The sequence below is a fragment of the Sphingomonas sp. Root241 genome (genome assembly GCF_001428865.1).
Lineage (GTDB): Bacteria > Pseudomonadota > Alphaproteobacteria > Sphingomonadales > Sphingomonadaceae > Sphingomonas.
Genome location: NZ_LMIV01000002.1, coordinates 56,285 through 110,375, shown reverse-complemented (window position 1 = coordinate 110,375; position 54,091 = coordinate 56,285). Strand labels below are relative to the sequence as shown.

General features: G+C 67.5%; 59 protein-coding genes (2 of these 59 cut by a window edge). 29 read left to right on the top strand and 30 right to left on the bottom strand.

The genetic code is table 11. The features are described 5' to 3' along the window. A protein-coding gene (locus tag ASE13_RS11075; RefSeq protein ID WP_056615433.1) for a TetR/AcrR family transcriptional regulator crosses the window boundary here: on the bottom strand, positions 1-435 show its 5' portion. The gene continues 204 nt to the left of window position 1, outside the view; only the first 435 of its 639 coding nucleotides appear in the window; it begins with the start codon at positions 433-435; its stop codon lies off the left edge, out of view. A gap of 82 nt (positions 436-517) precedes the next feature. Here ASE13_RS11075 and ASE13_RS11070 point away from each other — a divergent pair, with 82 nt between their 5' ends. Together ASE13_RS11070 and ASE13_RS11065 are read left to right on the top strand one after the other, a co-directional pair. Then, positions 518-1,042: a DinB family protein gene (locus ASE13_RS11070; protein ID WP_162254689.1), complete on the top strand. Its 525-nt coding sequence runs from the start codon at positions 518-520 to the stop codon at positions 1,040-1,042. Between the two features lie 79 nt (positions 1,043-1,121). Further along, positions 1,122-2,324, top strand: coding sequence for an MFS transporter (locus ASE13_RS11065; RefSeq protein WP_056617668.1), 1,203 nt, complete (start codon positions 1,122-1,124; stop codon positions 2,322-2,324). Here the strand turns inward: ASE13_RS11065 and nhaA are convergent. The 4 genes from nhaA to ASE13_RS19845 form a co-directional block, all read right to left on the bottom strand. Then, on the bottom strand, positions 2,293-3,507 hold the full coding sequence (nhaA, locus tag ASE13_RS11060) for a Na+/H+ antiporter NhaA (RefSeq protein WP_056615427.1): 1,215 nt from the start codon (positions 3,505-3,507) through the stop codon (positions 2,293-2,295). The genes ASE13_RS11065 and nhaA overlap by 32 nt on opposite strands. Then, the gene (locus tag ASE13_RS11055) at positions 3,504-5,084 is read right to left on the bottom strand and encodes a lysine--tRNA ligase (RefSeq protein WP_056615422.1); all 1,581 of its coding nucleotides are present in this window, start codon (positions 5,082-5,084) and stop codon (positions 3,504-3,506) included. Before ASE13_RS11055 ends, nhaA begins: the two co-directional genes overlap by 4 nt. Positions 5,085-5,143: 59 nt before the next feature. Then, complete coding sequence (locus tag ASE13_RS11050) at positions 5,144-6,760, bottom strand: serine hydrolase domain-containing protein (RefSeq protein ID WP_056615419.1); 1,617 nt, start codon at positions 6,758-6,760, stop codon at positions 5,144-5,146. A gap of 93 nt (positions 6,761-6,853) precedes the next feature. Then, positions 6,854-7,006, bottom strand: a complete 153-nt coding sequence (locus tag ASE13_RS19845; RefSeq protein WP_156404859.1) for a hypothetical protein — start codon at positions 7,004-7,006, stop codon at positions 6,854-6,856. Positions 7,007-7,225: 219 nt separating this feature from the next. Between ASE13_RS19845 and ASE13_RS11045 the strand changes: the two genes are divergently transcribed. From ASE13_RS11045 to ASE13_RS11035, 3 genes are all read left to right on the top strand, one after another. After that, a complete protein-coding gene (locus ASE13_RS11045; RefSeq protein ID WP_056615416.1) occupies positions 7,226-7,672 on the top strand; it encodes a hypothetical protein in 447 nt (148 codons plus the stop codon). Positions 7,673-7,756: 84 nt separating this feature from the next. Then, positions 7,757-10,462: an ATP-dependent DNA helicase gene (locus ASE13_RS11040; RefSeq protein WP_056615413.1), complete on the top strand. Its 2,706-nt coding sequence runs from the start codon at positions 7,757-7,759 to the stop codon at positions 10,460-10,462. 16 nt (positions 10,463-10,478) lie between these two features. After that, complete coding sequence (locus tag ASE13_RS11035) at positions 10,479-11,015, top strand: SixA phosphatase family protein (protein ID WP_056615410.1); 537 nt, start codon at positions 10,479-10,481, stop codon at positions 11,013-11,015. 131 nt (positions 11,016-11,146) lie between these two features. Here the strand turns inward: ASE13_RS11035 and ASE13_RS11030 are convergent, their stop codons facing one another. From ASE13_RS11030 to rpmF, 5 genes are all read right to left on the bottom strand, one after another. Then, positions 11,147-11,488, bottom strand: coding sequence for a MerR family transcriptional regulator (locus ASE13_RS11030; protein WP_056615407.1), 342 nt, complete (start codon positions 11,486-11,488; stop codon positions 11,147-11,149). 8 nt (positions 11,489-11,496) lie between these two features. After that, complete coding sequence (locus ASE13_RS11025) at positions 11,497-11,796, bottom strand: integration host factor subunit alpha (protein WP_029936899.1); 300 nt, start codon at positions 11,794-11,796, stop codon at positions 11,497-11,499. A gap of 115 nt (positions 11,797-11,911) precedes the next feature. Continuing rightward, positions 11,912-12,862: a beta-ketoacyl-ACP synthase III gene (locus ASE13_RS11020; protein WP_056617665.1), complete on the bottom strand. Its 951-nt coding sequence runs from the start codon at positions 12,860-12,862 to the stop codon at positions 11,912-11,914. A 17-nt stretch (positions 12,863-12,879) separates the two neighbouring features. Further along, positions 12,880-13,911, bottom strand: a complete 1,032-nt coding sequence (plsX, locus tag ASE13_RS11015) for a phosphate acyltransferase PlsX (protein WP_056615404.1) — start codon at positions 13,909-13,911, stop codon at positions 12,880-12,882. 29 nt (positions 13,912-13,940) lie between these two features. Beyond that, the gene (gene rpmF / locus ASE13_RS11010) at positions 13,941-14,120 is read right to left on the bottom strand and encodes a 50S ribosomal protein L32 (RefSeq protein ID WP_056615402.1); all 180 of its coding nucleotides are present in this window, start codon (positions 14,118-14,120) and stop codon (positions 13,941-13,943) included. 190 nt (positions 14,121-14,310) lie between these two features. Between rpmF and ASE13_RS11005 the strand changes: the two genes are divergently transcribed. Further along, positions 14,311-14,745 carry an MAPEG family protein gene (locus ASE13_RS11005; RefSeq protein ID WP_056615396.1) on the top strand — a complete coding sequence of 145 codons (435 nt, stop codon included), beginning with the start codon at positions 14,311-14,313 and terminating at the stop codon, positions 14,743-14,745. Here ASE13_RS11005 and ASE13_RS11000 read toward each other — a convergent pair. Continuing rightward, the gene (locus ASE13_RS11000; RefSeq protein ID WP_056615394.1) at positions 14,742-15,404 is read right to left on the bottom strand and encodes an MBL fold metallo-hydrolase; all 663 of its coding nucleotides are present in this window, start codon (positions 15,402-15,404) and stop codon (positions 14,742-14,744) included. The genes ASE13_RS11005 and ASE13_RS11000 overlap by 4 nt on opposite strands. Before the next feature lie 78 nt (positions 15,405-15,482). Here ASE13_RS11000 and pabB point away from each other — a divergent pair, with 78 nt between their 5' ends. The 3 genes from pabB to msrA are packed head-to-tail and all read left to right on the top strand — an operon-like array spanning position 15,483 to position 19,170. Further along, on the top strand, positions 15,483-17,252 hold the full coding sequence (gene pabB, locus ASE13_RS10995) for an aminodeoxychorismate synthase component I (protein ID WP_056617663.1): 1,770 nt from the start codon (positions 15,483-15,485) through the stop codon (positions 17,250-17,252). A gap of 35 nt (positions 17,253-17,287) precedes the next feature. After that, positions 17,288-18,487: a pyridoxal phosphate-dependent aminotransferase gene (locus ASE13_RS10990; RefSeq protein WP_056615391.1), complete on the top strand. Its 1,200-nt coding sequence runs from the start codon at positions 17,288-17,290 to the stop codon at positions 18,485-18,487. Positions 18,488-18,513: 26 nt separating this feature from the next. Next, a complete protein-coding gene (msrA, locus tag ASE13_RS10985; RefSeq protein WP_056615387.1) occupies positions 18,514-19,170 on the top strand; it encodes a peptide-methionine (S)-S-oxide reductase MsrA in 657 nt (218 codons plus the stop codon). Between the two features lie 119 nt (positions 19,171-19,289). Here msrA and ASE13_RS10980 read toward each other — a convergent pair whose 3' ends face one another. Continuing rightward, positions 19,290-19,691 carry a DUF1489 family protein gene (locus tag ASE13_RS10980; protein WP_056615384.1) on the bottom strand — a complete coding sequence of 134 codons (402 nt, stop codon included), beginning with the start codon at positions 19,689-19,691 and terminating at the stop codon, positions 19,290-19,292. A 31-nt stretch (positions 19,692-19,722) separates the two neighbouring features. After that, positions 19,723-21,126, bottom strand: coding sequence for a magnesium transporter (gene mgtE, locus ASE13_RS10975; protein ID WP_056615382.1), 1,404 nt, complete (start codon positions 21,124-21,126; stop codon positions 19,723-19,725). A gap of 132 nt (positions 21,127-21,258) precedes the next feature. Here mgtE and ASE13_RS10970 point away from each other — a divergent pair, with 132 nt between their 5' ends. Then, positions 21,259-21,711 carry a peptidylprolyl isomerase gene (locus tag ASE13_RS10970; protein WP_056615379.1) on the top strand — a complete coding sequence of 151 codons (453 nt, stop codon included), beginning with the start codon at positions 21,259-21,261 and terminating at the stop codon, positions 21,709-21,711. Positions 21,712-21,740: 29 nt separating this feature from the next. On the opposite strand, the gene ASE13_RS10965 is transcribed toward ASE13_RS10970, so the two are convergent. After that, positions 21,741-22,637, bottom strand: coding sequence for a LysR substrate-binding domain-containing protein (locus ASE13_RS10965; protein WP_056615378.1), 897 nt, complete (start codon positions 22,635-22,637; stop codon positions 21,741-21,743). A 298-nt stretch (positions 22,638-22,935) separates the two neighbouring features. On the opposite strand from ASE13_RS10965, the gene ASE13_RS10960 reads away from it, so the two are divergent. Further along, positions 22,936-25,224: a CDC48 family AAA ATPase gene (locus ASE13_RS10960; RefSeq protein ID WP_056615375.1), complete on the top strand. Its 2,289-nt coding sequence runs from the start codon at positions 22,936-22,938 to the stop codon at positions 25,222-25,224. On the opposite strand, the gene ASE13_RS10955 is transcribed toward ASE13_RS10960, so the two are convergent. Further along, positions 25,175-26,539: an MFS transporter gene (locus ASE13_RS10955; RefSeq protein WP_082596697.1), complete on the bottom strand. Its 1,365-nt coding sequence runs from the start codon at positions 26,537-26,539 to the stop codon at positions 25,175-25,177. The genes ASE13_RS10960 and ASE13_RS10955 overlap by 50 nt on opposite strands. Further along, the gene (locus ASE13_RS10950) at positions 26,482-26,802 is read right to left on the bottom strand and encodes an antibiotic biosynthesis monooxygenase family protein (protein WP_056615372.1); all 321 of its coding nucleotides are present in this window, start codon (positions 26,800-26,802) and stop codon (positions 26,482-26,484) included. Before ASE13_RS10950 ends, ASE13_RS10955 begins: the two co-directional genes overlap by 58 nt. Positions 26,803-26,872: 70 nt before the next feature. Here ASE13_RS10950 and ASE13_RS10945 point away from each other — a divergent pair, with 70 nt between their 5' ends. Continuing rightward, positions 26,873-27,622 carry a sulfite exporter TauE/SafE family protein gene (locus tag ASE13_RS10945; protein ID WP_056615369.1) on the top strand — a complete coding sequence of 250 codons (750 nt, stop codon included), beginning with the start codon at positions 26,873-26,875 and terminating at the stop codon, positions 27,620-27,622. Positions 27,623-27,766: 144 nt separating this feature from the next. Here ASE13_RS10945 and ASE13_RS10940 read toward each other — a convergent pair whose 3' ends face one another. Continuing rightward, positions 27,767-28,702 (bottom strand): ribose-phosphate pyrophosphokinase, encoded by a 936-nt coding sequence (locus ASE13_RS10940; protein WP_056615366.1) that lies wholly within the window; start codon positions 28,700-28,702, stop codon positions 27,767-27,769. A gap of 104 nt (positions 28,703-28,806) precedes the next feature. Here ASE13_RS10940 and gltX point away from each other — a divergent pair, with 104 nt between their 5' ends. From gltX to ASE13_RS10900, 8 genes are all read left to right on the top strand, one after another. Next, a complete protein-coding gene (gltX, locus tag ASE13_RS10935; RefSeq protein ID WP_056615362.1) occupies positions 28,807-30,141 on the top strand; it encodes a glutamate--tRNA ligase in 1,335 nt (444 codons plus the stop codon). 81 nt (positions 30,142-30,222) lie between these two features. After that, positions 30,223-30,885, top strand: coding sequence for an energy transducer TonB (locus tag ASE13_RS10930; protein WP_056617658.1), 663 nt, complete (start codon positions 30,223-30,225; stop codon positions 30,883-30,885). Between the two features lie 79 nt (positions 30,886-30,964). Further along, the gene (locus ASE13_RS10925) at positions 30,965-31,312 is read left to right on the top strand and encodes a hypothetical protein (protein ID WP_056617655.1); all 348 of its coding nucleotides are present in this window, start codon (positions 30,965-30,967) and stop codon (positions 31,310-31,312) included. Positions 31,313-31,326: 14 nt separating this feature from the next. Beyond that, positions 31,327-32,343 (top strand): bifunctional diaminohydroxyphosphoribosylaminopyrimidine deaminase/5-amino-6-(5-phosphoribosylamino)uracil reductase RibD, encoded by a 1,017-nt coding sequence (gene ribD / locus ASE13_RS10920; protein WP_056615359.1) that lies wholly within the window; start codon positions 31,327-31,329, stop codon positions 32,341-32,343. After that, positions 32,343-32,951 (top strand): riboflavin synthase, encoded by a 609-nt coding sequence (locus ASE13_RS10915; RefSeq protein ID WP_056615356.1) that lies wholly within the window; start codon positions 32,343-32,345, stop codon positions 32,949-32,951. The genes ribD and ASE13_RS10915 overlap by 1 nt, the downstream gene beginning before the upstream one ends. After that, complete coding sequence (ribB, locus tag ASE13_RS10910) at positions 32,938-34,074, top strand: 3,4-dihydroxy-2-butanone-4-phosphate synthase (RefSeq protein WP_056615353.1); 1,137 nt, start codon at positions 32,938-32,940, stop codon at positions 34,072-34,074. The genes ASE13_RS10915 and ribB overlap by 14 nt, the downstream gene beginning before the upstream one ends. Next, on the top strand, positions 34,074-34,493 hold the full coding sequence (ribH, locus tag ASE13_RS10905) for a 6,7-dimethyl-8-ribityllumazine synthase (protein WP_056615351.1): 420 nt from the start codon (positions 34,074-34,076) through the stop codon (positions 34,491-34,493). Before ribB ends, ribH begins: the two co-directional genes overlap by 1 nt. Positions 34,494-34,495: 2 nt before the next feature. Continuing rightward, a complete protein-coding gene (locus ASE13_RS10900; protein WP_056615347.1) occupies positions 34,496-34,963 on the top strand; it encodes a hypothetical protein in 468 nt (155 codons plus the stop codon). 186 nt (positions 34,964-35,149) lie between these two features. Here the strand turns inward: ASE13_RS10900 and ASE13_RS10895 are convergent, their stop codons facing one another. Beyond that, positions 35,150-36,259, bottom strand: a complete 1,110-nt coding sequence (locus ASE13_RS10895) for an alkene reductase (RefSeq protein ID WP_056615344.1) — start codon at positions 36,257-36,259, stop codon at positions 35,150-35,152. A gap of 54 nt (positions 36,260-36,313) precedes the next feature. Between ASE13_RS10895 and ASE13_RS10890 the strand changes: the two genes are divergently transcribed. From ASE13_RS10890 to feoB, 4 genes are all read left to right on the top strand, one after another. After that, positions 36,314-37,249, top strand: a complete 936-nt coding sequence (locus ASE13_RS10890) for a DMT family transporter (protein WP_056615342.1) — start codon at positions 36,314-36,316, stop codon at positions 37,247-37,249. After that, on the top strand, positions 37,249-37,905 hold the full coding sequence (locus ASE13_RS10885; RefSeq protein WP_056615339.1) for a COQ9 family protein: 657 nt from the start codon (positions 37,249-37,251) through the stop codon (positions 37,903-37,905). Before ASE13_RS10890 ends, ASE13_RS10885 begins: the two co-directional genes overlap by 1 nt. A 258-nt stretch (positions 37,906-38,163) precedes the next feature. Next, on the top strand, positions 38,164-38,451 hold the full coding sequence (locus ASE13_RS10880) for a FeoA family protein (RefSeq protein WP_235536946.1): 288 nt from the start codon (positions 38,164-38,166) through the stop codon (positions 38,449-38,451). After that, complete coding sequence (gene feoB / locus ASE13_RS10875; RefSeq protein ID WP_056615334.1) at positions 38,448-40,304, top strand: ferrous iron transporter B; 1,857 nt, start codon at positions 38,448-38,450, stop codon at positions 40,302-40,304. The genes ASE13_RS10880 and feoB overlap by 4 nt, the downstream gene beginning before the upstream one ends. A gap of 172 nt (positions 40,305-40,476) precedes the next feature. On the opposite strand, the gene ASE13_RS19465 is transcribed toward feoB, so the two are convergent. Next, on the bottom strand, positions 40,477-40,650 hold the full coding sequence (locus ASE13_RS19465; RefSeq protein WP_082596694.1) for a DUF4169 family protein: 174 nt from the start codon (positions 40,648-40,650) through the stop codon (positions 40,477-40,479). A gap of 41 nt (positions 40,651-40,691) precedes the next feature. Here ASE13_RS19465 and ssb point away from each other — a divergent pair, with 41 nt between their 5' ends. Together ssb and ASE13_RS10865 are read left to right on the top strand one after the other, a co-directional pair. Then, positions 40,692-41,243, top strand: coding sequence for a single-stranded DNA-binding protein (gene ssb / locus ASE13_RS10870; RefSeq protein WP_056615331.1), 552 nt, complete (start codon positions 40,692-40,694; stop codon positions 41,241-41,243). A 20-nt stretch (positions 41,244-41,263) separates the two neighbouring features. Beyond that, a complete protein-coding gene (locus tag ASE13_RS10865; RefSeq protein WP_056615328.1) occupies positions 41,264-41,710 on the top strand; it encodes a hypothetical protein in 447 nt (148 codons plus the stop codon). Here ASE13_RS10865 and ASE13_RS10860 read toward each other — a convergent pair. The 6 genes from ASE13_RS10860 to ASE13_RS10835 are packed head-to-tail and all read right to left on the bottom strand — an operon-like array spanning position 41,707 to position 47,053. Then, positions 41,707-42,567 carry a pirin family protein gene (locus ASE13_RS10860; RefSeq protein ID WP_056615325.1) on the bottom strand — a complete coding sequence of 287 codons (861 nt, stop codon included), beginning with the start codon at positions 42,565-42,567 and terminating at the stop codon, positions 41,707-41,709. The genes ASE13_RS10865 and ASE13_RS10860 overlap by 4 nt on opposite strands. Continuing rightward, positions 42,564-43,157, bottom strand: a complete 594-nt coding sequence (metW, locus tag ASE13_RS10855) for a methionine biosynthesis protein MetW (RefSeq protein ID WP_056615321.1) — start codon at positions 43,155-43,157, stop codon at positions 42,564-42,566. Before metW ends, ASE13_RS10860 begins: the two co-directional genes overlap by 4 nt. Next, positions 43,154-43,573 (bottom strand): GNAT family N-acetyltransferase, encoded by a 420-nt coding sequence (locus tag ASE13_RS10850; protein ID WP_056615318.1) that lies wholly within the window; start codon positions 43,571-43,573, stop codon positions 43,154-43,156. Before ASE13_RS10850 ends, metW begins: the two co-directional genes overlap by 4 nt. After that, the gene (gene metX, locus ASE13_RS10845) at positions 43,570-44,691 is read right to left on the bottom strand and encodes a homoserine O-acetyltransferase MetX (RefSeq protein ID WP_056615313.1); all 1,122 of its coding nucleotides are present in this window, start codon (positions 44,689-44,691) and stop codon (positions 43,570-43,572) included. Before metX ends, ASE13_RS10850 begins: the two co-directional genes overlap by 4 nt. A 42-nt stretch (positions 44,692-44,733) precedes the next feature. Beyond that, positions 44,734-45,498, bottom strand: coding sequence for a hypothetical protein (locus tag ASE13_RS10840; protein WP_156404858.1), 765 nt, complete (start codon positions 45,496-45,498; stop codon positions 44,734-44,736). After that, positions 45,488-47,053: a flavin monoamine oxidase family protein gene (locus ASE13_RS10835; protein ID WP_056615307.1), complete on the bottom strand. Its 1,566-nt coding sequence runs from the start codon at positions 47,051-47,053 to the stop codon at positions 45,488-45,490. The genes ASE13_RS10840 and ASE13_RS10835 overlap by 11 nt, the downstream gene beginning before the upstream one ends. 68 nt (positions 47,054-47,121) lie before the next feature. Here ASE13_RS10835 and hisC point away from each other — a divergent pair, with 68 nt between their 5' ends. Continuing rightward, positions 47,122-48,216 carry a histidinol-phosphate transaminase gene (hisC, locus tag ASE13_RS10830; RefSeq protein WP_056615304.1) on the top strand — a complete coding sequence of 365 codons (1,095 nt, stop codon included), beginning with the start codon at positions 47,122-47,124 and terminating at the stop codon, positions 48,214-48,216. After that, the gene (locus tag ASE13_RS10825; protein ID WP_056615302.1) at positions 48,216-49,124 is read left to right on the top strand and encodes a prephenate/arogenate dehydrogenase family protein; all 909 of its coding nucleotides are present in this window, start codon (positions 48,216-48,218) and stop codon (positions 49,122-49,124) included. The genes hisC and ASE13_RS10825 overlap by 1 nt, the downstream gene beginning before the upstream one ends. Here ASE13_RS10825 and ASE13_RS10820 read toward each other — a convergent pair. Genes ASE13_RS10820 through ftsE form a run of 4 tightly spaced genes read right to left on the bottom strand, consistent with a single transcriptional unit; the run spans position 49,121 to position 51,922 of the window. Then, positions 49,121-49,801 (bottom strand): lysophospholipid acyltransferase family protein, encoded by a 681-nt coding sequence (locus ASE13_RS10820; protein WP_056615299.1) that lies wholly within the window; start codon positions 49,799-49,801, stop codon positions 49,121-49,123. The genes ASE13_RS10825 and ASE13_RS10820 overlap by 4 nt on opposite strands. Next, positions 49,801-50,343, bottom strand: coding sequence for a YdcF family protein (locus tag ASE13_RS10815; protein ID WP_056615296.1), 543 nt, complete (start codon positions 50,341-50,343; stop codon positions 49,801-49,803). Before ASE13_RS10815 ends, ASE13_RS10820 begins: the two co-directional genes overlap by 1 nt. Continuing rightward, the gene (locus ASE13_RS10810) at positions 50,340-51,224 is read right to left on the bottom strand and encodes a cell division protein FtsX (RefSeq protein ID WP_056615292.1); all 885 of its coding nucleotides are present in this window, start codon (positions 51,222-51,224) and stop codon (positions 50,340-50,342) included. The genes ASE13_RS10815 and ASE13_RS10810 overlap by 4 nt, the downstream gene beginning before the upstream one ends. Beyond that, entirely contained in the window at positions 51,221-51,922 is a 702-nt protein-coding gene (gene ftsE, locus ASE13_RS10805) for a cell division ATP-binding protein FtsE (RefSeq protein WP_056615291.1), read from the bottom strand. Before ftsE ends, ASE13_RS10810 begins: the two co-directional genes overlap by 4 nt. A 174-nt stretch (positions 51,923-52,096) precedes the next feature. Between ftsE and ASE13_RS10800 the strand changes: the two genes are divergently transcribed. Continuing rightward, a complete protein-coding gene (locus ASE13_RS10800) occupies positions 52,097-52,930 on the top strand; it encodes a zinc-ribbon domain-containing protein (RefSeq protein WP_082596692.1) in 834 nt (277 codons plus the stop codon). Here the strand turns inward: ASE13_RS10800 and ASE13_RS10795 are convergent. Next, positions 52,902-54,091 carry the 3' portion of an MATE family efflux transporter gene (locus tag ASE13_RS10795; RefSeq protein ID WP_056615285.1) on the bottom strand. 169 nt of this gene lie beyond the right edge of the window, so the window shows 1,190 of its 1,359 coding nt (coding positions 170-1,359); its start codon lies beyond the right edge, outside the window; the stop codon is at positions 52,902-52,904. The two genes, ASE13_RS10800 and ASE13_RS10795, sit on opposite strands and share 29 nt — an antisense overlap.

Sequence of the window (54,091 nt, the reverse complement as noted above, 5' to 3'; positions counted from 1 at the left end):
GCGGACCAGCGCGAACGTCTCCTGCTCGATCGCCTCGATCCCGGCGAGCTGGCCCATCCGCGGCACCTGCTCGTCGAAGATCCGGTGCAGCTCGGGATCGACGCGATGCGCATCGATCATCGCCGCGACCAGCAGCCGCACCGCCTCGGCCACGCTCAGCGTCGCCACCGCTGCCATCGCGCCGCGCAGCAACGCGAGCATCTCGCGATTGTGCCGCGCCACCAGCGCTGTGACCAGCGCCTCCTTGCCGGGGAAATATTGGTAGAGCGAACCGATGCTGACCCCCGCCACCGCGGCGATGCGGTTGGTGCTGGCACGGTCATATCCCTCGCGCACCAGAACGCGAGCAGTCGCGTCGAGCAGCGTATCGACAGTCGCCTGCGAGCGCTTCTGCGACGCGGATTTCCGCGGGATCGTCGACACGGCGCGCGCCACGGCGGCATTCCCCCCAATGCGAGTAGACAATGTGAGCGATAGCTCGCAAATTCGCGGCCCGCAACCGCAAGCGAGGAATCCGATGTCGAATTGCCCCCATCGCGCCGCGATGCGCTACAAGCGCTGGGCGACCCATGGCCTGAACGACGTGATCGCCGAGAATCTCGGGCGGATCGTCGAGCCCGACCGCATCCTCGTGCTGCGGCTGCTCGATCACATCCATGTCGTCGACGAGATCTTCTGCCACAATCTCGAAGCCGGGTTTCACGGCCATCTGGCGCCGCGGTCGATCGAGCTGCCTTCGTTCGAAGCCATCGACCGCAAGGCGCGCGCCATCGCGGCATGGTATGTCGACTATGCCGAGGATCTGACCCCCGAACGGCGCGACGCGATCATCGAATTCGAATATTCAAACGGTGGGCCGGCGCGGATGACGCGCGGCGAGATGCTGATGCACGTCGCCATGCACGGCACCTATCATCGCGGCCAGATCGCTGCGTTGCTCCAGAAGAACTGGGTTGCGCCGAACCCCGACCGGATGACCGACTTCCTCGAATCGGAGCGGGGCATGCCGGGCCGGGCTGTATGTGCCGCAATCGCGCGCTGACCGCAGTTCTTGCGGCTGCATTCGTATGTGCGGCGCCGCCCGGTTGACGCTGCAGTGCAGCGTGACCACTTGGGGGCGGATGCACGCCCCCGCCGCCCGCACCACGCCCGTCGCGCTCGTCCATTTCGCGCTGGCGATGGGCGGGTTCGCGATCGGGACCACCGAATTCGCGACGATGAGCCTCGTGCCTTATTTCGCGCAAGGGTTGGGCATCGACGAGCCCACCGCGGGGCACGTGATCAGCGCCTATGCGCTCGGCGTGGTGGTGGGCGCGCCTTTGCTCGCGGTGCTGGGCGCGAAGATGGCGCGGCGGACGCTGCTGATCCTGCTGATGGCGAGCTTCGGCCTGTTCAACGCCCTGAGTGCGCTGGCGCCGACCTATGGCTGGATGCTGGTGTTCCGCTTCCTCAGCGGGCTGCCGCACGGCGCCTATTTCGGTATCGCCGCCCTGGTCGCCGCGTCGCTGGTGCCCGACAACCAGCGTTCGCAGGCGGTGGGGCGGGTGCTGCTCGGGCTGACGATCGCGACGGTGATCGGCGTGCCTTTGGCCAATTGGATGGGCCAGGCGATCGGCTGGCGCTGGGGTTTCGCCGTCGTGGCGGTGCTCGCATCGCTCACCATGGCTTTGGTCTGGTGGCTCGCCCCGCGGGACCGGCCGGCGCAGGACGCGAGCCCCTTGCGCGAACTCGGTGCGCTGGCGAACGGCCAGGTGTGGCTCACGCTCGGGATCAGCGCGATCGGCTTTGGCGGATTGTTCTGCGTCTATACCTATGTCGCCTCGACTTTGCTCGAAGTGACGCACGTCTCCGCGGCCATGATCCCGGTCGTGCTCGCGGTGTTCGGCGCCGGGATGACCATCGGCAACATCATCGTCCCCAAATTCGCCGATCGCGCGCTGATGCCCACCGCGGCGGTATTGCTGCTCGGCAGCGCCGCGGCGCTCGCACTCTATCCGGTTGCCGCCGCGCATCTCTGGTCGATCTGCCTCGCGGTCTTCGCGATCGGTTTCGCCGGGGCGCTCGGTGCGATCCTTCAGACGCGGCTGATGGACGTCGCCGGCAATGCCCAGATGCTCGCGGCGGCGCTCAACCATTCGGCATTCAACACCGCCAATGCGCTCGGGCCGTGGCTCGGCGGAATGGCGATCGCCGCGGGCTGGGGCTGGACTTCGACCGGCTATGTCGGCGCGGGGCTGGCGCTGGGCGGCTTCCTGGTCTGGTGCGTCGCGGTGCTGGCCGAACGCCGCGCGCTCAGGGGCCCCGCCGCCGTGCGATCAGCTTGATCGCCAGCGCGCGGCGTGGCGGTGCGAAGCGCAGGACGAGATAGCCCGCGACTGCCGACAGCACCGATCCCGCGAGCACCCCGATCTTGACCTCATCGGCGAGTGCTGCGTCGCCTGCGAAAGCCAGCCCGCCGATGAACAGGCTCATCGTGAAGCCGATTCCGGCGAGCAGCGACACGCCATAGATTTGCGGCCAGCTCGACCAGCCCGGCTTCGGTGCGAAACCGATGCGGTGCGCGGCGACGATCGCGCCGAAGATGCCGAGCTGCTTGCCGACGAATAGCCCCAGCGCGATGCCGAGCGGCAGCGGATCGAGCAGCACCGCCGGGGTCACGCCCGCGAGCGACACGCCAGCATTGGCGAAGCCGAACAAAGGCACCACGAGGAACGCCGACCACGGATGCAGCGCATGTTCGAGCCGGTGGAGCGGCGATTCGCCCGGATCGCGCGAAATCGGGATGGCCAGTGCCGCGAGCACGCCCGCGATCGTCGCATGCACTCCCGATCGGAACACGAACACCCAGAGCAAGGCCGCCAGCAGCAGATAGGGCGACAGCCGCCGCACACCGGCGCGGTTGAGCCCGAACATCACCAGCAGCACCCCCGCCGCCAATGCCAGCGACACCAGGTCGAGCTTGGCGGTGTAGAACAAGGCGATGATCACCACCGCGCCGAGGTCGTCGACGATCGCCACGGTGGTCAGGAACAGCTTGAGCGACGTCGGCGCGCGCTTGCCGAGGATTGCCAGGATCCCGATTGCGAAGGCGATGTCGGTCGCCGCAGGGATCGCCCAGCCGCGGACCAATGCGGGCTGATGCCCCGCCACCAGCAGATAGAGCAATGCCGGCACTGCCATCCCGGCCGCGGCGGCGAGCACGGGCAGTCGCCGCCGGTCCCAGCTCGCCAGCCGCCCGACGACGAACTCGCGCTTGATCTCCAGCCCGACGAGCAGGAAGAACAAGGCCATCGCCGCGTCGTTGATCCACAGATGCACGCTCATCGGCCCGTATTTCGGGCTGATCACCGGGCCGGTCTCGAGATGGAGCAGGTGGAAATAGTCCGCGGACAGCCCGGGCAGATTGGCGACGAGCATCGCGCACGCCGCCGCCGCCATCAGCACGATCCCGCCTGCCGCCTCGCTATGGAGGAAGTCGCGGGTAGCCGAGCGGACGCGTCGGATCATGCCCTGGCCAGTGCCTCTGCGATCAGTTTCCGGCTGTTCTCGATCCCGTAGAGCGCGATGAAGCTGCCCATGCGCGGTCCCTGCTCGGAGCCAAGCAGGGTCTCGTACAGCGCCTTGAACCAGTCGCGCAAATTCTCGAACCCGCCGGTCTTGCCGATCTCGTAGACTAGGTTCTGGATGTCCTCGGCCGATGCATCGGCCGGGAGCGCGGCCAGGTCGGTATCGAGCCGCCGGAGCGCCTCGACTTCCACGCCTTCGGGCGTGCGCTTCTTGAGCGTCGGCGTCACGAAATCGCGGGCATAAGCCAGCGCATAGCCGATCAGGCCATCGAGCGCCGGATAGCTCTCCGGCGTCGCATCGGGGACATAGTTTGCGAGATAGGCCCAGACCTGCTCCTTGCTCGCCTCGCCCATCACGCCGACAAGGTTGAGCAGCAATCCGAACGTCACCGGCAAGGTCTCCGCCGGCGGCGGGCCGTTATGGATATGGTGCACCGGATTGCCGAGCTTCTGCTCGATCGGCTGGGCGGCATAATTGCCGCGGAACTGCCAGTAATCGTCCACCGCGCGCGGGATCAGCCCGAGATGCAGCGCCTTGGCCTTTTTCGGCTCGCGATAGATGTAGAAGGCCAGGCTCTCGTCGGGCCCATAGGTCAGCCATTGCTCGAGGCTAAGCCCGTTGCCCTTCGACTTGGAGATCTTCTCGCCCTTCTCGTCGAGGAACATCTCGTAGTTGAAGCCCTCGGGCGGCCTGCCGCCCAGCACCCGCGTGATCTTCGACGACTGGATCACCGAATCGATCAAATCCTTGCCCGACATCTCGTAATCGACGCCGAGCGCCACCCAGCGCATCGCCCAGTCGACCTTCCACTGCAGCTTGGCCTGCCCGCCGAGGATCGACTGCTCGATCCGCTCGCCTTCATCCTCGAACGCGATCATCCCCGCGTCGGGATCGAGCACTTCGATCGGCACCTGCAGCACCACGCCCGATTTCGGGCTCACCGGCAGCACCGGCGAATAGGTCGCCTGGCGCTCCTTGCGCAGCGTCGGCAGCATCACGTCCATGATGCCCTGATAATGGCGCAGCACACCCTTCAGTGCCTCGTCGAACTTGCCGCCCTCGTAATGTTCGGTCGACGAGACGAACTCATAGTCGAAGCCGAAGCGATCGAGGAATTCGCGGAGCAGCGCGTTGTTGTGCGCGGCGAAGCTCTCATGCGTGCCGAACGGATCGGGGATCCGCGTCAGCGGCTTGCCGAGATGCTCGGCCAGCATCTCCTTGTTGGGCACGTTGTCCGGCACTTTCCGTAGCCCGTCCATATCGTCGCTGAATGCGATCAGGCGCGTCGGAATGTCCGACAAGGTCTCGAACGCGCGGCGCACCATCGTCGTGCGCAGCACTTCGTTGAACGTGCCGATATGCGGCAGCCCCGACGGGCCATAGCCGGTCTCGAACAGCACATGGCCCTTTGCCGGCGCGCCGTCCGGATAGCGCTTGAGCAGCTTGCGCGCCTCTTCATAGGGCCAGGCCTTGGAGGCGAGCGCTGCGGCGCGCAGTTCGGGTGCGATGTCGGTCATGATCGGGTGCGTCTAGCGAAGACCGGCGCAGGGAGCCAGCGTCGCGCGCCGCCGTCAGTTCAACGCTTCGGACCGGTTCCGGCGAGGAGTGCGAGCTTGCGGTCGAACTCGCCGCCGTCATTGGCGAGGCGCGAGATGCGCGCCGAATGCCACAAATGCCGCCGCCCGGCCTCGACCTGCCCCGCCGCCAGCTCCTGCGCGCCGAGCCGTTCGCACGCTTGCGCCTTCAGCGGCTCATCATCGAACCCCTCCCGATCGCACAGCAGCGCGTAGAGCTTCATTGCGCCTGCGGAATCGCCCAGCTTCTCCAGCACGTTGCCACTCCAGAACGGGATCACCGGGCGGCGATCGGCGTCGAGATCGAAGCGCGTGAGCAGCCGGCGCGCCGCCGGTTCCAGCCGAGGCGACGTGACGTCCGACAACAGGCGCAGCATATAGACATCGGGCTGTGCGAAGCGTTCGGGCGCCACCTGCAACAGCAACTCGCTCAGCGCGACCGCGCGATCGCCGCCTTGGCCGGTCATGCGTGCGCGGAATGCCTGGAGCAGTGCCTCGTCGAGCAATTGCTCCACTGCCATCGGCGCCGGCTTCGTGCCGATCGTGCGCGCGACATCGGCTGTCGGCCGGTCGAAATCGATCGCCTTGCCGCCTTTCACCCAGCTGTCGATGAATGCCAGGCCGAACGGCTGGCGCAGCACATCGGCATAATCGAGCTGCGCCAGCGCGGACGGCGTGTCCGCATTGGCGAGGAAGATGAAGGTCAGCTTGCTGTCCGGCACCCGCAGGAACAATGCGGATTCGGCCTGGCCATAGCCGAACACCCAATGCAGCCGCACTCCCGCGCTCCGTTGCGTGAACCAGCCATAGCCATAGGGATGTCCGTTCCGGGGCGCCGTCAGGCGGTCATAAGCGGCCTGTCCGATCAGTGCGTTGCGGTCGAGCGCCGCCGCATATTTGGCCAGATCGTCGATCGTCGAGATCAGGCCCGAGGCCGGATAGGCCGCATCCCAGTCATAAGGCCGCTCGACATAGTTCCAGCCGGTAGGAGAGATTTCGGCCTGGTAGCGCTTGACCGCGCGGATCGCGAGCGGGTTGTCCTTCTGATAGCCCGTCATGGTCTCGGCCATGCCGAGCGGAGTCAGGATTCGCTGGCGGTTCTGCGCCACATAGCTCTGTGGCGACGGCGAGGTGCTGATCTTGTCGAAAACGCCGGACAGGAGATTGAAGCGCGCGCCGTTGTAAACATAGGTCCGGCCCGGCCGGTCTCCCGCGCTCATGCTGAGCACGTCGCCGAGCGTGATGTTGGGATCGCCGATCCCTTCCGGCGGATGCCAGCCGGTGTTGAGCGGATAAGCGAGCAATGGATCGTCCAGCCGGATTTTCCCCTCCGCCTCGAGCTGGCTGAGGATGATCCCGGTCATCGACTTGGTGACCGATGCTATGCCGAACAGCGAGTCGGCGCCGATCGGCGCGCCCGAACTCCGGTCCGCCACGCCTTCCTGATGGCGATAGACGATCTTGCCGTCGCGCACGACGGCGGCGCTGAAGCCCGGCAGCCCGAGCTGAACTGCGATGCGATGCAGGCGCGCGCTGAACTCGGCATCACCGGGCTGCGCCTGAACGGGCAGTGTGAGGAAAGCAGTCCCGAGCGCCAGAATCCCGAGCAGCAAGCGCATGCAGGTCTCCCCCTTCGATTCGGAGCCGGAACATGCCGCACCATGAAACCGGTTACAATATGCCGTTCGGCGTCGCGCAGGCGGAAGCGGCGGCTAGGACCAGAGCGCCACGGCGATGATCAGCCCGATCAGCAGAAAGGGGGCAGCAAACGCCACCATACCACCGACCCAACCCCATTTGCGGTATGCAGCTTCTACAAGGCTTTCCCAGAAGCCCTGGATCAGAAATTCTGCCACCCATCCCATCGCCCGATGTTGTCCTTGTCGCCCGCCCTTCGCAAGCGACACGATGCTCCAAGAGTTCCATGGAGCGCAGACCCAGGATTGCGAACGGAGGGAAGTGGCGGTTAGCTGCCCCTCAGATCCTCCCCGGAACGGGGAGGATCTGAGGGGCAGCTATTGGGGCGTCAGCAGACCTCGCCCTCCCCCTTCCAATGTAGGATTTCGTCTGGGATAGACTCGTGGATGCACGAGTCGTCGCCTCCCGATCCGCCCGACATCGAGGACGAGCTCCCCGATTTCACCCCCGTCCCGCTCACCCGGCATCGCCACGACGGCTGGACGCCCGAGCGCCAGCGCGGGTTCATCGCCGCGCTTGCCAGAACCGGCGTGGTCGCGCAGGCGGCGCGCTCGGTCGGGATGAGCGGTGCCTCCGCCTATAGTCTGCGCCGCCGCCCGCATGCCGAGAGCTTCGCGCTGGCGTGGCACATCGTCGAAGACGAAGCACGCGAACGCGCGCTCGCTTTCATGATCGATCAGGTGCGGTATGGCTCGACCCGGCCGCGTTTCTATCGCGGCAGATATGTCGGGACGATCCACAGCTTCGAAAGCCGCATGGCGATGGCCGCGATACGTGCGGCGTTCTCGACGCCGCCGAGACGCGGCCTGCCAAGGGGCAAAGTTGACGAATGACATGCGAGTACCGCAACTTTGCCGCGCTTGACACGCGATTTCGGCTGGCGACGCGGAACGAAAAGCGTACAGATTGACACGCCGATGACGCCGCCTCTGCCCTATCCCGCGCTCCACGCCAGCCATGGCGGCATCTGGATCGCAACCGCGGAGGAAACGCGTGCCGTCAGCCGGGGCGAGGCGATCCGGATCGCCGCCGATACGCCTACGATCCTGCTCAACGCCCCACTGATCGGTCAAAGACTCGGCCATCCGGAAATCAACGGGCTCGATCTGCTCGAACTTTTCGCCTTCCTCCGCCCCGCACGGTTCATGGTGCCCACACCCAAGGGCCTCGCCCGCGCCGCCGGGATCGATGCGCCGGCGAGCGATACCGACGTCGCCGGTTTCCTGCGCGATGCCGCCGCGGCGTTGCTGGCGGTGCCCACCGGACAATGGCCCGAGCGCGAAGGGGCGTGGAATTCGCTCCAGTCGCTGTTCCGGCTGCGCTGGCCCTGGGCGCCGGCACTGAGTCCGGCAATCGCCAAGCCTGGCCAGGCCGAACGCTGGCTGTTCTCGAAACTTCCCGAATGGGAGGAGCGCCCGCCGCGCCCCGCGCCGCGCACCATCACGCTCGCCGATACGGATATCGCCGAACGGCTGGCGCGGCTCACCGGCAGCGGTGCCGAGCGGCGCCAGGGGCAGCGCGATTATGCCGCCGCCGCCGCCGGTGCCTTCGCCCCGCGCGAAATGCGCGATTCACCGAATCTCATCCTCGCCGAGGCGGGCACGGGGATCGGCAAGACGCTCGGCTATCTCGCCCCCGCTTCGCTCTGGGCCGAGCGCGCCGAAGGGCCGGTCTGGGTATCGACCTTCACCAAGGCGCTGCAGCGCCAGCTCGCGCAGGAAGGCGATCGGCTGTTCGCCGACCCGGAGACGCGCAAGCGCAAGATCGTCACGCGCAAGGGCCGCGAGAACTATCTCTGCCTGCTCAATCTCGAAGATGCGCTGCAGGGCGGGTTCGCCGGCCGCGCGGCTATCCTCGCGCAGTTGGTGGCGCGCTGGGCGGCGTACAGCGCCGATGGCGATATGATCGGCGGCGATTTGCCCGGCTGGCTGCCCACTCTGTTCCGCCGCAACGGCTCGACTGCGCTGACCGACCGGCGGGGCGAATGCATCTATGCCGGCTGCCCGCATTACCGGAAATGCTTCATCGAGCGCGCGGCGCGTGCCTCCGCCGAGGCCGACATCGTCATCGCTAACCACGCATTGGTGATGGTCAACGCGGCGCGGGGGCGGGAGTCGGCGACGCGGCCCACGCGCTATGTGTTCGACGAAGGGCATCATCTGTTCGACGCCGCCGACGCGATGTTCTCGGCGGCGCTCACCGGACAGGAAGCGATCGAGATCCGCCGCTGGATCACCGGCCCCGAATCGGGATCGCGCGGCCGCCGGCGCGGACTGGCTGCGCGGCTTTCCGATGTCGCCAGCTATGACGAGGAAGGCGGTCTCGCGATCGCCGAGGCAGTCGATGCCGCCCGCGCGCTGCCGAGCGACGGCTGGCTTCAGCGGCTGAACGAAGGCGAGCCGTTCGGGCCCGTGGAGGCGCTGCTCGCGGCAGTACGCGGGCTGGTCTATGCGCGTGACGTCAATGGTTCGGGCGATGCGGGCTATGGCCTCGAGACCGAGCTGGCCGAGCCCGACGGCGCATTGGTCGAGGCGGCGGGGCCCGCAGGGGCGGCGCTCGACGCGCTCGTCCGCCCCTTGGTCAAGCTCGGGCGCCGGCTCGAAGCCGTGCTCGCCGATGCGCCCGACTGGATGGACGGCCCGGCGCGCGCGCGAATCGAGGGCGCGATCGCCTCATTGGGCTGGCGCACCGAGACCGTCGGCGCATGGCTGGCGCTGATCGCCCGGATCGGCGGGCCTGCCGATCCCGAATATGTCGACTGGCTCGCGGTCGATCGAGTCGAGGGGCGCGAATATGATGTCGGGCTCCACCGCCACTGGCTCGATCCGTCCAAGCCTTTCGCGAAGACCGTGCTCGAGCCTGCGCACGGCGCAGTGATCACTTCGGCGACGCTCCGAGCAGGCGGCGACTGGGACGTTGCCGAGGCGCGTACCGGCGCGTCGCATCTGTTGCGCCCCGCCCAGCGATTCGAGGCGGTCAGCCCGTTCGATTATCCGGGCCAGGCCGAAGTGCTCATCGTCACCGACGTCAAGCGCGGCGACTTGCCCGCGCTCGCCAATGCCTATGCCCGGCTGGTCGTCGCGGCGGAGGGCGGCACGCTCGGGCTGTTCACCGCGATCCGCCGCCTCCGCGCGGTCCATGCCCGCATCGCCGATAGGCTGGCGCGCGAGGGCCTGCCATTGCTCGCCCAGCATGTCGATCCGATCGACACCGGCACCCTGGTCGACATCTTTCGCGACGATCCGCGGACATCGCTGCTCGGCACCGATGCGCTCAGGGACGGGGTCGACGTCCCCGGCCATTCGCTGCGGCTGGTGGTGATGGAAGGCGTACCCTGGCCCAAGCCGAGCGTGCTCCATGCGGCGCGGCGGCTTGCCGGCGGCGGCACCGCCTATGACGATCGCATCGTCCGCGCACGGCTGGCGCAGGCGTTCGGCCGGCTGATTCGCCGGGCCGACGATCGCGGCGCCTTCGTCTTGCTCTCCGCGGCGAGCCCGTCGCGGCTGCTCGACGCGTTTCCGCCGGGCACGCCGGTGGCGCGGGTGTCGCTCGACGAGGCCGTGGCGCGCGTTCGGCTTTCCCTCGAGAGCCGATTGCGGCATGAGGCGCCCGCGAACGCCTGACGAGCCTGGGGAAGTGATGAAGACGCTCACGCTGCTGCGCCACGCCAAGTCGGGTTGGGACGATCCGGTCGCGCGCGATTTCGATCGGCCGCTCAACCCCAAGGGCCAGCGCGCCGCCGCGATGGTCGGCCGCCACATGAAGTCGCTGGGCCTCGCCTTCGAGCGCGTCGTCGCCTCGCCCGCGGTGCGCGTGGTCGAGACGCTCGATCATGTCGGCCAGGGCTATGGCGGCGATCTCGCCCCCGCCTGGGACCAGCGCATCTACCTCGCCTCGACCGCGACTCTGCTCGACGTCGTCCACGGGCTGCCCGAAGGGGCCGATCACGTGCTCCTCGTCGGGCATAATCCGGGGCTCGAGGAACTGGTGCTGCTGCTGGTGCCCGACGGCGGCGCGCTGCGCGACGAAGTCGAGATCAAGTTTCCCACGGCGACCCTGGCCGAGATGACCTTCGACATTGCCGGCTGGGAAGAGGTGAAGGCCGGCAGTGCCACGCTGGTGCGCTTCGTGCGCCCGCGCGATCTCGATCCCAGCCTCGGGCCGGATACGCCCTGATCCAAACCGTCATCCCCGCGAAAGCGGGGACCCATCTCGTGCGTTAGCCAATCAGTCCAACAGCTGTTCCGCCGGAATGCGCGTGCCGGAGATGGGCCCCCGCTTTCGCGGGGGTGACGAACAATGATGTGCTAGCCGCCATCCTCTTCGAGCGCCTTGACCAGCGCGTCGCGGATCGCGGTGAAGGCCTGGGCGCTGCTCCGGGGCGCACCGCGACTAGCCGCCTTTTCGTCGGCCAGCAGCTTCTGCACGCCGCGGATCGTATAGCCTTGGTCGGCGAGGAGATGGTGGATGCGCCGCACCAGAGCGACATCGTCGGGCCGGTAATAGCGGCGGTTGCCCGCGCGGGTCAGCGGGCGGAGTTGGGGGAAGCGGGTCTCCCAATACCTTAATATATGTTGGGGTCGGCCGATTTCCTGCGCGAGTTCCCCTATGGTGCGGAGGGCGCCTGCCGCCTTCTCCGCGGGGGGCACGGCGCTTCTCAGTTGCCTGCCACGATGCGGTCGCGCATCATCTGGCTGGCTCTGAAAGTAAGCACCCTGCGGGGTGCGATCGGTACTTCGACACCGGTCTTGGGATTGCGGCCCACCCGTTCGCCCTTGTCGCGCAGGATGAAGCTGCCGAAACCGGAGATCTTGACGTTCTCGCCCTTCGAAAGGGCTTCGCACATATGGGCTAGAATCTGCTCGACGAGACGCGAGGCATCGGCGCGCGAGAGCCCGACTTCGCGATGCAGCGATTCGGCCAGATCTGCCCTTGTCAGCGTGCCCGCAGCCGGCATGTCGGCATGTCCCCCAAGTTAATCAGTGTACGTTCTTGACTCTATCAGATTGCGATCACGCCGCAAACCTCAACATTCCGCCTCGGTAACGACTCATCACCCAATCTGACACATATCAGAAACGTACGACCGCTGCACCCCAGGTAAAACCCCCACCCATGGCTTCGAGCACCAGGAGGTCGCCTCGCTTGATCCGCCCGTCGCGGACCGCGGTATCGAGCGCGAGCGGCACCGATGCCGCCGAGGTGTTGGCATGCTGGTCGACGGTGACGATCACTTTGCCCGGTGCAAGCCCGAGCTTGCGCGCAGTGGCATCGAGGATGCGGGCATTGGCCTGGTGCGGCACCACCCAGTCGACCTGGTCCGAGGACAGTCCGGCGGCGCCGAGCGTCTCCTCCATCACCGCGGCGAGATTGACCACGGCGTGGCGGAAGACCTCGCGCCCCTTCATCCGCAGCTTGCCGACGGTGCCCGTGGTCGAGGGGCCGCCGTCGACATAGAGCAGGTCGTTGTGGCGCCCATCGGCGTGCAGCCGGGTGGCGAGGATGCCGCGGCCGGTCGCCGCGTCGCTTTCCTGGCCCTCGAGCACGATCGCGCCGGCGCCGTCGCCGAACAATACGCAGGTCGCGCGGTCTTCCCAGTCGAGGATGCGGCTGAAGGTTTCCGCGCCGATCACCAGCGCGCGCCGGTGTGCGCCCGCGCGGATCATCGAATCGGCGACCTGCACTGCGTAGAGGAAGCCCGAGCATACCGCCGCGACGTCGAACGCGACGCAGTCGTTGATGCCGAGTGCAGTCTGGACACGGGTGGCGCTGGCCGGGAAGGTCTGGTCGGGGGTGGCGGTGGCCAGCACGATCAGGTCGATATCGGTCGCGGCGATCCCTGCCGATTCGAGCGCGGCGCGCGCCGCCGCGGTCGCCAGCGTGCTCGTGGTCTCATCATCCCCGGCGATATGGCGGAAGCGGATTCCGGTGCGCTCGACGATCCATTCGTCGGAAGTCTCGACGCGCTCCGCCAGCTCGGCATTGGAAACGCGTCGTTCCGGCAGGAAGGAGCCGGTACCCATAATCACCGAACGAATGGTCACGCAGCCTTTGCCTCGAAATTCCCGAGATCCTCGGCGATTCGCCGATTGAGGTCGTCGCGCAGCATCTTCGCCGCGAAGCCGATTGCCGTGTCTACGCCCAGTTCGTTCGCGCTGCCATGGCTCTTCACGACGATGCCGTTCAGCCCGAGGAAGATCGCGCCATTGTGATTGTTGGGATCGAGATGGGTACGCAGCAGCTCGGTGGCCGGGCGCGAGATCAGGAATCCGATCTTCGAGCGCGTCGAGCTGGAGAAAGCGCGCTTGAGCAGGTCCGCGACGAAACGCGCAGTGCCTTCGATCGTCTTCAGCGCGATATTGCCCGAGAAACCGTCGCAGACGATCACGTCGACTTCGCCGCGCGAGAGCTTGTTGCCTTCGATGAAGCCCTTGAAGTCGAGCCGGAGATGCCGGGCGGCGCGCAGCTCGGCGGCCGCCTCGCGGATCTTGTCGGTGCCCTTCATCTCTTCGGTGCCGATGTTGAGCAGCGCGACGCGGGGGCTTTCGAGGTCGAGCGCGATTCGCGCATAAGCGGCGCCCATCACCGCGAACTGGACGAGGTTCTGCGCGTCGACCTCGGTATTGGCGCCGAGATCGAGCATGACGGTGTCGTTCTCGCCGAGCGTCGGCATCAAGGCAGCGAGCGCCGGGCGATCGATGCCGGGCATCGTCCGCAGCGACAATTTCGCCATTGCCATCAGCGCGCCGGTGTTGCCCGAGGATACCGCGGCGCCGGCCTTGCCCTGCTTCACCTGATCGATGGCGATTCCCATCGACGTGGTCTTGGCGCGGCGAATCGCGGTGCTCGGCTTTTCATCGGCCGCGACGACGCCGGCCGCGTGGACGATCTCCGACGCAGCCGTCAAATTCGGGTGGCTTTCGAGACCCGCGCGAATCTGCGCCTCGTCGCCGACGAGGATGAATTCCATCCCCTCGAAACGACGGCGCGCACGCGCAACGCCCGCGAGCATAACCGCGATCCCCTCGTCGCCGCCCATCGCATCGACGGCGATTCGCATTGGGGTGGTCATGCCGGCTGGCCCTGGGTCGCGTGCGTGGCTCAGCCCTCGACGGAGGTGACTTCGCGGCCGTTATAATGGCCGCACGCCGTGCACAGATTGTGCGGGCGCTTCAATTCGCCGCAGTTCGAGCATTCCTGGAACGCATCGACCGTGAGCGCATCGTGCGCCCGGCGCATGCCACGCCGCGAGGGCGAGGTCTTTCTCTTGGGAACGGCCATTCAGGCACCTTTACTTCGAAGAACACATGAATCAGGTCGCGATACGCCCGCATAGGTGTCCGGGCAAGCGACGGTTAGGCCGGCTGCCCGCCGGACCAACGGGGCAGGTCACGAAGCGAGGCCGCGCGTATACCGATTCTTGCCCGAGTTGCAAGGGCGTGGCAGATCGGAAGCTCAAAAGGGGACCTCCATGACACTCTTCCTGCCCGTCACGCTGACCGCTGCCGGCGCCGCCGCTTTGCTCAACTTTTGGCTCGGCGTGCGAATCTCGCGAATCCGCGTGTCGAACAGGATTCTCCATGGCGAGGGTCCCAATGGCGAGCTGACCACGCGGATGCGCGCGCATCTCAACTTCACCGAATATGCGCCGATCACGCTGATTCTCATTGCCCTGATCGAACTCGCGACGGGGCCGACGATCTGGCTCTGGGGATTTGCCGCCGCGTTTCTGCTCGGCCGGGCGCTCCATGCGGTCGGGATGGTCGCGCGGCTGTGGATGCGGCAGGCGGGGATGCTGCTCACCTTCCTGCCGATGCTGGCACTCGCCGGCTATGCCATCTATCTCGGCGCGCAGGCGCCCAAGCAGCCGCCGACCACCGTCTTCAAGATCCGCCCGGTCGGTTAGCCGCGCGCCAGCGCCGCATCGCTCACGAAGGGATTGGTCCGCCGCTCATGCGCGAAATTGCTCGGCTGGCCATGGCCGGGGACGAATACCGTGTCGTCCCCCAGCGGCCATAGCCTGCCGGTGATCGCGTCGATCAGGTCCTGATGATTGCCCTTGGGGAAGTCGGTGCGGCCGATCGATCCCTGGAACAGCACGTCGCCGACGATCGCCAGCTTCGACGGCGCATGGTGGAAGACGACATGGCCCGGCGTGTGGCCGGGGCAATGATAGACGTCGAGCACCAGCTCCCCGACGGTCACCTGGTCGCCATCGGCCAGCCAGCGGCCGGGCTCGAACGGCACGCCGCGCACGCCATATTTGCGGCCATCCTCTTCGAGTCTGTCGATCCAGAAGCGGTCGGCCTCGTGCGGGCCCTCGATGCCGACACCCAGCTCGGCGGCGAATTCGCCGGCCAGTCCGCAATGGTCGATATGGCCATGGGTGATCAGGATCTTCTCGATCGTCACCTTGTGCTGCGCGGCCGCCGCGCGGAGACGATCGAGATCGCCGCCCGGATCGACAAAGGCGCCGCGCATCGTGCGCGTGCACCAGAGCAGGCTGCAATTCTGCTGGAGCGGCGTGACCGGCACGATCGCCACGCGCATCGGAGGGTTCGACATGCGCCGCTGATAGGTCGCGCAGGGTACGGCGGCAACACGGGCTTGCCGTAAGGCGGCGGCGGCGGCATGCGCAGCGCGATGGCGTTGCCCGCTCCTCCCTTCGTGCTGTTCGACGATGCCCGGCCGGGGGGCGCGGCGGCGCGGCTCTATGCCGATCCGGTGGAGATCGTGCGTGCCGACCGGCCCGAACAGGTCCGGCCCGCGCTCGAGGCGCTGCGGACCGCGCGTGCGCGCGGGCTCGAAGCGGCGGGCTATATCCGATACGAGGCGGCGGCGGGGCTCGAGCCGAAGCTGGCGCATCTCGCCGGGCAGGGCCCCTTGCTCTGGTTCGGGCTGTTCAACGGCTATGAGGAAGTCGACCCCGCAGCGATCCTGCCCGATCCCGCCGGGGCATGGGCCGGAGCGCCGGAACCGCGGATCACGCGCCGCGATTATGCCGAAAGCTTCGCCCGGGTCGCCGAACTGATTGCGGCGGGCGATATCTACCAGGCCAATCTCACCTTCCGCGCCGAAGTGCCGACGGCGGGCTCTCCCGCCTCGGTCTATGCCCTGGTGCGCGGGCGCGCGGCGGCGGGCTATGGCGCGCTCGTCGCCACCGGCGAGGAGTGGTTGCTGTCCTTCTCGCCCGAGCTCTTCTTCGCGCTCGAGGGCGGCAGGCTCACTGCGAAGCCGATGAAGGGCACGACCGTGCGTGACACGGATCCGGCGCGCGACGCGGCCAATGCCGCGGAGCTGCGCGCCGATCCCAAGCAGCGCGCCGAGAATCTGATGATCGTCGATCTGATGCGCAACGATCTCAGCCGCGTGTCGCGCGCCGGCAGCGTCGCGGTGCCCCAGCTCTTCCATGTCGAGCATTATCCGACGGTCCATCAGATGGTGTCGACGATCACCGCCGATCTCGACCCGGACCATGATGCGATCGACGCGCTGGCGGCCTTGTTCCCCTGCGGCTCGATCACCGGCGCACCCAAATTGCGGGCGATGGAAGTCATCGCCGAAACCGAGGACGCGCCGCGCGGCATCTATACCGGCGCGATCGGCCGGCTCGACGCGAACGGCGATGCGATGTTCAACGTCGCGATCCGCACGCTGACCGTTGCCGGGGGCGACTCGCGCGCGGTTTTGGGTTTAGGGTCGGGCGTGGTTGCCGATTCGGACCCGGAGCAGGAATGGCAGGAATGCCTCGCCAAGGGCGCATTCGTGACGGCGGGTGAGCGCCCGTTCGACCTGATCGAGACGATGCGCTTCGATCCGATGGAGGGCATCCCGCTGCTCGAGCGCCACCTTGGGCGGATGAAAAGCAGCGCGGCGGCACTCGGCTTCGCTTTCGACCGCCATTCGGTACGCAACGAGCTCCAGGCCGCGACTTTCCGGCTGCGGGCGCCTTCGAAGGTGCGGCTGCTGCTCGGGCGCTCGGGCGCGATCTCGATCGGCATCAGCCCCTCGCCCGAGATATCCGATCAACCGATGGGTGTGGCGATCCGCCCCCTCGAAGTCGCGCCGGACGACTTTCGACTGCGCCACAAGACCAGCCGCCGCGGCTTCTACGATCGCGCGCGTGCGGCGGCGGGCGTGCCGGAAGTCGTATTCACCGACGCGCAGGGCTTCCTCACCGAAGGCAGCTTCACCAGCATCTTCGTGGGAAGCGCCGACGGCGTGCTCCTCACGCCGCCGCTGGCGCGCGGGCTGCTCCCCGGCGTGCTCCGCGCCGAGCTGATCGAGAGCGGCCGTGCGGTCGAGCGGGATTTGCGTCCGGAGGATCTCGCAGGCGGTTTCCAGCTGGGCAATGCACTGCGCGGACTCGTATCTGCCGTTACAGTTGCGGAGCCGGCGAAGGCAGACGTATAGGCGCGGCCATTCCCTTCCGGAAAAGGCCCAGGACCATGCAGACCTCCGCCGCGCTCCAGCGCATCCAGCCCTCCGCCACGCTCGCGATGACGAGCCGCGTGTTCGAGCTGAAGCGGCAGGGCATCGACGTGATCGGCCTCGGCGCCGGCGAGCCCGATTTCGACACCCCCGATTTCGTCAAGGAAGCGGCGATCGAGGCGATCCGCGCGGGCAAGACCAAGTACACCAATGTCGACGGCACCCCCGAATTGAAGCAGGCGGTGGTCGCCAAGTTCGCGCGCGACAACGGCCTGACCTATGCCGAGAACCAGATCAGCGTGAACTCGGGCGGCAAGCACACCTTGTTCAATGCCTTCTGTGCGACGATCGACGCCGGTGATGAAGTCGTCATCCCCGCACCCTATTGGGTGAGCTATCCCGACGTGGTCGAGTTCGCCGGCGGCAAGCCGGTGTTCATCGCGGCGGGCGCCGACCAGAATTACAAGATCCGTCCCGAGCAGCTCGAAGCCGCGATCACTGCCAAGACCAAATGGGTTGTGCTCAACTCGCCGTCCAACCCGACGGGGGCGGCGTACAGCGCTGCCGAGCTCAAGGCGCTCGGCGAAGTGCTCGAGCGGCACCCGCACGTGCTGATCTATGCCGACGACATGTACGAGCACATCCTCTACGACGGCTTCGAATTCGCGACGATCGCGCAGGTCGTCCCCTCGCTCTACGATCGCACGCTCACCGCCAACGGCGTGTCCAAGGCCTATGCGATGACCGGCTGGCGGATCGGCTATGCCGGCGGCCCGGTGTGGCTCATCAAGGCGATGGGCAAGCTCCAGTCGCAGTCGACGTCGAACCCGTGCAGCATCTCGCAGGCGGCCTCGGTCGCTGCGCTCAACGGTGACCAGAGCTTCCTCAAGGAGCGCGTCGCGGCGTTCCAGGGGCGACGCGATCTGGTCGTGTCTATGCTCAACCAGATCAACGGCATGACCTGCCCGCGCCCCGAAGGCGCCTTCTATGTCTATCCCGAATTCGCCGGGCTGATCGGCAAGACGACGCCCAAGGGGCAGACGATCACCACCGACGAGGAAATGATCGCCTATCTGCTCGATGAGGCCAAGGTCGCGGCGGTGCACGGCGCCGCGTTCGGCCTCTCGCCGGCGATGCGGATCAGCTATGCGACGTCGGAGGCTTTGCTGACCGAGGCGTGCACGCGCATCCAGACTGCCTGCGCGGCCTTGCGCTGAGGCACGGAACGCACGATCTTGCGCCCATGCTGAAATGGGCCCTTCCCGCTGGCCTCGCCGGAGCGGCATTGCTGCTGCCGGCGATCGCCGCCCCCGCCGCCGAGCGCGCGGTGCCGATCCCGCCGCCGGCGCAGGATGTTCCCGGCGGCAAGAACGAGCAGGTCGCGGTGCTTGCCGGCGGCTGCTTCTGGGGGATGGAGGCCGTCTTCCAGTCGGTGAAGGGCGTGCATTCGGTGACCAGCGGCTTTGCCGGCGGCACCAAGGGCACTGCCAGCTACGGCCAGGTGTCGACCGAACGCACTGCCCATGCCGAAGCGGTGCGTATCGTCTACGATCCAACGAAGGTGAGCTACGGCACGCTGCTGCGCGTCTATTTCTCGGTCGCCCACGATCCGACCCAGCTCAACCGCCAGGGCCCCGATGTGGGCCCCAGCTATCGATCGGCGATCTTCCCGCAAGACGCTGCCCAGCGCCGTGTCGCCACCGCCTATATCGCGCAGCTCGGCCGCACCAAAGCGTGGCCCAGGCCGATCGTGACCAGGATCGAGAGCGGCGCTTTCTATCCCGCCGAAGCCGCGCATCAGGACTTTTTCTGGCGGAACCCGACGCACCCCTACATCGTGCGCTGGGACAAGCCCAAGGTCGCCGCGTTTAGGAATGCCTTCCCGCAACTCGCGAATTGAGCGGCGCGCAACCTCCGTTCGCCCTGAGCTTGTCGAAGGGCACCCATCCGTAAGCGAACCGCTTTAGGCGGTGCTTCGACAAGCTCAGCACGAACGGGACGGGGGCGTTCGATGCGCTCTCAAATCAGCCCCATCGCTGCGAGTTCGCCGACCAGGCCCGCCGGCATCTCGGCAACCCCCGCACCGGCCTCGCCCAGATCGACCGGGGCGTCCTTGCCTTCGAGATAGCGCCAGCCCTGGTGCGCGCGCTTCGGCCGCGCCTGGACGAGCACCAGTTTCGGCTCGAGATAGATCGCCACGCGCCCGCCCTCGGCCTCGCCGAAGCCCAGGATCGGCGAGCGGCCGATCAACTGGTGCTTGATGATCCAGAACAGCGATCCACCGGCAATCTCTTCATGCCTTTTGGGCAGATAGCGCGTGGTCAGGAAGGCAGGCTGGTGCGCCGCCTTGAGCGCGAGGCGCTCCTGCAGATATTCGATGCTGTCGCAGCCATAGGCGACCTTGGTCAGATGTAGCGGCACGGCTGCAATCTGGGGTTGCGGCGGCTCGCGATCAACCGACCAGCCCGCTCGCCGTGGCGAGGCCGAGAAAGGCGAGGAACCCCATCGAATCGGTCACCATGGTGACGAACACCGACGACGCGACTGCCGGATCCTGCCGGAAGCGCTCGAGCGTCAGCGGCACCAGCACGCCGGCCAGTCCTGCGATCAATATGTTGGCGAGCATCGCCGCCGCGATCACCATCCCCAGCGCCGCGTCCTGGAACGCCGCGCCGATGCCGAGCCCGATCACCGCCGCGACGGTGAGCCCGTTTAGCACCGCGATCGAGATCTCGCGCCGGATCGCACGCAGCGTGTTGGATTGGGTCAGCTGGTTGGTGGCGAGCGCGCGCACGGTCACTGCCAGCGTCTGCGTTCCGGCATTGCCGCCGACCCCGGCGACGATCGGCATCAGCGCCGCGAGCATGGCCTTTTGCGCGATCGTCGCGTCGAAGAGGAACACGATCGTCGCGGGCACCAGCGCCGTCACCAGATTGGTGAGCAGCCAGCGGACGCGGCCCTTGTAGCTGTCGATCACCGGCTCGTTGATGTCGCCTTCGCCCGCGCCCGACAGGTGCAGGATGTCCTCGCCGGCTTCTTCGGAGATGATGTGGACCACGTCGTCGACGGTGATCATGCCGACCAGCCGGCCGTTCGAATCGATCACCGCGGCCGAGATCAGCGCGTATTTCTGGAAGCGGAGCGCCACTTCCTCCTGGTCCATATCGGCCGGGATCAGCGTCTGCTCGCGCTTCATCACGTCGGCGATCGAAACCGCGCGCGGCGTCCGCAGGATCCAGCTCAGATGGCAGGTGCCCACCGGATGGTGCGCGGGATCGACCACGAAGATTTCCCAGAAATCGGTGGTCAGCTCTTCTTCGCGCCGCAGATAATCGAGCACGTCGCCGACCGTCCAATGCTGGGGCACCGCGATCAGCTCGCGCTGCATCAGGCGGCCGGCGGTTTCCTCAGGGTATGAGAGCGCCTCCTCGATCGCGGCGCGATCGTCGGGGTCGAGCGCGCGGAGCACTTCGCGCTGATCCTCGACGTCCATGTCCTCGATGATCGCGACGGCGTCGTCGGTATCGAGTTCGGCGGCGATGTCCGCCACCTGGTGGGGCTCGAGCGCGTCGACCAGCGCCTCGCGCACCCAGTCGTTCATCTCGGCGAGCACGTCGCCGTCGATCAGGTCCGAGATCGCCGCCGCCAGCGCCGGGCGCAGCTCGGCGGGAGTCAGCTCGACGAGATCGGCGATGTCGGCAGGATGGAGCGGGGCGACGCGCGCGCGGGCAGTCTCGGCATCGCCCGCGGCGACCGCCTCGAGCACGGCGCTGACGAATTCGGGCTTGAGCCGATCGTCCTCGTCGAGCTCGCTTTCGGGCGCCCGCGATTCTGGATGAAGTTCGGTCTCGCTCATCGTTCGACCTCCCTGATGCGCCCGGTTGCGCCGCTCCTAGCGCGGCGCGTCGCCACTGCCAATGCAGCGCGCATGTTGCAAGCCACAGGCAAGGTGCTTAGGGCCGCAGGCAAAGTTCCATTGGAGTAGTCTATGTCCGCCAGCACGCTCGTCCTGACTCTCGATACCGGCGATGTCCGGATCAAGCTTCGTCCCGATCTGGCGCCGAAACATGTCGAGCGCATCGTCAAGCTGGCGGAGGACGGCTTCTACGACGGCGTCGTCTTCCACCGCGTGATCGACGGCTTCATGGCGCAGGGCGGCGATCCCTCGGGCACCGGCATGGGCGGCTCGAAGGAGCCCAACCTTCCGCAGGAATTCAGCGGCGAGCCGCACGTCCGCGGGATCTGCTCGATGGCGCGGACCAACGATCCCAACAGCGCCAACTCGCAATTCTTCATCTGCCTCGACGACGCGACCTTCCTCGATCGCCAGTACACGGTGTGGGGCGAAGTGACCGAAGGCATGGAGAACGTCGACGCCCTCCCCAAGGGCGAGCCGCCGCGCACGCCCGGCAAGATCGTCAAGGCGACCGTCGAGGCGTAAAATCCCGTCACCCCGGCGAAGCCGGGGTCTCAGGCCGCCGGCGCGTCGACGCCGAGCGACTCGATCAGCCAGTCGTGGAAGATCCGCACCGGGCGCTGGCTCAGCGCGCGCGGGCGGCAGACGAACCAATAGCTGTAATGGCTCTCCACCGTCAGGTCGAAGAGCTGGACGAGCCGTTCGTCGCGCGCCGCCTCGAAATGCGATTCGAGCATGAAGGCGACGCCGAGTCCCTGCGCTGCCGCCTCGAGCATCAGATTGCCCGAATCGAAATGGTCGATCGCCAGCGGCTCGAGATCGGGGAAGCCCGCCGCCGCGCGCCACGCAGTGAAGGTCTCGGGCATGTCGCGATGGACCAGGGCGGTGAGCTTCGAAAGCTGCTCGGGCCGCGTGATCGGATCGGGACCTTCGACGAGGCTGCGCGCGCCGATGACGTGGACGCGGTTGCGATCGAGCCGGCGCGAATAGAAGCCCGGATCGATGTCGCGGGCGATCACGATCGCCGCGTCGAGCCCGTCGCCGAGCCGCGCCACGCCATAGCCCGCGGTATCGACGTCGAGGTGCAGTTCGGGGTGACGGCGCTTGAGCTCGGGGAGCCGCGGCAGCAGCTGCTGCGTCGCATAGAGCGGCAGCACGCCGAGCCGCAGCCGCAGCAATTCGCTGCCGCTGGTCATCGCCTCGACCGCGTCGGTCATCGCATCGAGTGCCGGTGCGATCAGCCCCAGCAGCCGGTCGCCATCGTCGTTGAGCCGCAGCGCCTGGTGGCGGCGCTCGAACAACGGCTTGCCGATGAAGCGTTCGAGCGATTGCACCCGACGGCTCAGTGCCGGCGAGGAAAGTGCGAGTTCCTCCGCGGCGGCCTTGATCGAGCCGAGACGCGCAACCTGGACGAATGCCTCGATGGCGGTGAGGGGCGGTAGCCTACGCATGATCTTTCTTTTGTGCACTGCGGTACAAGCTTCGCCGAGAGCTCGCGCCGGTGCAAGCCTTCAATGCGCCTGTGCAGCCACTATCGTACGGTGCCATTACGATTGCAACCTTTGCAATTCGGCTGGATGCATTTCGCACTTGCACAATAATTCGCCGCACTGCACATAGGACGTGCCTTTCAGGCATCCTCTCCTAAAACTTTCCCGGCGGGTCCTTGTGGCCCGCCTTTTTTTTGCCCCTCGCGGCACGGAAAGTCCGTTCCTATGTTCCCGCTTCATTGCCTGAAGGAAATGAAGCGTGGCGGACGACGAGACTAGAGGACGCAAGTTACAAGTTGCGAACAGCCGGCCCGAGGATAGCGGCCGCGGCATAGCGCACATCCCGCGCAGCCAGATGGCTGCGCTCGGCATCACCGAAGGCGATGTGATCGAGATCGTCGGCAAGCGCGCCACGCCGGCGCGCGCAGTGCTTCCTTATGCCGAGGATGAAGGACTCGAATTGCTCCGCATCGACGGGCTCCAGCGCGCCAATGCCGGCGTCGGCTCGGGCGATTTCGTCGAGGTCCGGGCGGCAGTGTCCAAGCCGGCGACGCGCGTCGTGTTCGCGCCGGCCCAGGCCAATCTTCGGCTCCAGGGCTCGGCACAGGCGCTTCAGCGCACCTTCTACGGCCGGCCGCTCGCGCAGGGCGACATCGTCGCCACCGCCGGGCATCACCGCGTCGTCGATCCCAACGTCCAGCGCTGGGTCAATGCGCCGGCCTATGCGCTGCAGGAGATTCGCCTCGCGGTGGTCGCGGCAACGCCCAAGGGCATCGTCCATATCGACGAGAATACCGAGGTCGAGCTGCGGCCCGAGTTCGAGGAGGCATCCGAGAGCCGCCGCGCCGACGTGACCTATGACGATATCGGCGGGATGGCCTCGACGATCGACCAGCTCCGCGAGATGGTCGAGCTGCCCTTGCGCTATCCCGAACTGTTCCAGCGTCTCGGCGTCGATCCGCCCAAGGGCGTGCTGCTCCACGGCCCGCCCGGAACCGGCAAGACCCGGCTGGCGCGCGCCGTGGCGAACGAGAGCGACGCCACCTTTCACTTGATCAATGGCCCCGAGATCATGGGCTCGGCCTATGGTGAGTCCGAAGGGCGGCTGCGCCAGGTGTTCGAGGAAGCGGCCAAGTCGGCGCCGTCGATCGTGTTCATCGACGAGATCGATTCGATCGCGCCCAAGCGCGGCCAGGTTTCGGGCGAGGCCGAGAAGCGCCTCGTCGCGCAGCTGCTGACCCTGATGGACGGGCTGGAGGCGCGCGCCAACATCGTCGTGATCGCGGCGACCAACCGTCCCGAGGCGATCGACGAGGCATTGCGGCGTCCCGGCCGCTTCGACCGCGAGATCGTCGTCGGCGTGCCGGACGAGCGCGGCCGTCGCGAGATTCTCGGCATCCACACGCGCGGCATGCCGCTCGGCGATCGCGTCGATCTCGGCGAACTGGCCCGGACGACCTATGGGTTCGTCGGCGCCGATCTCGCCGCGCTCACCCGCGAGGCGGCGATCGAGGCGGTGCGGCGGCTGATGCCGCAGCTCAATCTCGAGGACCGCACCATCCCGCCCGAGGTGCTCGATACGCTTTCGGTGACGCGCGAGGATTTCCTCGAGGCATTGAAGCGCGTCCAGCCTTCGGCAATGCGCGAAGTGATGGTCGAGGCGCCGCGCGTCCGCTGGGAAGATGTCGGCGGGCTCGACGACGCCCAGATGCGGCTCAAGGAAGGCGTCGAGCTGCCACTCAAGGATCCCGACGCGTTCCGCCGCCTCGGCATCCGCCCGGCAAAGGGCTTCCTGCTCTATGGCCCGCCCGGCACCGGCAAGACCCTGCTCGCCAAGGCAGTCGCGCGCGAGGCGGAAGCGAACTTCATCGCCACCAAGTCGAGCGACCTGCTCAGCAAATGGTATGGCGAGTCCGAGCAGCAGATCGCGCGCCTCTTCGCCCGCGCGCGCCAGGTCGCCCCGTGCGTGATCTTCATCGACGAGCTCGACAGCCTCGTCCCCGCACGCGGCGGGGGCTTGGGCGAGCCGCAGGCGACCGAGCGGGTGGTCAACACCATTCTGTCAGAGATGGACGGGCTCGAGGAGCTCCAATCGGTGGTGGTGATCGGTGCGACCAATCGACCCAATCTGATCGATCCGGCGCTGCTCCGGCCCGGGCGGTTCGACGAACTGGTCTATGTCGGCGTACCCGACAAGGCCGGGCGCGAGCGCATCCTCAAGATCCAGACCGCGAAGATGCCGCTCGCGAGCGATGTCGACCTCGCTGCGATCGCCGAGGAGACCGAACGCTATACCGGCGCCGATCTCGAGGACGTGGTCCGCCGCGCCGGCCTGGTCGCGCTGCGGAAATCGCTGGGTGCCAGCCATGTCTCCATGGCCGATTTCGAAGACGCCCTCGCCGATTCGCGCGCCACGGTAACGCCCGAGATGGAGGAGGAGTACGAGGCTATGTCCGGCCGGCTGAAGCAGCAGGCATCGGCGATCCAGCCGCTCGGCTTCATTGCGCCGGGGATGCTCCACGGCCGGGGTCCGAAGGGCGCAGATTGAGCCAGCCGTAGAGGAGCAGGCACGCGAGTGCGGCGGCCGCTGTCAGATACGGCAGCGGCCGCCACAGCTCGTACAGCCCCACCCCGATCGAGGGCCCGAGCACGAACGCCGCGCCGTTGACCGAAGTGACCTTGCCCGCGACCGATCCCTGCGCCTCGGCGCCGACCGCGAGCGACGATCCCGCCGTGAAGCCCGGCCGCGCCAGCCCCATGCCGAGCGAAGTCAGCGCATAGCCCAGCGCGATCCCGTAGAGCGACGTCGCGCTGCCGACCGCGATACAGCCGAACACTCCCAACGCCGCGCCGGCGAGGATCAGCGCGCGCGGCTTGAGGTCGAGCAGGGGAATCAGTCCCCATTGCGCGAGCAGTGCCGATCCCGCGCCCATCATCAGCACGAGACCGGTGGGATGAAGCGCCTCCATCGGCGACACCGCCAGCCGATCGATGATCAGGAAGCCGATCGCCTGCCCCGTCATCGCCTGGGCGTGGCCGATGACGAGCCCGCTGACGATCCACGCGCGCACCCGTGGGTCGAAATAGCCCACTTTCTCGCTGGTCTCGGCCGTCGCTGCGGTCACCGTCGCGCCGGTCCCCTGCCCGCCGATCGAGGGGTAGCTCGATGCCGCGCCATGGGCATAGCCTTCGTCGCGCGGAAGCAGGCGCACCACTGCGATCCAGATCACTGCCCCGATGGCCGCCGCCACGAAGGCCGGGCCCGCCAGCCCGATCTCGGGCCCGCCGCTCCAGAGATGCCCGAGCACCAGATAGGGCGCGATCGCCGGCCCCAGGATCGTCCCCAGCCCGAATGCCGAGGCGAGCAAGGTCAGCGCCCGCGTCCGCTCCTCGCGCGTCGTCCGCCCGGCGACGATCGCCTGCACCGCCGGCGGTGCGGCCGAACCGAAGGTTCCGTAGATCACCCGGCCGATGATGAACGCGATGAAGGTCGCCAGTGGCCCGAGGACGCCGTTGATCCCCAGCGCGAGGAAGATCCCGCACAATAGCAGCGACACGGTGAAGCCCGCCACGCCGACCAGCACCATCGCGCGCCGCCCGTGCCGGTCCGAACGATTCGCCCAGAAAGGCGCGGCGACTACCCACAGCAGCGCCGACACCGAGAAAACCGCCGCCACGGCGCTGTCGGCCGCGCCGAGCGATCGCCCGAGCGCCGGCAGCACCGATTGCAGTGCGGTGTTCCCCGCCGCGATCGTCAGCATCACCGTGAAGAGCAGCGCGAAGGTGCGATCGAAGCGGCGGACCCTCACTCGCGCGTCCACGAATAGCTGCGATGGATGTCGGCGACGTGCAGCCGATACCATTTGTACCATCGCCCGCGCCCCGCCTCGCGCGTCGCGGCGTGCTCGGGATGCTTGCGCCACGCCACGGCGCTCGCCTCGTCGGCCCAATAGCTGAGCGTGATGCCCAGGCCGTCCGCCGAGACGCCGTCGATTCCGCGATAGCCGGGCTGCTGTGCGGCGAGCCTGTCCATCGCCTCGGCCGCGGCGGCATAACCTTCCGGGTCGTCCCCGGTGCGCTCGGAGACGAACATCACCACCAGCTGCCCCGTGCGATCCTCTGCCATGCCCGCGCCTCCTGTCGTCTCGTCCGATAGGCACTTTGGCCTCCGGCGCAAACCCGCTACCGGCACGACCATGATCCTCGACTGGCACTTCTACGCACTCGCCATCCCCGCCGTGATCCTGCTCGGCCTCGCCAAGGGCGGGTTCGCCGGCATGGGCGCGCTGTCGCTGCCGATGCTGACCTTCGCGATCGATCCGGTGCGCGCTGCGGCGATCCTGCTGCCGATCCTGATCGCGCAGGATGTGGTCGGCGTCTGGGCGTTCCGCCGCACCGTCGATTGGAAGCTGCTCGGCTGGATGATGCCCGGCGCGGTGCTCGGCATCTGGCTCGGCTATGCCTTTGCCGCCAGCGTGTCGCCGCTTGGCGTCATGGCGGCAGTGGGGGCTATCTCGATGATTTTCGGCGCCTATCGCCTCTGGGCCGCACGTCACGCCGCCCCGCACGAGGCGGCGCGTTGGCCCCTATGGGTAGGGTCGCTGTTCGGGATAGCCTCGGGCTTCACCAGCCAGATCGCGCATGCCGGCCAGCCGCCTTTCCAGCTCTGGGTGCTGCCGCGGAAACTCGATCGCGACGTGCTGATCGGCACCACGGCCTTGTTCTTCGCGGCGATCAACTGGATCAAGGTGCCGGCTTATGCCGCGCTCGGCCAGTTTACCCGGGCCAATCTGCTCACTGCGGCGGCTTTGCTGCCGCTCGCGCTCTGCTCGACGGTCGCGGGCGTATGGCTGGTCCGCCGCATCGCCCCCGAACGCTTCTACACCGCGATCTACTGGCTGATGATCCTGGTGGGAGGCGCATTGATCTGGGAAGCGCTTCTCTAACTCCCCTCCCTGCAAGGGAGGGGCAGGGGGTGGGTGCGAGCGAAGCGAGCCCTGCGACCTCATGGCGAAAAAGAAAAGGCTGGGCATCGAGCCCGGCCTTATTCTTACCCACCCCTAACCCCTCCCTTGCAGGGAGGGGAACTCTCAGTCGAACAGCGACGACACCGAGCTTTCGTCGGCGATCCGCTTGATCGCTTCGGCGAGCAAAGGCGCGATCGTCAGATGGCGGACCTTCGCGCTCTCGGCGATGACATTGTGGTTGCCGATCGAATCGGTGATCACCAGCTCGCGCAGCGCCGATCCGTCGACCCGCGCGACAGCGCCGCCCGAGAGCACGCCGTGGGTACAATAAGCCACGACATCCTCGGCGCCCGCCGCCTTGAGCGCCGCCGCCGCGTTGCACAGGGTCCCCGCCGAATCGACGATGTCGTCGATCAGGATGCAGAAGCGTCCCTCGACCTGGCCGATGATGTTCATCACTTCGGATTCGCCCGCGCGCTCGCGGCGCTTGTCGACGATCGCCAGCGGCGCGTTGTCGAGCCTCTTGGCGAGCGCCCGTGCGCGGACCACGCCGCCCACGTCGGGCGAAACCACCATCCACTGCTTGTCGGGGAAGCGCGTCTGGATGTCGGCCGACATCACCGGGGCGCCGAACAGGTTATCGGTTGGAATGTCGAAAAAGCCCTGGATCTGGCCGGCGTGGAGATCGACCGAGAGCACCCGGTTGGCCCCCGCGGTGGTGATCAGATTGGCGACGAGCTTGGCCGAGATCGGCGTGCGCGGGCCGGGCTTCCGGTCCTGCCGGGCATAGCCGAAATAAGGGAGCACCGCAGTGATCCGCTTGGCCGATGCGCGCCGCAGCGCATCGATCATGATCAGCAGCTCCATCAGGTTGTCGTTGGCCGGATAGCTGGTCGACTGGAGCACGAACACGTCCTCGCCGCGGACATTCTCCAATATCTCGACGAAGATCTCCTCGTCGGCGAAGCGGCGGACATTGGCCTGGGTCAGCGGGATCTCGAGATAATCCGCAATCGCGCTGGCAAGCGGCATGTTCGAATTGCCGGCCATCAATTTCATATGCGCGCGCTCCGTCCGCTGGTCCCTGACGTCCCCTTAGGACGCGAAGGCGGAGAGGCAAAGGGGCATTGCCGCTAAAGCGCGCGGAGCCTAGTCCGCGGCGCATGACGGTCACCACGCGCTTCGCTCCCAGCCCTACCGGCACGCTTCATGTCGGCAATCTGCGCACTGCGCTCCACAACTGGATGTTCGCCAAGGCAAATGGCGGGCGCTTCCTGCTGCGCATCGACGACACCGATCGCGAGCGTTCGGAGGAGCGGCATGTCGCTTCGATCCGCGCCGATCTCGCCTGGCTCGGGCTCGCGCCCGACGGCGAGGAACGCCAGTCGGCGCGCTTCGATCGCTATGAGGCGCGATTCGCCGAGCTGGTCGCCGCCGGCCGCGTCTATCCGGCGTACGAGACTGCGCAGGAGCTCGATCTCCAGCGGAAGGTGCTCCTCGGCCGCGGCCTGCCGCCGGTCTATGATCGCGCCGCGCTGGCGCTGAGCGATGCCGAGCGTGCCGCCTTCGAGGCGGAGGGCCGCACGCCGCACTGGCGCTTCCGGCTCGATCACGATGCGCCGATCGAATGGGACGATCTGGTCCGCGGCCACCAGCGCTTCGATGCCGGCACGATGAGCGACCCGGTGATCCGCCGCGCCGACGGCTCGTGGCTCTATCTCTTCCCCTCGGTGGTCGATGACGTCGACATGGCCATCACGCATGTCGTGCGCGGCGAGGACCATGTCTCGAATACCGCCACCCAGCTCCAGATGTTCGACGCGCTGGGAAGCGCGCCGCCTCGCTTCGCGCACGAGGCGCTGCTGGTCGGCAACGAAGGCAAGCTCTCCAAGCGGCTCGGTTCGCTCGGCGTCGATCATTTCCGCGAGACGGGCATCGAGCCGCAGGCTCTGGTCGCCTTGCTCGCGCGGATCGGCACCAGCGATCCCGTCGAGCCCTTCGCCGATCCCGCGCCGCTGATCGCGAGCTTCGATTTCGCCCGTTTCGGCCGCGCGCCGGCGCGCTTCGACGAGGCCGAGCTCGCTCAGCTCAATGCCCGCATCGTCCACCAGCTCGGCTTCGATGCAGTTGCCGCGCGGCTTCCCGACGGCATGACGTCGGAGGCCTGGGAGGCGATCCGCCCCAATCTCTCCACGATCGCCGAGGCCGGAGACTGGTGGCGCGTGGTCGAGGGACCGATCGACTTGCCCGATCTGCCGGTTGAAGATCGCGCCTATCTCGCTTTGGCGGCGGAAGCGGCGGCGGCGATCGACTGGTCCGCCGATCCCTGGCACGCGCTCACCGGCGCGCTCAAGGAAGCGACCGGCCGCAAGGGCAAGCCACTGTTCCTGCCGCTGCGACTCGCGCTCACCGGCCGCGAACATGGTCCCGATATGGCCGCGCTCCTGCCGCTGATCGGCAAGGATCGTGCGCTGTCGCGTCTCGCGGCAGCCGGATAGCCACCCTATTTACTCGTTGAATGATACGTTGTATCATCACCAACGTCGGCACTAGACCGGCCAAGGATGGAGAGCAACGCCATGTATGCCGAACATCGCTACGCACCGCCAAAATCGCGCACCGTCAGTCTGGGCAGCGCCCTGCTGATCAATGGCGCGCTGATCGCCGGACTGATCTTCGCGGCGCCTAACGTCATTCCGAAAGGGCCCGAGGATGGCATCAATGTGATTCCGATCCGCGATCCAGTCGAACCTCCACCCATCGATCTGCCCAAACCGAAACCCGACAATCGCGCCGAGAATCCGACGCCCACTGCTCCCGACCCGTTCATCAAGAGCAAGAGCGACAATGACACGAAGACCACTCCGGTGATCGGCGATCCGCCCTTGCCGCCACTGCCAAAGGTGGACGACGGTCCGATCTTCGTCCCCGAACCGCCCCCGCCGTTGCCCCCTTTGCTCCGCGCCGAGCAGGATTCACGTTTCGCGCGGGATTTCCAGCCCGCTTATCCCGCCGCCGAGCTTCGCGCCCAGCGCGACGGTTTCGTCCAGATTAGCGTGCTGATCGGCGTGGACGGACGCGTGAAGGCCGCGCAATCGGTCAGCGCGACCAGCGACGCCTTCTTCGAGGCGACTCGCCGCCAGGCATTGTCGAAATGGCGCTTCAAGCCGGCGACGCGCGGCGGCATCCCTGAAGAGAGCTGGAAGACGCTGAGCGTCCGGTTCCTGATCAAGGACCAGTGAGCCCTTGCCGGCCGTTTCGGCGGCCGGTCGGCGCGGGGGTTTGCCCTGGAGCCCCCGCGCCCTTATCTTGGGGCTCGACATGACCTTCCTCAAATTCTTCTCGCCTCTCGCGGCGTATCGCGATCTGCGCCTCTTCCTCGCGACGCGCCGGCGGCACGAGCTGTGGTTCATGGCGCTTTCGCTCGCCATGACGACGCTGATCATCTTCGTATTCTTCAAGGATGCGAACTTCCAGAAGCCGTACGAACGCAACATCATCTATGTCGAGCAATGGCCGATCACCCGCACCGACGAGCAGATCCGCGCGCAGCAGAAGATCGATCAGGCGAAGAAGGCCATCCAGCTGGCCGAGCTGAAGAAGCGGCGCGAGGCCAAGCAGGCCGAGTTCAAGCGGCTCGACGACAAGCTCGAAAAGTGGGGCTTCTGAACGACTCGCGGTGGATGGCCGCGGCGCTCGCATTGTCCGAGCGCACGCGCGGGCGCACGGCGCCCAATCCCAATGTCGGCTGCGTGTTGGTGAAAGATGATCGCGTGATCGGCCGCGGCTGGACCCAGCCCGGTGGCCGTCCGCACGCGGAGGCGATGGCGCTCGCCCAGGCGGGCGAAAAGTCGCGCGGCGCAACTTGCTATGTCACGCTGGAGCCCTGCGCGCACGTCTCGCCGCGCGGCCCCGCTTGTGCCGACCTGCTGATCGCCGCCGGCGTCGCGCGCGTGGTGATCGCGCTCGGCGATCCCGATCCGCGCACCAATGGCCAGGGCGCGGCGCGCTTGCGTGCTGCGGGACTCGAAGTGGTCGAGGGTGTCGCCGAAGCGCCGGCGCGCGCGGCAATGCCGGGTTTCCTCACCTGCCAAACAAAGCGCCGCCCTTTCGTCACGCTCAAGCTCGCGACGTCGCTCGACGGCCGCATCGCGCTCGCCTCGGGCGAGAGCCGCTGGATCACCGGCCCGGAGGCCCGCGCCCACGCGCATCTGGAGCGAGCGCGGCACGAAGCGATCCTCGTCGGGCGCCGGACGTGGGAGATCGACCAACCAAAACTCGATGTGCGCCTTCCCGGACTCGAGTCCCGCTCGCCGAGGCGCCTACTCCTTTCTCGTCACCCCCGCGAAAGCGGGGGCCCATCTCCCGCGCTGTCCAATTTGCGGCCCGGTGAGGAGATGGGTCCCCGCTTTCGCGGGGATGACGGATGGGAATTATTGGCCACCCCGTCCGACATCGCAGCCCTCGAAGGCGTCGATCACCTGCTCGTCGAGGGCGGCGCCGAAACCGCTGCCGCGTTCCTGCGCGAAGGGTTGGTCGACCGCCTACTCCTCTACCGCGCGCCGATCCTGATCGGTGCCGGCAAGGCGGCGCTCGGCGATCTCGGCCTCGCCGATCTTGCCACGGCGCATGGCCGCTGGCGGCTCACCGATACGCGGATGCTTGGCAGCGACCGCCTCGAAGTCTACGCGAGCACCTGATGTTCACGGGAATCGTCACCGATATCGGCACTATCGTCGCCGTCAGCCGCCAGGGCGACCTGCGCGTCGAGGTATCCACCAGCTATGACGTCGGCACGATCGACCTTGGCGCGTCGATCTCCTGTTCGGGCGTGTGCCTGACGGTGGTCGACAAGGCGCCCGGCCGCGTCGCGTTCGACGTCTCGGCCGAGACCGTCTCGCGCACCGCGGCGGACATGTGGACCCAGGGGCGCCGCCTCAACCTCGAGCGCGCCCTGAAACTCGGCGACGAACTCGGCGGGCATATCGTCACCGGCCATGTCGACGGTATCGGCGTGGTCGCCGAATGGCGCGAAGAGGGCGGATCGCACCGGCTGACCATCGCGGCCGGCAAGGACCTCGCCCCCTATGTCGCTGCCAAGGGCTCGATCACTGTCGACGGCGTCTCGCTCACCGTGAATGCCGTCGAAGACACCGATGCCGGCGTAAATCTTATGCTCAACATCATTCCCCACACCGCCGCCGTCACTACATTCGGGTCCTTGCAACCCGGGCAGGCGGTCAATCTCGAGATCGACGTGCTTGCCCGTTATCTCCAGCGCATGGAGGCGCTCCGTGGCAAAGCCTGAACTGGCCCGTTTGAAGCATGGCTTCCTCTCCTCGCCCGAGGAATTGATCGACGAGGCCCGCAACGGCCGCATGTTCATCCTCGTCGACGACGAGGACCGCGAGAATGAAGGCGACCTCATCATTCCCGCCCAGATGGCGACGCCCGACGCGATCAACTTCATGGCGCGGTTCGGCCGCGGGCTGATCTGCCTCGCGCTCACCAAGGAACGCGTCGACCAGCTCGGGCTCGATCTGATGTCGCGCAACAACGGCACGCGCCACGAGACGGCGTTCACGATCTCGATCGAAGCCAAGGAAGGCGTCACCACCGGCATCTCCGCGGCCGATCGCGCGCGGACCGTCTCGGTGGCGATCGACGCCTCCAAGGGTCCGGAAGCGATCGTTTCGCCCGGCCACGTCTTCCCTTTGGTCGCGCGCGACGGCGGCGTGCTGGTCCGTACCGGGCATACCGAGGCCGCGGTCGACGTGGCCCGGCTCGCCGGGCTCAACCCTTCCGGCGTGATCTGCGAGATCATGAAGGACGACGGGACGATGGCGCGGCTCGACGATCTCGTCTCCTTCGCCCAGTTCCACAACCTCAAGATCGGCACGATCCGCGACCTGATCGCCTATCGCCGGCGCCACGATCATTTGGTCGAGAAGCGCGCCGAGGCCCGGTTCGAGAGCGACTGGGGCGGCGAATGGACCGCCTACACCTTCTGGAACAAGGCGACCGAGAGCGAGCAGGTGGCCCTGGTCAAGGGCCGGATCGACTCGTCGAAGCCCACTCTCGTCCGCATGCACGCGCTCTCGCCGTTCAGCGACATCTTCGGCGAAGGCGGCAGCCGCGGCGGCCTGCTCCGCCGCTCGATGGAGATCATCGGCGAAGAGGGCGCAGGCGTGGTCGTCGTGATCAACAAGCCGCGCCCCGACCAGTTCAGCCTCGCGCTCGAGGCCAAGGCCGGCACGCGCGAGCCCAAGGACATGGACGAGCTGCGCGATTACGGCGTCGGCGCCACCATCCTCACCGAACTCGGCGTGCAGGACATGATCCTGCTCACCAATACCCACCACACGCTTGTCGGGCTCGACGGTTACGGCCTGTCGATCGTCGGCGAGCGTGCAATCGACCTGGAGAATTGATGGCCCGCGTCCTGATCGTCGAAGCCCGTTTCTACGCGCATCTCAACGACATGCTGCTCGACGGCGCGCGCACTGCGCTGCAGGAGGCGGGGCATGATTATGAGGTCGTCACTGTCCCCGGCGCGCTCGAAGTTCCCGGCGCAGTCGCGATGGCGCTCGAGACCGGCCATTACGACGCCTATGTCGCATTGGGCGTCGTGATCCGCGGCGAGACCTATCATTTCGAGATCGTCGCGGGCGAGAGCGCGCGGGGCCTGATGGCGCTGGCGCTCGACGGAACGCCGATCGGCAACGGCATCCTGACCGTCGAGAATGAGGAGCAGGCGCTGGTCCGCGCCGATCCCGCGCAGAAGGACAAAGGCGGCGAGGCCGCGAAGGCGGCGCTGGCGATGCTGGCGCTCAAGGCCAGGTTCGCCTGACCATGCGGCCGCCGCCCACCCGCTACAAAGTGGTGGAGCGCGGCCGCCGGCTCGAAGTGATCGACACGCTGACCGGCGAACCGGTCTCGCGATCTTCCGCCCCGCTCCCGCTTGCCGGTGCCAGAGGGGAAGTCGGACCCGGTCCGCGCGATCTGTCGGCGCCTCCCTCTCCCGCAAGCGGAAGGGGAGCGCAAGCGGGCAGCGCAGGCCTGGATTCCGGCACCTTCGTCACCCGGCGCTGGTATGACGACAAGGCGCCGCGCACGATCCGCATGAACTATTCCAATCGGGCGAGGCTCACCAACCTGCGCTACGGCATCGCCGTCGCGGTGGCATTGCTCGTCGTGCTGGCCTTCCTGTTCTGGCCCTTCGCGCTGGTCCTGGTTTTCGTGGTCATTGCCAATCCGAAGATACGCACGCAGATCCGGACCGGCATCACCCGCTGGATCGACGGCTTCGATCAGGCTTGACGAGGGAAGGACACGGGGAGTCGGGTGGAGAACCTACATAACTTGTTGATTTGCCCTCCATTCGTCATCCCCGCGAAAGCGGGGACCCATCTCCAACAGTTTCCACGAGCGCACCGGTGCATTTTGCCGCTCGCTCGGGAGATGGGTCCCCGTTTTCGCGGGATGACGCGTTCTGAATAGGAGTCCCTAGGCCGCCCGATTCTCTTCCCAGCGCGGATAGTCGATATAGCCCTCGGCCCCGCCGATATAGAACAGCTCCTCGCGCTGCGGATTGAGCGGCAGCTTCTCCGCCAGCCGGACCGGCAGATCGGGATTGGCGATGAAGGGACGGCCGTAAGCGATCGCGTCGGCCTCGCCGGCATCCAGCGCCGCCTGCGCGTCGTCGGCATGATAATCGGCGTTGAGCGCCAGCGGGCCCTTGAACACCTTGCGGATCACCGGATGCACCGGCGGATGATCGGGCAGCCCGCGCGTGCCGCCGGGACGCGGTTCGCGCATCTCGAGGAACGCGATGCCGATATCGTCGAGCGCCGCGGCGGCCGCTTCGAACAGCGCATGCGGATTGCTGTCGTTGACGCCCTGCACTTCGCCATTGGGCGACAGGCGTACGCCGGTGCGGTCGCCGCCGACGGTGTCGACCACGCGCTGCGTCACTTCGCGGAGCAGCCGGATGCGGTTGGGGATCGATCCGCCATAGGAATCGTCGCGGAAGTTCGAATTGTCGCGGAGGAACTGGTCGATCAGATAGCCATTGGCGGCATGGATCTGCACCCCGTCGAAGCCCGCGCGCATCGCATTGGCGGCGGCATGGGCATAATCGTCGAGAATGCCGGGAATCTCGTCGGCGCGCAGCGCGCGCGCCTGGCTATAGGGCCGCCTGATCTCCCCGCTCTCTTCCGCCGGATAGGTGCGGACGGCGCCCGGCGCAGTGGTCGCGGACGAAGAGACCGGCGGTTCGCCGCCCAGAAAGTCCGAATGGACCAGCCGGCCCATATGCCAGAGCTGCGCGACGATCCGGCCGCCCGCTTCGTGCACTGCCGCGACCACCGGCTTCCACGCCTCGACCTGTTCCTCGCTCCACAGCCCCGGCGCATAGGCCCAGCCCAGCGCCTGCTGGCTGATGCCCGTAGCTTCGGAGATGATCAGTCCGGCACCGGCACGCTGCGCATAATAATCGGCCATGATCGGCGTCGGCACGTGCGCGCGGGTCGCGCGGCCGCGGGTCAGCGGCGCCATCAGGATGCGGTTGGGCGCGGCGATCGCGCCGAGCTGGATCGGATCGAACAGGCTGGGCATGGGGGAAGAAACCCTTTCTTGTGGTCCGGAGCAGATAGGGCGTTACAGGGCACCATGCAGGAAGCCCGGACCGCAAGGAAAACTATTCCCGCCAGAAGCCACGCCGCGACGGCGCTCGCCGCTGTGGTGATCGCCAACATCACGCTCGCCTCCGGTCCGCTCTTCGTGCGCATTGCCGATGTCGGGCCGGTGGCGTCGGGCTTCTGGCGCATCGCACTGGCGGCGCCGGTGCTGCTCGCCGCCTCGATGCTGATGGGCGAGCGTCCGGTCCGCGCGTCGCGCGGGTTATGGGGCGTGCTCGCGCTGGCAGGCCTCGCCTTCGCCGCCGATCTGGCGAGCTGGCATATCGGCATCGGCCGCACCACGCTTGCCAATGCCACTCTGTTCGGCAATTCGGCGACGTTCATCTTCCCGATCTACGGCTTCATCGCCGCGCGGATGTGGCCGTCGCGGATGCAGGCGCTCGCCCTGGCGCTCGCCGCGGTCGGCGCCGGGTTGCTGATGGCGCGTTCGGCGAGCCTGTCGCCGCGAAACCTCGGCGGCGACTTGCTCTGCCTGCTCGCGGGGGTGCTCTATGCGGTCTATTTCGTCCTGATGGCGGGCGTGCGCGAGCGGCTCGCCCCGATGCCGGCGCTGGCGCTGTCGTCGCTCGCCTCGATCCCGCCCTTGCTGTTTCTCGCTTTCGCGTTCGGCGAGCAGGTCTGGCCGGGCAATTGGTGGCCGTTGCTCGCAATGGCGGTGGTCAGCCAGCTGATCGGGCAGGGATGCATGATCTATGCGCTCGGGCACCTGACGCCGCTTGTCGTCGGCATCGCGTTGCTGATCCAGCCCGCGGTCGGGGCGGCGATCGGCTGGGTGGTCTTCGACGAGCGGCTCGCCGCGGCGGACGCAGTCGGCGCAGTGCTCGTCGCGCTGGCGCTGGTACTGGTCCGCGGCGGGAACAAGCCGCAGCCGCTTGCGCCCGGCGCGGGGGAGCCTAAATCCACGTGATGGACCTGGCAGACGCAACGCTCGACGAACTCCGCGAGGCGCTCGCCCCGGCGGTGGCAGCCAATGCCGCCTTCGATGGCTGGAACACGGCCGCGCTCGATGCCGCCGCCGACAGCCTGGGCGTCGATCATGACGTGGCCCGGCTCGCTTTCTCGGACGGCGCAGTGGCGATGATCGACGCGTGGTTCGCCGGCGTCGATCGCGCGATGGCCGCGCGCTTCACGCCCGAGGCGCTTGCCGCGATGAAGATCCGGACGCGGATCACCGCCCTGGTCGAGACGCGGCTCGAAGTGCTCGCCGCCGATCGCGAGGCGCTGCGCCGCGCCGCTGCGGTTCTCGCCATGCCGCAGAACGTCGTCCGCGCCGCGAAGCTCGGCTGGCGTTCGGCGGACGTGATGTGGCGCCTCGCCGGCGATGCCGCGACCGACTACAACCATTACACCAAGCGTACCTTGCTGGCCTCGATCTATGCCGCGACGATCGCGGTGTTCCTCCAGGACGACAGCGAAGGCCATGCCGATACCCGCGCATTCCTCGGCCGCCGGATCGAGGACATCATGAAGTTCGAGAAGACCAAGGCCGGCTTCCTCGCCCGCGCCGCGCATCGCCCCAGCCTGTCGCGCTTCATCGGCCGGCTGCGCTACCCGGTGGTGTGAGGCCAAATCCCCTCTCCCGTCGGGAGAGGGTGGCGCGAGCGAGCGCACCTGCATTCAACGTTTCCCCTCCCTGCAAGGGAGGGGTTAGGGGTGGGTGGCATCGGCTGGGGCTCGATGCCCCAGCCGATGCCTTTTATCGCGACGTCAGAGATTCTCTTTGGCGCGCAGACGCGCGCACCCACCCCCTGCCCCTCCCTGCAAGCAAGGAGGGGAGTCAATGTCGATGCCCCCACTAGCGCACCGGGCAGGTTATTGATAATGACTCGCAGCATGAACGTCGCCGCTGCGATTCCCCAGCCTGTCCGGCTTGCCCAACTGCCTCGTCTCGAACCCGGAATGGTCTCGGCCGTCGACTGGCATCTGCTTTCCGAGCCCGAGGGGCGCCGCCTGCGCGAGCTGGGGCTCGATGAGGGCGTCGAAGTCGAATTGCTCCATCGCTCCTTTCTCGGGCGCGGGCCCGTCGCCTGCCGGATCGGCCGCATGACCGTGGCGCTGCGCCGCCACGTCGCCGCCGCGATCCACGTTTCGCCGAACCCGGCACCATGAACCAGGCACCTTTGGTCGCGCTGGTCGGCAATCCCAATGCCGGCAAGAGCGCGCTGTTCAATGCGCTGACCGGCGCGCGGCAGAAGGTCGGCAATTATCCCGGCGTCACGGTCGAGCGGCATGCCGGCCGCATGGCGCTGCCCGACGGCCGTCCGGTCGAACTGCTCGATCTGCCCGGCGCCTACAGCCTCGATCCCTCCTCGCCCGACGAGCAGGTGACGCGCGACGTGCTGATCGGCCGCCAGGCGGGCGAGCGGCTTCCCGACGCGATCATCACGGTGGTCGATGCCTCGAATCTCGACAACCATCTCCGCTTCACGCTCCAGCTGATCGCATTGGGCCTGCCGATCGTCGTCGCGCTCAACATGGTCGATCTCGCCGAGCGGGATGGATTGAAGCTCGATCCCGAAGCGCTCGAGCGCGAGCTCGGCGTGCCGGTGGTGCCCACCGTCGCAGTGCGCAAGCGCGGGCTCGATGCGCTCAAGGAGCGGCTCGGCGAGGTCGTCCGCAACGTCCATGCGGTCCGCCCCGGTGCCGGCGTCGTGCACGATATCGTCGTCCTCCAGCGCCGCGCACGCCAGATCGCCACCGCGGTGACCATTTCCGAAACCGCGGCACGCCGCTGGACGCATCGGCTCGACGCGGTTGCGCTCCATCCTGTGGCGGGCACGATCCTCCTGCTCGGCATATTGTTCGTGATGTTCCAGGCGGTGTTCGCCTGGGCGACGCCGCCGGCCGATGCGATCGACGCGGGCTTTTCGTGGCTCCAGGGCGCGCTCAAGGACCATATGGCCGATGGGCCGCTGCGCTCGCTGCTCACCGACGGCGTGATCGCCGGCGTCGGCGCGGTCGTGGTGTTCCTGCCGCAGATCCTGATCCTGTTCGCCTTCATCCTCGTACTCGAAGCCTCGGGCTATATGGTCCGCGCCGCCTTCCTGATGGATCGGATCATGGCGAGCGTCGGCCTGTCGGGCCGCGCCTTCATTCCCCTGCTGTCCAGCTTCGCCTGCGCGGTGCCCGGCATCATGGCGACGCGCACCATCTCGGACGAGAAGGATCGGTTGACCACGATCCTGATCGCGCCGCTGATGACCTGTTCGGCGCGCCTGCCCGTCTATACGATCATCATCGGCGCGCTGATCCCCGACAAGGCCGTGCTTCCGGGGATCGGCCTGCAAGGCCTCGTGCTGTTCGCGCTTTATGTGATGGGTATCGCCGGCGCATTCGGCGCGGCATTGCTGCTCCGCCGGACGGTGACCAAGGGCGCGACTTCGGGCTTCATGATGGAGATGCCCAAATATCAGATGCCGCGCCTGCGCGACGTGCTGCTCGGGCTATTACAGCGCGCCGAGATATTCCTGAAGCGCGCCGGCACGATCATCCTGCTGACCACGATCGTGCTCTGGGCGCTGCTGAGCTTCCCCAAGCCGCCCGAAGGGTCGGGCATCTCGCCGGTCGACTATTCGATCGCGGGCCGGATCGGCAACGGGCTCCAGACCGTGGTCGCGCCGATCGGCTTCAATCGCGACATCGCGCTCGCTCTGATCCCCGCAATGGCCGCGCGCGAAGTCGCCGTCGCCGCGATCGGCACCGTCTACGCGATCGACGATCCCGAAGGCGATGCGGGGCAGGAGGCGATCCGCGCCAATCTCCGGAAGAACTGGACCCTGCCCACCGCGCTCGCCTTCCTGATGTGGTTCGTGTTCGCGCCGCAATGCATCTCGACGATCGCCGTGACGCGAAGGGAGACCAACGGCTGGAAATGGCCCGCTTTCATGGTCGGCTATCTGTTCGTGCTCGCTTATGTGGCCGCGGGAATAACCTATTGGAGTGCGGTCGCGCTGGGGCTGTAGCGCGTCCCGCTTGCAATGTAGGATTTCGCCTGCTTGGCTCGCGCGGTCGGCATCGGGCGCGAAGGAGAACAGGCGCCCACGCACGAGCAATAATGTTGCGTGTTGAATCGCGTTTCCGCCAACTGAGTCAATTTAGCGGCTGCGGAAGCGCCATTTCGGTGGGTGGCGGCATCTAGTCGCGCTTCGAGTCGTCGAGCTTCCTTGCGATTCGCGCCGTGTCGGCCGCACCGGCTGCCTTCTCCGATCGGGTTCGCCCGAAACGAATGCGATTTTCCTGTGCACGGATGGGCTTGTCGGCCCTTGCCTTGGCCTTCCGCGCCTTGTTCAGATTGATGATCTCGGCCATATCGTTGGCCACACGAATAGAGAATAAGAAGCGGAGTTTCCATGGCCGGCAGCGTCAATAAGGTCATCCTGGTCGGCAATCTCGGGCGCGACCCGGAATCGCGCTCGTTCCAGAATGGCGGCAAGGTGGTCGAACTGCGCATCGCCACGTCGGAGAGCTGGAAGGATCGCGGCACCGGCGAGCGCAAGGAAAAGACCGAGTGGCACACGGTCAAGGTCTTCAACGAAGGCCTCGCCAACGTCGCCGAGAAATATCTGCGCAAGGGCAGCAAGGTCTATATCGAAGGCGCGCTCACCACGCGTAAGTGGCAGGACCAGTCGGGTGCCGACCGCTATTCGACCGAGATCGTGCTCCAGGGCTTCAATTCGGTGCTGACCATGCTCGACGGCGCGCCCGGACAGGGCGGCGGTGCGGGCCGCAGCAGCGGCGGCGGTGGCGAGGACTGGGGCGCCGGCGGCGACGAGTTCTCGGGCCAGTCATCGAGCCGCGGCGGCAGCGCCGGGGGCGGCAACTTCAACGGCGGCGGCCAGAAGAGCGGCGGCAATTTCGGCGGCGGCTTCCCCGACGATCTCGACGACGACGTGCCGTTCTGATCAGCTACAGGGGATCCCGGATGCGCAGCCTGCTACTGGGCTCCCCGCTGCTGCTGGCGGCCTGTGGCGGCGGCGTGTCCTCCGAGACGACGAGCGATCCCACCGGGCAGAATGTCGCTGCGGCGGCCGCCGATGGTACGTCGGCGGCGATCACGGCAGCTGCCGATTGCTCGAACAGGCCCGATTTCGTGCCGGTCTATGAAGGCGCCCGGATCACCACCTGCGTGTCGAGCGCGGACGGGACGCCGCGGCACGTCAGCGGGACGATCGTCTATCTGGTCAAGGCCGATCCGGCCGAGGTGCTCAGCTGGTCGCGCGCGCAGGCCAATGCCTCGGGGCTCGGCCAGCGATTGTCGACCGCGACGATGTATTCGGCGGGCGAGGAATCTAAGCGCAGCCTGATGGTCATCACCGAGCCGATGGACGGCGGAACCCGCGCGACGGTCAATTGGGGTCGCGGCATCTAGCCTTCGACGATCTCCGCAACGCCGAACTTGCCCGCCTGATAATCGGCAAAGGCCTGTCGGATTTCCTCCATGCTGTTCATCACGAAAGGCCCGTGCGCGACTACGGCTTCGGGGATCGGATCGGCATGGCCGAACAGGAACAGCGCCGGCCCGGCGGCAGCGATCGTCACGCTTTCGCCTTCGCCCAGTTGCGCGAGATGGAATTGCGGAACCTGCCTTCCCGCGACTTCGATGCCGCCGCGCACCGCATAGAGGAACACGTCGCGGCCGGTCAGCCCGTCGAAAGTCACGCTGGCGCCCGGCTGCATCTCGGCCCAGCTCAGGGACACGCCGGTGAGCGACTCGATCGGTCCGCGCACGCCCTGCCAGTCGCCCGAGATCAGGTGCAGCGTCGCGCCCTCGGCCGCGATCGCGGGAATGCCCTCGGCCTGCAGGCCGACGTAGCGCGGCGCGGTCATCTTGAGCCGGGCGGGCAGGTTCACCCAGAGCTGGAGGATCTCGAGCCGCCCGCCGCGGCGCTTGAAGTCGGCGGGTGAGACCTCCGCATGGACGATCCCGCGCCCAGCGGTCATCCACTGCACGCCGCCCGCGCCGATGACACTCTCATGTCCCGCCGAATCGGTGTGCGCCAGCTCGCCTTCGAGGATGAAGGTCGCCGTCTCGAAGCCGCGATGCGGATGCGGGCCGAAGGGCAGCCCGCGATTGTTCGGCGGATAGGTCTGCGGCCCGTGATGGTTGAGGAACAGGAACGCGCCGACATTCTCGATACCGGGGCCCGGCACCGGCCGCCGCGTGACGAGATCGCCGATATCGTCGCGATAGGCGGGGTGCACGGACAGGACCGCGCGCCGGGTCACCGGTCTTTCCGGAGCAGGAACACTGCATGTTCGGCGAAGAAATTGGCGAAGCCCGATCCGGTGCGCTGATCGCCGGAGAGGAACCAGCTTTCCTCGACGATGATGCCCCGCGCCTTCACCAGCGCGCGGAAATCGTCGACCGTCACGTGGTGGATGTTCGGCGTCGCATACCAGGCGATCGGCAGCAGCCGCGTCACCGGCATCCGCCCGCCGAACAGCAAGGAGGTGCGAACCCGCCAATGCGCGAAATTGGGGAAGGAGACGAAGGCGCGCCGGCCGATCCGCAGCAACTGGTCGAGCACCCAATCGGGCCGCCGCGTCGTCTGCAGCGTCTGGCTGAGGATGGCATAGTCGAAGCTTGCATCGGGATAATCGGCGAGATCGCTGTCGGCATCGCCCTGCACCACCGACAGCCCCTTCGCCATCGCGGCGGCGACGTCGGCGGGGTCGAGCTCGAGCCCGCGCGCGTCGCAGCCGCGCTGGTCGCGCAAAGCCGCCATCAGCGCGCCGTCGCCGCAGCCGACGTCGAGCACGCGCGTCACCGGCTGGACGTTGGCGGCGATGATCGCGAGATCGGGACGCAGATTCATCGCGTGTAGATATCCGGAACGTCGCGCACCATCAGCCGATCGGGGTGCGGATAGGCTTCCCAGCCGAGCTTGGCGTAGAGCGGCTGCATGTCGCGCGTGAACAGCGCCCAGCGGCGCAGGCCCTGCAGCTCGGGATGATCCTCCAGCGCTTCGAGCATCTGCTGGGCGAGCCCGCGGCCCCGATGCCCTTCCAGAACGAACACGTCGGCGAGATAAGCGAAGGTCGCGCGATCGGTGACGACGCGCGCAAATCCGACCTGCATCTCGTCGTCATAGGCGCCGACGCACAGCGAGTGCGCGACTGCGCGCGCGACCGTCTCGCGCGGGATCCCCTCCGCCCAATAGGAACGCGTCAGGTAACCATGGATGACGTCGAGCTGCTGGTCCTCGGGATCGAACGAAATCCGGTAGTTCATCGCTTTTCCCCCGCGCCCAGAAAGCCCGACATGACCCGGTCGAGCTCGGGGCTTTCGAGCAGGAACGCGTCGTGGCCGAACGGCGAGGAAAGCTCGACGAAGCTCACCGGCGCGCCCGCGGCGTTAAGCGCGTGGACGATCGTCCGCGATTCGCCGGTCGGATAGAGCCAGTCGGTGTCGAAGCTCACCAGGCAGAAACGCGTGTCGCCGGTGAAGGCGTTGGCCAGCGTGCCCCCATGTTCTTCGGCAAGATCGAAATAGTCGAGCGCCCGCGTAATGTAGAGATAGGAATTGGCGTCGAACCGGTCGACGAAGCTCAGCCCCTGGTGCCGCAGATAGCTCTCGACCTGGAAATCGGCGTCGAAGCCGAAGGTCTTGGCCTCGCGCGCCTGCAGCCGCCGCCCGAACTTGGCGGTGAGCCCCGCCTCGGAGAGATAGGTGATGTGCGCCGCCATCCGCGCCACCGCGAGCCCCGAGGTCGGCGGATCATTGTCCTCGTAATAATCGCCGCCGCGCCAGCGATGATCGGCCATGATCGCCTGCCGCCCGACTTCGTGGAAGGCGATATTCTGCGCCGAATGCCGCGCCGCGCTGGCGATCACCACTGCCGAGGCGACGCGTTCGGGGAAGGTCGCCGCCCAGCTCAGCGCCTGCATGCCGCCCATCGATCCGCCGATCACCGCGAACAGCCGCTCCACGCCGAGATGGTCGAGCAGCATCGCCTGCGCGCGGACCATGTCGCGGATGGTGATGACCGGAAAGCCCATCGCCCAGGGCTTGCCAGTGGCGGGATTGATGCTCGCCGGCCCCGACGAGCCGAGGCAGGAGCCGAGCACGTTCGCGCAGATCACGAAATAGCGATCCGTGTCGATCGGCTTGCCCGATCCCACCATCCGCGCCCACCAGCCCGGCTTGCCGGTTACCGGATGATCCGAGGCGAGATGATGATCGCCGGTCAGCGCATGGCAGACGAGGATCGCATTGCCGGCGTCGGGCGCAAGACTGCCATAGGTTTCATAGGCGATATCGACCGGTGACAGCAGCACGCCGCCGTCGAGCCGCAGCGGCCCCGGCAGCGTCACCAGGCGGCTCAAGCCGAAACGCGGATCGTCAGACATCGGGACCGGTTAGGGCGTGTGCTGCGGAGTGGCAATAACGCGTCACGGACTTGGCTTCGTTCTCCGCTCGGACGCTACCGGATCGACGGTGGAATTCTCGATGATCTCGCGGGATTCAGGTGTCGACAGCAGGCAATTCGCCCGATCACGCGGCAGTGCGTCGGCAGGCGTGGTTTCCAGTAAGCTCAGGTCGCGCGTCTGCCATGCCGCCTCGATGGCTGCGCGATGGATCTTGAGCGCCTCCGCGCGCGCTTGCCGGTCGGGGAGGGAAACGGGACGCCGGAACAGTTCGATTCCGTCGCCGGAACGCAGCACCAACGTCCATTGGTCATAGCGATCTAGGGCTTGCTCGACTCCGCTCCCGCTGAAGCTCGCCGAAGGCGAGCTGGAGTAGCTGCGCCGGAAATCCTCGGGGTTGAGAAGGGTGATCGTCGAGACGAGATGGCCGTCGCCGAGCAAATATCCATAGACACCCTTTGGGTCGCGCAGCATTGGCGCGTCGAGCGCGAAATATATGAGCCGTTTGCGCATCCCGTCCGGCGGTCCGCTGATCGCCCATTCGGCGCGTGTCGTGCCCCACAGGGCGTAGACGCCCGAGGACTGGCTTCCGTCGAAGTTCAGGCCTTGCGCATAGCGCCCCGTCACCGCGGTCTCGCCATCTCCGAGGCGGAAGAAGAGCAGGCAATTCCAGCTGCTGTTCTTCTCGTCGATGGTTTGCGTCCACGCCGCGGACGGCCCGGGCAGCACGAGCGCGGCCGCCAGCAACAGCCGCATGCCAAGGGCCCGGTCGACAAGATCAGGCCGCATGCTTCACCTTCCGTCGGCCGCCGATCGCCTCCGCCGCCACGCGCCCGGTCTGCGCGCCGCCGTTCATATAGCCCGGATAGGCCTCGGACAGATGCTCGCCGGCGAAGAAGATCCGTCCTTCCGACGGTATATGGCGCTCGGCTGGATCGTCCGATTCGACGCAGAGCAACCGCGCGAACCGAGTGATCTGGCCGGGGCGGAAATTGACATAGGCGCCGAGCGTCAGCGCCTGTGCGTGCCAGTTGGTGCGCGCGAAGGGGCCGGTGAAAGCCTCCGCCAGTCCCGGTATCGCCGGCGCGGCACCCTCAGCGAAGCGCATCGCCAGTGCGGAGGGCGCCTCGGCTTCGGCGCGCCGCACTTCGTCGCCGCCGAGGAACCAGGTCCAGACCGGCGCGACGCCGTCGGCGCGGTGGACGCTGCCGTCCCAGCCGAGCGCCCAACCGGCATCGGCCTGCGTTTGCCACAGCTCGCCCCCCACGCCCATCGGCGCGCGCCACGGCGTGCCGCGAGCGCCCGCCTGGATTTTCTCGTTATGGCCAAGCTCCATCTCGGCGATGAACGCACGCCAGATCGCGGGCAGCGGCACGCGCCAGTCGATCTGGCGCAGCAGCGGCGCGGGCACGGCGACGATCACCGTCTCCGCCTCGGCACTGGTCCCGTCGAGGAAGGCGAGACGCACGCCGCCGCGCGCGCTCTCGATGCGGAGCAGCCGTTTGCCGGTGGTGATGCGATCGGCATAATGCGCCGTCATCGCCTCGATCAGCGCGCTGCTGCCGCCCTGGATGACATAACGTTCGTCGGATTCGCCCAGCACCTCCACACGCTGGCCGTCGACCGTCGGCAGGTTGAACACGAGCTCGACTGCCGATGCGTGCGCAGGCTCGACGCCATATTCGGTGCGGCTCGTCGCCTCCATCAGCCGCCGCACCCAGTCCGAGCCCATCAGCGCGCGATGCTTGTCGAGATATCCCTCGATCGACATCCGGTCGAGCTCGGCCGCGACACGGTCGAAGTCCTTGTCGAGCCGCGCCGAATCCCTGTCGATCTGCGCCGCGATTCCGCGCAGCCCTTCGGCGAGCTCGGCTTCGCCCAGCAGCCGGCCGTCGCCGAGGATCAGCGTATCATGCGGCTCGGCCTTCCGATCGACCAGCGGCACTTTGAAATGACGGCACAGCGCCCGCATGTCGTCATGGTCGGTGTTGACCAATTGCCCGCCCACTTCGAACGCGGTGCCGCCCGCCGGCCGATGCGTGAACATGCGGCCCCCGGTGCGCGGGCGCCCCTCATAGACATGCGCATCGATACCGGCCTCGCGCAGGTGGTGGAGCGCGCTCAGCCCCGCGATCCCGCCGCCGATGATCGCCACGCGCCCGCCGGCAAAAGCATAAGCGGGGCGCGGTAGCGCCGAGGCCATGCCTGCGGCGGCGATTCCCTTGAGCAATGCGCGGCGAGTCGCCCCCGGCGCGCCCGGAATCGGCGCCGCTTCGCCCGCCTCGGCGAGGTTGCGTGCGCGCGCCGCCGCCAGCGCCCGCCACACCGTGCTGCTTCCCCGCATCGCCCCCCTCCTGTGCTCGCCCAGACCAAGCTTGCCATCCGCGGACCATTCCGCCAAGCCGCGCGGCCATGACTGCACCCGTTCCCAAGCCATGGATCATGGAGATCGCGCCCTACATACCGGGTCGCGCCACCACCGATTCGGGCAAGAAGGCGATCAAGCTCTCGTCCAACGAGAACCCGCTCGGCACTTCGCCCGCCGCGCGCGAGGCGTTCGCCTCGGCTGCGGGCCGCCTCGAGCGCTATCCCGATGCCAGCGCCACCGAATTGCGCGATGTGCTCGCCGCAAAATACGATCTCGATCCGGCGCGGATCATCTACGGCAACGGCTCGGACGAAGTGCTCCATCTCGCCGCCGGCGCGTTCGCGGGGCAGGGCGACGAAGTGATCTTCGTCCATTACGGCTTCGCAGTGTACGAGATCGCGGCGCGGCGCGTCGGCGCCAAGCCGATCGTGGCGCCCGACAAGGACTATGCCACCGATGTCGACGCGATCCTCGCCTGCGTGACCGAGCGGACGCGCATCGTCTTCATCGCCAATCCCAACAACCCGACCGGCACCTATGCCAGCCGCGCCGAGATCGCGCGGCTCCACGCCGGCCTGCCTTCGCACGTGCTGCTCGTGCTCGATCACGCGTATGCCGAATATATCGAAGGCGATGTCGAGGATGGCGGCATGGAGCTGGCCCGGTCGGCGCCCAACGTGCTGGTCACGCGCACTTTCTCGAAGATGTACGGGCTCGCCGCCGAGCGGATCGGCTGGGGCTATGCCGCCGCGCCGATCATCGAGGCGATGCACCGCATCCGCCTGCCGTTCAGCATCACCATCGCCGGCACCGCCGCGGCGATCGCCGCATTGGGCGATACCGGCTTCGTCGAGCACACGGCCAAGCACAATGCCGAATGGCGCCGCTGGTTCGCGCAGGAGATCGCCAAGCTGGGCAATGCCGGGCTGCGCGCAGTGCCGAGCCAGGCCAATTTCGTGCTGGTGCTGTTCGAAGGCCGGCTCACTGCCGAGGCCGCGTACAAAGGCCTGATGGACGCGGGTTACATCGTCCGCTGGCTGCCCGGGCAGGGGCTGCCGCACGGCCTGCGCATCACCATCGGCACCGAGGACGAAACGCGCGGCGTGATCGCGGCGCTCCGGGCGCTGGCGGGCGCCTGATGCTGCCCTTCGCCCGCGTCACCGTCATCGGTCTCGGCCTGATCGGCTCGTCGATCGCGCGCGCGGTGCGGCAGCACATGCCCAGCGTCCGCGTCACCGGCTATGACATGGATCCGGCGGTGCGCGAGACCGCGTTGCGTATCGACCTGTGCGACGATGTGGCCGACACCGCCGGCACTTCGGTGATCGATGCCGATCTGGTGGTGCTCTGCGTTCCTGTCGGCGCGATGGGGGCAGTCGCGGCGGAGATCGCCGCCGATCTGCCCGCCGATGCGATTTTGAGCGATGTCGGATCGTGCAAGGAAAGCGTGATCGAGGCGGTGCGTGCCGCGCTGCCGGAGGCAACCTTCGTGCCCGCCCACCCCGTGGCGGGCACCGAGAATAGCGGCCCCGAAGCCGGCTTCGCCTCGCTGTTCCACCATCGCTGGTGCATCGTCACGCCGCCCGAAGGCACGCCGTCGCTCGCCACCGAACGCGTGCTCGAATTCTGGCGCCGGCTGGGCGCCGAAGTCGAGACGATGGAGCCCGCGCACCATGATCGCGTGCTGGCGGTCACCAGCCATTTGCCGCATCTGATCGCCTATACGATCGTCGGCACCGCCTCGGACCTCGAGGAAGTGACGGCGTCCGAGGTCATCAAATATTCCGCCGGCGGCTTTCGCGACTTCACTCGCATCGCCGCCTCGGACCCGACGATGTGGCGCGACGTGTTCCTCGCCAATCGCGAGGCGGTGCTCGACATGCTCCAGCGTTTCTCGGAGGACCTGACCGCGCTCCAGCGCGCGATCCGCTGGGGCAAGGGCGACGAATTGTTCGAGCTGTTCAGCCGCACCCGCGCCGTCCGCCGCTCGATCATCGATCAAGGCCAGGACGACGCCCGCCCCGATTTCGGCCGCTCGCACGATTAGTTCAGCGCATTGATCTCGCGGCGGACCCGCGTCTCGATCTCCTCGCGCTTCAGCCCCGCGGGGATCGGTTCGCCGAAACGGAAGGTCACCGTGCCGGCACGCATCGGCCCGCGCTTGGGCCAGACCCGCGCGGTATCGAGCGCGACCGGCACCACCGGTAGACCGATCGCGCGATACAGCCCCGCCAGCCCTGCCTGCACCGGGGGCTTCTCGCCCATCGCCGAGCGCGTGCCTTCGGGGAAGAGGATCACCGATCGCCCCGCGGCGCCCGCGGCCCTGGCCTCGCGCATCATCTGGCGGAGTGCGGTCGCCGAGCCGCTGCGATCGATGACGATCACGCCGTAGCGCCGCGCCGCCCAGCCCCACACCGGGATGCGCGCATATTCCTGGCGCATCACCACTGCCGGCGCGTCGAGCATCCGGACCAGCTCGAACGTCTCGAAGAACGACTGGTGCTTCGCCGCATAGAGCGCGGCGGTGGCGAGCGGAGCGCCCTCCACGCGGGTACGGATTCCCATCAGGTCGCGCGCGCACCACGCGTGATATTGCGTCCAGAACAGCACCCAGCGGCGAAACGCGCGCTGGCCGAACAGTGCCATCACCGGCGCGAGCAGCACGATCGGCACCGACAGTCCGTAAAAGGCGGTCTTGAACAGGACGCTGCGCACGCGATCCATCAGCCCGCGCCGACCCACAATGCGATCCGGCGCACGAGGAACTTGTGATATTCGCGGAACAGCACGCCCCAGCCCGGGCTGTTCGGTCCGCTGCGCACGCCGTCGCCGATCACTTCGACGCCGCTGCCCAGCGTGCTGCCCAGCTCCATCCGCGCGCGCGGCATGTGCCAGTCGGTGGTCACCAGCCGCACCGATTTGTATCCATGGCGCTGCACCCATTTCGCGGTCTCGTCGGCGTTCGAGCGCGTGTCGACCGCCTGCCAGCCGAGGTCGATGCAGCATGCCATCAGCCGTCGGTCGATCTTGAACTGCACCGCGAGCTCGACGGGACGAACGTCGGGATCGACGCCGCTCACCAGCATCCTCTTGGCATCGCCCGCGCGAAGCACTGCCAGCCCGCGATCGATCCGCCCCGAGCCGCCGGTGAGCACCACGATCGCGTCGGTCTTGCGATTGTCGAGCGGCTTGCCGAGCGACACCAGGAAGAGCGCGAAGCCCAGCGCCCAGGCGAGCAGCAGCAACAGGCAGGTCCGCCAGATCACAGCCGCGTTCCCAGGTTGCGCAGCACGGTGACCCGCGCGGCCACGGTGGCGACGAGCGCGAAGCTGAGCGGCAGGAGCAACAGCAGGAACCAGTCGCGCTGCTGGAGCGCCACCCCGCCGAGCATCTCCGATCCGAGCGCGCTCATCCGCCCTTGCAGGAACCAGACCAGCACCAAAGCCGCCACGGTGCCGCCCAGCCCGCCGAGCAGCGTGTCGAAGGCGATGCGCCGCTGGAACAGGCGGGCGATCTGGACGTCGGTGGAACCCAGCATGTGGAGCACCTCGATCGTGTCGCGGTGCGTGTCCAGCCCCGCGCGCGCCGCGAGCAGCACCACCGCGGCGGTCGCGCCCGCGATCAGCAGCATCAGGCTCACCGCGAGCCAGCTCATCGTCGACATGAAGCTGCGCACCGGCGAGAGCCACTGCGCGTGCCGATCGACCCGCACGCCCGGCACGATCCGCCGTGCCGCCTGTTCGACCGCGGCGACATCGCTGCCGCGCACCTCGACGTCGATCATCGCCGGCATCGGCAGATCGGGATCGAGCCCGGCGTCGCCGAGCCAGGGCCGCAGCAATTCGGCGAGATGCGTGCGATCGACTTCGCGGACGCGCGATACCGTCGGCAGCCGGCCGAGCTCCTTGACCATCGCCGCGGCCTGGGCATCGCGCAGGCTCGCCACCGGCTCGACGATCTGCACGGTGAGGCGGCCCGCAAGTTCGCGGTCCAGCTGTCCCGTCGCCGCGAACATGCCGAGGCCCAGTGCGCCGGCGAGCACGGTCAGGAACAGCATGATCGCCATGATCCATGTCATCGCCCGCGTGCGCCGCCCCTCGTCGAGCAGCCGCCGGTCGGGGGCATTGGGATTGAGGCTCAGGATCATGGCTGCCCCGGCGGATTGCGCAGCGATCCCGTCGGATCGTTGAGCCGGCCATGCTCGATCCGCATCATCTGCGCATTGGGGATGCGATGGAGCAGATGGAAATCGTGCGTCGCGACGACGACGGTGGTGCCCAGCCGGTTCAGCGATTCGAACAGATAGAGCAATCGCTCGGCCATCTCGGGATCGACGTTGCCGGTCGGCTCGTCGGCGACGAGCAGCTCGGGGCGCGCGATCACCGCACGGGCAATGGCGATGCGTTGCTGCTCGCCCCCCGAAAGCGTCGGCGGCTTGGCCCGCCCACGATCGGTGAGACCGACCCAAGCGAGCATCTCGCGCACCGGCGCCTCGACATCGTTCTCCTGCACCCCCGCCACGCGGAGCGGCAGTGCGATATTGTCATAGGCGGACAAATGCGGGACCAACCGGAAGTCCTGAAACACCACGCCGATACGCCGGCGGAAGCCCGGCAGCCTCTGGCGCGGCAACGCTCCGGCGTCCTCGCCGAACAGCCGGATCACCCCGCGCGTCGGACGCTGGGCGAGATAGAGCAATTTGAGCAGCGAGGTCTTGCCCGCGCCGGACGGGCCGGTCAGGAAATAGAAGGATCCGCTCTTGAGCGTGAAGCTGACGTCCGAGAGCGTCTCGGATCCCGTGCCATAGCGCAAGCCGACATTCTCGAATTGGACGATATTGGCCATTCGCCGGCGCCGGCCGCTCCTTGCTTCCCAGTGGCGGACGGCATCGCACAGGCCGCTCGCGGGCTCAAGCGATGGTGGCACGGCGCGCGCAACCGAGACTCTTGTGGGGCTGATTCGTTACAGCTAGAATCACCATAGCCGGCCAGTGGGCAGCCGGCCGGGTGAGACGCTTAGATGATCCTCGAATGCAGCCAGTGTCGGACGCGGTATCTCGTCCCCGACAGCGCGATCGGAGCCGAGGGCCGAACGGTGCGGTGTGCGAGCTGCAAGCATAGCTGGTTTCAGGCGCCTGCCATCCTCGATCGGACGACGCGCCCGGTGCCGGCGGAAAGCCATTCCACGCCCGCGTCGGCTGCGCCCGTCGAGCAACCCAGATCCGCACCCCAGGCGTTCAGCGTGAAGGTGGCCCCCGCACAAACGCAAATGGCCGAGGCGGAAGCGCCGGCGCCTATCGCGGCGCGGCCCGCACCCGCGACGCGCACGGCGCCGCCGTCACAGCGCGTCTATGAGGATCCGATCGCCGAAGCGGCTCCCGAATATGATCCCTTCGCGCCGCAGCCGCGCTTCAAGCCGCGCCGCAATCCGGCCAAACGATGGACCGCCGCCGCAGTGATCGCCGGCTTCTCGATGCTGCTCGGCACCGGCGCCATCCTCTATTCGGGCGCGCCGGGCATCGCGGCGCAATTGGGCCTCGGCATCGGTAGCGAGGTCGAGACGCCCTTGCTCTTCACCGACAAGAGCGTCGAGCTTCGCCCGATGCCCAATGGCAGCGATGCGTTCGTCGTCTCGGGCAAGGTGAACAACCCCACCGGTACCGGTCAGCGTATCCCCGATATCCGCGTCGAGCTGCTCGATGGCGCCGACGACATCGTTTATAGCTGGCGGATCACCCCCGAGAACCGCACGCTCGGCCCCAAGGCGGCGCTCGACTTCACCGGTGCCAAGCTCGACGTTCCGCGCAACGCCAAGACGGTCAAGCTCAGCTTCGCGAACGAAATCGGCGGCTGACCCAGCCGAGCCGTAGGCCGTGCAGCAGCGCGGCCGCGACCATTCCCAGCCCGGAGGCCAGGACGAGACCGTTCGGGCCAAAGCCGTCATGCACCAGCAGCACGCCCAGACCGCCGGTGATGACGAAGAAGGCGATGATGCCGTTGACTCCCGCCATCACCTGGTCGCCGAGCGAGCGCAGCGCATAGACGAACACGACTTGCACACCGTCGAACAGGATAAACGGTGCCCACAGGATCAGCATCGCCGCGGCGAGCGCGTGGACATCGCCGGTTGCCGGGAAGACTGCGACCACGGGTAAAGCCAGCACGATCAGCAGCAGCGACAGCGTCCCCGTCGCCAGCGCCGCCAGCAGCGCCGCGATCGCCGTGCGTCGCGCGGCGTCGTGGGGCACGCTCTCGCCAACGGCATTGCCGACGCGTACCCCGGCCGCCGAGCCCAGCCCCAGCGCCACCGCGAAGGTCACGTTGTGGATCGAGAAGACGATCTGGAAAGCGTGCGCTGTGGTCGTCCCGAGTTGGGTCGATAGCGCGATCAGGATCGCGAAGCCGATCAGCTCGAGCCCCGACGCGATCGCCGGCACCAGCCCGAAGCGCGCGAGCCGCAGCGCGCCAGCCCAGGAGTCGCGGCTTCCGAGTTCGCTCAGATCGTGCACGCCGCGCTGACCGGCGCGCGGCAGCGTCCAGGCGGCGGCGACCATCCCGACTGCGCCGAGGCCCGATGCGATCGCCGTCGCCAGCGCCGCGCCGACCGCGCCCATCACCGGCAGTCCCAGCTGGCCCGTGGCGAGCACCCACGCCAGCACGGCGTTGAGCGGCAGGATCGACAAATTGACCACGGTTACGCGCCGCGGCCGGCTCACGCCCTCGAGGAAGAAGCTCGCTGCGACGATGACCAACTGGAAGGGGTAGGCGATCGCCATCACCTGCGCCACGTCCGCTGCGGCAGGCGCGGTGCCGGGCGCGACGCCGAGCCCGAGCAGCATCGGCTCGGGCCACAGGAACAGCGCCAGCCCACTGATCACCCCCAGCATCAGCGCGAGCAGCATGCCCTGGTGGAACACGCGCCCGGTCTCGCGCAGGTCGCCGGCGCCGTCGGCGCGCGATACATAGACGAGGATTCCGGTCAGCCAGCCCAGCCCCACGACGATGCCGGGGAAAG

Coding starts and splice junctions, on each gene's coding strand:
- ASE13_RS11065 (WP_056617668.1), top strand. CDS start 1,122: ATGCACGCCCCCGCCGCCCGCACCACGCCCGTCGCGCTCGTCCATTTC.
- ASE13_RS10895 (WP_056615344.1), bottom strand. CDS start 36,259: ATGCCCAGCCTGTTCGATCCGATCCAGCTCGGCGCGATCGCCGCGCCC.
- ASE13_RS10865 (WP_056615328.1), top strand. CDS start 41,264: ATGCGCAGCCTGCTACTGGGCTCCCCGCTGCTGCTGGCGGCCTGTGGC.
- ASE13_RS10835 (WP_056615307.1), bottom strand. CDS start 47,053: ATGCGGGGAAGCAGCACGGTGTGGCGGGCGCTGGCGGCGGCGCGCGCA.
- ASE13_RS10955 (WP_082596697.1), bottom strand. CDS start 26,539: ATGGTATCGGCTGCACGTCGCCGACATCCATCGCAGCTATTCGTGGAC.
- ASE13_RS11000 (WP_056615394.1), bottom strand. CDS start 15,404: ATGTCGAACCCTCCGATGCGCGTGGCGATCGTGCCGGTCACGCCGCTC.
- ribH (WP_056615351.1), top strand. CDS start 34,074: ATGGCCCGCGTCCTGATCGTCGAAGCCCGTTTCTACGCGCATCTCAAC.
- ASE13_RS11070 (WP_162254689.1), top strand. CDS start 518: ATGTCGAATTGCCCCCATCGCGCCGCGATGCGCTACAAGCGCTGGGCG.
- ASE13_RS10925 (WP_056617655.1), top strand. CDS start 30,965: ATGACCTTCCTCAAATTCTTCTCGCCTCTCGCGGCGTATCGCGATCTG.
- metW (WP_056615321.1), bottom strand. CDS start 43,157: ATGAATCTGCGTCCCGATCTCGCGATCATCGCCGCCAACGTCCAGCCG.
- nhaA (WP_056615427.1), bottom strand. CDS start 3,507: ATGATCCGACGCGTCCGCTCGGCTACCCGCGACTTCCTCCATAGCGAG.
- ASE13_RS11025 (WP_029936899.1), bottom strand. CDS start 11,796: ATGCCGGCTGCGGGCACGCTGACAAGGGCAGATCTGGCCGAATCGCTG.
- ASE13_RS10840 (WP_156404858.1), bottom strand. CDS start 45,498: ATGCGGCCTGATCTTGTCGACCGGGCCCTTGGCATGCGGCTGTTGCTG.
- feoB (WP_056615334.1), top strand. CDS start 38,448: ATGAACCAGGCACCTTTGGTCGCGCTGGTCGGCAATCCCAATGCCGGC.
- ASE13_RS19465 (WP_082596694.1), bottom strand. CDS start 40,650: ATGGCCGAGATCATCAATCTGAACAAGGCGCGGAAGGCCAAGGCAAGG.
- ASE13_RS19845 (WP_156404859.1), bottom strand. CDS start 7,006: ATGGGATGGGTGGCAGAATTTCTGATCCAGGGCTTCTGGGAAAGCCTT.
- ASE13_RS11055 (WP_056615422.1), bottom strand. CDS start 5,084: ATGACCGACATCGCACCCGAACTGCGCGCCGCAGCGCTCGCCTCCAAG.
- ASE13_RS10885 (WP_056615339.1), top strand. CDS start 37,249: ATGGACCTGGCAGACGCAACGCTCGACGAACTCCGCGAGGCGCTCGCC.
- ASE13_RS10800 (WP_082596692.1), top strand. CDS start 52,097: ATGATCCTCGAATGCAGCCAGTGTCGGACGCGGTATCTCGTCCCCGAC.
- gltX (WP_056615362.1), top strand. CDS start 28,807: ATGACGGTCACCACGCGCTTCGCTCCCAGCCCTACCGGCACGCTTCAT.
- ASE13_RS10810 (WP_056615292.1), bottom strand. CDS start 51,224: ATGATCCTGAGCCTCAATCCCAATGCCCCCGACCGGCGGCTGCTCGAC.
- ASE13_RS10970 (WP_056615379.1), top strand. CDS start 21,259: ATGTCCGCCAGCACGCTCGTCCTGACTCTCGATACCGGCGATGTCCGG.
- mgtE (WP_056615382.1), bottom strand. CDS start 21,126: ATGAGCGAGACCGAACTTCATCCAGAATCGCGGGCGCCCGAAAGCGAG.
- ftsE (WP_056615291.1), bottom strand. CDS start 51,922: ATGGCCAATATCGTCCAATTCGAGAATGTCGGCTTGCGCTATGGCACG.
- ASE13_RS10820 (WP_056615299.1), bottom strand. CDS start 49,801: ATGGATCGCGTGCGCAGCGTCCTGTTCAAGACCGCCTTTTACGGACTG.
- plsX (WP_056615404.1), bottom strand. CDS start 13,911: ATGACCACCCCAATGCGAATCGCCGTCGATGCGATGGGCGGCGACGAG.
- ASE13_RS11040 (WP_056615413.1), top strand. CDS start 7,757: ATGACGCCGCCTCTGCCCTATCCCGCGCTCCACGCCAGCCATGGCGGC.
- ASE13_RS10965 (WP_056615378.1), bottom strand. CDS start 22,637: ATGCGTAGGCTACCGCCCCTCACCGCCATCGAGGCATTCGTCCAGGTT.
- hisC (WP_056615304.1), top strand. CDS start 47,122: ATGACTGCACCCGTTCCCAAGCCATGGATCATGGAGATCGCGCCCTAC.
- ASE13_RS11035 (WP_056615410.1), top strand. CDS start 10,479: ATGAAGACGCTCACGCTGCTGCGCCACGCCAAGTCGGGTTGGGACGAT.
- ASE13_RS10990 (WP_056615391.1), top strand. CDS start 17,288: ATGCAGACCTCCGCCGCGCTCCAGCGCATCCAGCCCTCCGCCACGCTC.
- ASE13_RS10825 (WP_056615302.1), top strand. CDS start 48,216: ATGCTGCCCTTCGCCCGCGTCACCGTCATCGGTCTCGGCCTGATCGGC.
- ssb (WP_056615331.1), top strand. CDS start 40,692: ATGGCCGGCAGCGTCAATAAGGTCATCCTGGTCGGCAATCTCGGGCGC.
- metX (WP_056615313.1), bottom strand. CDS start 44,691: ATGTCTGACGATCCGCGTTTCGGCTTGAGCCGCCTGGTGACGCTGCCG.
- pabB (WP_056617663.1), top strand. CDS start 15,483: ATGGCGTTGCCCGCTCCTCCCTTCGTGCTGTTCGACGATGCCCGGCCG.
- ASE13_RS11020 (WP_056617665.1), bottom strand. CDS start 12,862: ATGGGTACCGGCTCCTTCCTGCCGGAACGACGCGTTTCCAATGCCGAG.
- ASE13_RS11005 (WP_056615396.1), top strand. CDS start 14,311: ATGACACTCTTCCTGCCCGTCACGCTGACCGCTGCCGGCGCCGCCGCT.
- msrA (WP_056615387.1), top strand. CDS start 18,514: ATGCTGAAATGGGCCCTTCCCGCTGGCCTCGCCGGAGCGGCATTGCTG.
- ASE13_RS10915 (WP_056615356.1), top strand. CDS start 32,343: ATGTTCACGGGAATCGTCACCGATATCGGCACTATCGTCGCCGTCAGC.
- rpmF (WP_056615402.1), bottom strand. CDS start 14,120: ATGGCCGTTCCCAAGAGAAAGACCTCGCCCTCGCGGCGTGGCATGCGC.
- ASE13_RS10930 (WP_056617658.1), top strand. CDS start 30,223: ATGTATGCCGAACATCGCTACGCACCGCCAAAATCGCGCACCGTCAGT.
- ASE13_RS10940 (WP_056615366.1), bottom strand. CDS start 28,702: ATGAAATTGATGGCCGGCAATTCGAACATGCCGCTTGCCAGCGCGATT.
- ASE13_RS10850 (WP_056615318.1), bottom strand. CDS start 43,573: ATGAACTACCGGATTTCGTTCGATCCCGAGGACCAGCAGCTCGACGTC.
- ASE13_RS11050 (WP_056615419.1), bottom strand. CDS start 6,760: ATGCGCTTGCTGCTCGGGATTCTGGCGCTCGGGACTGCTTTCCTCACA.
- ASE13_RS10945 (WP_056615369.1), top strand. CDS start 26,873: ATGATCCTCGACTGGCACTTCTACGCACTCGCCATCCCCGCCGTGATC.
- ASE13_RS11045 (WP_056615416.1), top strand. CDS start 7,226: ATGCACGAGTCGTCGCCTCCCGATCCGCCCGACATCGAGGACGAGCTC.
- ASE13_RS10880 (WP_235536946.1), top strand. CDS start 38,164: ATGACTCGCAGCATGAACGTCGCCGCTGCGATTCCCCAGCCTGTCCGG.
- ASE13_RS10890 (WP_056615342.1), top strand. CDS start 36,314: ATGCAGGAAGCCCGGACCGCAAGGAAAACTATTCCCGCCAGAAGCCAC.
- ASE13_RS10950 (WP_056615372.1), bottom strand. CDS start 26,802: ATGGCAGAGGATCGCACGGGGCAGCTGGTGGTGATGTTCGTCTCCGAG.
- ASE13_RS10900 (WP_056615347.1), top strand. CDS start 34,496: ATGCGGCCGCCGCCCACCCGCTACAAAGTGGTGGAGCGCGGCCGCCGG.
- ribD (WP_056615359.1), top strand. CDS start 31,327: ATGGCCGCGGCGCTCGCATTGTCCGAGCGCACGCGCGGGCGCACGGCG.